General features: G+C 72.7%; 60 protein-coding genes and 1 tRNA gene (2 of these 61 cut by a window edge). 45 read left to right on the forward strand and 16 right to left on the reverse strand.

From position 1 onward, the window contains the following. Together AC4H2S_RS04200 and AC4H2S_RS04205 are read left to right on the forward strand one after the other, a co-directional pair. On the forward strand, nt 1-199 hold the final stretch of the coding sequence (locus AC4H2S_RS04200; protein ID WP_491495698.1) for a hypothetical protein. 818 nt of this gene lie to the left of the window's left edge; 199 of the gene's 1,017 nt are visible here — the last part of the coding sequence; the start codon falls outside the window, past its left edge; it ends in the stop codon at nt 197-199. Beyond that, complete coding sequence (locus AC4H2S_RS04205) at nt 196-2,355, forward strand: hypothetical protein (protein ID WP_491495699.1); 2,160 nt, start codon at nt 196-198, stop codon at nt 2,353-2,355. Before AC4H2S_RS04200 ends, AC4H2S_RS04205 begins: the two co-directional genes overlap by 4 nt. Nucleotides 2,356-2,589: 234 nt before the next feature. Here AC4H2S_RS04205 and AC4H2S_RS04210 read toward each other — a convergent pair. Continuing rightward, nucleotides 2,590-2,679: transfer RNA gene (locus AC4H2S_RS04210), tRNA-Ser, on the reverse strand. Between the two features lie 147 nt (nt 2,680-2,826). On the opposite strand from AC4H2S_RS04210, the gene AC4H2S_RS04215 reads away from it, so the two are divergent. The 3 genes from AC4H2S_RS04215 to AC4H2S_RS04225 all read left to right on the forward strand — a co-directional run bounded on the left by AC4H2S_RS04215 (nt 2,827) and on the right by AC4H2S_RS04225 (nt 7,733). Continuing rightward, complete coding sequence (locus AC4H2S_RS04215) at nt 2,827-4,761, forward strand: lysophospholipid acyltransferase (RefSeq protein ID WP_491495700.1); 1,935 nt, start codon at nt 2,827-2,829, stop codon at nt 4,759-4,761. Beyond that, nucleotides 4,758-6,191, forward strand: coding sequence for an HAD-IB family hydrolase (locus AC4H2S_RS04220; RefSeq protein ID WP_491495701.1), 1,434 nt, complete (start codon nt 4,758-4,760; stop codon nt 6,189-6,191). The genes AC4H2S_RS04215 and AC4H2S_RS04220 overlap by 4 nt, the downstream gene beginning before the upstream one ends. 126 nt (nt 6,192-6,317) lie before the next feature. Continuing rightward, the gene (locus tag AC4H2S_RS04225) at nt 6,318-7,733 is read left to right on the forward strand and encodes a wax ester/triacylglycerol synthase domain-containing protein (protein WP_491495702.1); all 1,416 of its coding nucleotides are present in this window, start codon (nt 6,318-6,320) and stop codon (nt 7,731-7,733) included. On the opposite strand, the gene AC4H2S_RS04230 is transcribed toward AC4H2S_RS04225, so the two are convergent. From AC4H2S_RS04230 to AC4H2S_RS04240, 3 genes are read right to left on the reverse strand one after another with little or no spacing between them, the layout of a single operon-like run. Beyond that, on the reverse strand, nt 7,712-8,179 hold the full coding sequence (locus tag AC4H2S_RS04230) for a GNAT family N-acetyltransferase (RefSeq protein ID WP_491495703.1): 468 nt from the start codon (nt 8,177-8,179) through the stop codon (nt 7,712-7,714). The genes AC4H2S_RS04225 and AC4H2S_RS04230 overlap by 22 nt on opposite strands. Nucleotides 8,180-8,227: 48 nt before the next feature. Further along, nucleotides 8,228-8,680 carry a nucleoside deaminase gene (locus AC4H2S_RS04235; protein WP_491495849.1) on the reverse strand — a complete coding sequence of 151 codons (453 nt, stop codon included), beginning with the start codon at nt 8,678-8,680 and terminating at the stop codon, nt 8,228-8,230. Between the two features lie 38 nt (nt 8,681-8,718). Further along, nucleotides 8,719-9,201 (reverse strand): tRNA adenosine deaminase-associated protein, encoded by a 483-nt coding sequence (locus tag AC4H2S_RS04240; protein ID WP_491495704.1) that lies wholly within the window; start codon nt 9,199-9,201, stop codon nt 8,719-8,721. Between the two features lie 109 nt (nt 9,202-9,310). Here AC4H2S_RS04240 and upp point away from each other — a divergent pair, with 109 nt between their 5' ends. The 3 genes from upp (at nt 9,311) to pntB (ending at nt 13,289) form a co-directional block, all read left to right on the forward strand. Then, nucleotides 9,311-9,952, forward strand: a complete 642-nt coding sequence (upp, locus tag AC4H2S_RS04245; RefSeq protein WP_491495705.1) for a uracil phosphoribosyltransferase — start codon at nt 9,311-9,313, stop codon at nt 9,950-9,952. A 345-nt stretch (nt 9,953-10,297) separates the two neighbouring features. Beyond that, nucleotides 10,298-11,836: a Re/Si-specific NAD(P)(+) transhydrogenase subunit alpha gene (locus AC4H2S_RS04250; protein WP_491495706.1), complete on the forward strand. Its 1,539-nt coding sequence runs from the start codon at nt 10,298-10,300 to the stop codon at nt 11,834-11,836. Nucleotides 11,837-11,843: 7 nt separating this feature from the next. Beyond that, nucleotides 11,844-13,289, forward strand: coding sequence for a Re/Si-specific NAD(P)(+) transhydrogenase subunit beta (gene pntB, locus AC4H2S_RS04255; protein ID WP_491495707.1), 1,446 nt, complete (start codon nt 11,844-11,846; stop codon nt 13,287-13,289). A gap of 142 nt (nt 13,290-13,431) precedes the next feature. On the opposite strand, the gene AC4H2S_RS04260 is transcribed toward pntB, so the two are convergent. From AC4H2S_RS04260 to AC4H2S_RS04270, 3 genes are all read right to left on the reverse strand, one after another. After that, on the reverse strand, nt 13,432-14,115 hold the full coding sequence (locus tag AC4H2S_RS04260; protein WP_491495850.1) for a VIT1/CCC1 transporter family protein: 684 nt from the start codon (nt 14,113-14,115) through the stop codon (nt 13,432-13,434). 116 nt (nt 14,116-14,231) lie between these two features. Continuing rightward, nucleotides 14,232-14,789 (reverse strand): RNA 2',3'-cyclic phosphodiesterase, encoded by a 558-nt coding sequence (thpR, locus tag AC4H2S_RS04265; RefSeq protein WP_491495708.1) that lies wholly within the window; start codon nt 14,787-14,789, stop codon nt 14,232-14,234. Further along, nucleotides 14,789-15,934, reverse strand: a complete 1,146-nt coding sequence (locus tag AC4H2S_RS04270) for an acyl-CoA dehydrogenase family protein (protein WP_491495709.1) — start codon at nt 15,932-15,934, stop codon at nt 14,789-14,791. The genes thpR and AC4H2S_RS04270 overlap by 1 nt, the downstream gene beginning before the upstream one ends. Nucleotides 15,935-16,033: 99 nt before the next feature. Between AC4H2S_RS04270 and AC4H2S_RS04275 the strand changes: the two genes are divergently transcribed. Further along, nucleotides 16,034-17,818, forward strand: a complete 1,785-nt coding sequence (locus AC4H2S_RS04275; RefSeq protein ID WP_491495710.1) for a sensor histidine kinase — start codon at nt 16,034-16,036, stop codon at nt 17,816-17,818. Between the two features lie 117 nt (nt 17,819-17,935). Then, the gene (locus AC4H2S_RS04280) at nt 17,936-19,738 is read left to right on the forward strand and encodes a sensor histidine kinase (RefSeq protein WP_491495711.1); all 1,803 of its coding nucleotides are present in this window, start codon (nt 17,936-17,938) and stop codon (nt 19,736-19,738) included. Between the two features lie 6 nt (nt 19,739-19,744). Here AC4H2S_RS04280 and AC4H2S_RS04285 read toward each other — a convergent pair whose 3' ends face one another. Further along, complete coding sequence (locus AC4H2S_RS04285) at nt 19,745-20,422, reverse strand: NAD-dependent deacylase (RefSeq protein ID WP_491495712.1); 678 nt, start codon at nt 20,420-20,422, stop codon at nt 19,745-19,747. Nucleotides 20,423-20,504: 82 nt separating this feature from the next. Here AC4H2S_RS04285 and AC4H2S_RS04290 point away from each other — a divergent pair, with 82 nt between their 5' ends. Genes AC4H2S_RS04290 through AC4H2S_RS04300 form a run of 3 tightly spaced genes read left to right on the forward strand, consistent with a single transcriptional unit; the run spans nt 20,505 to nt 23,529 of the window. Beyond that, the gene (locus tag AC4H2S_RS04290) at nt 20,505-21,308 is read left to right on the forward strand and encodes an N-formylglutamate amidohydrolase (RefSeq protein ID WP_491495713.1); all 804 of its coding nucleotides are present in this window, start codon (nt 20,505-20,507) and stop codon (nt 21,306-21,308) included. Continuing rightward, nucleotides 21,305-22,492: a peptidase MATCAP family protein gene (locus AC4H2S_RS04295; RefSeq protein WP_491495714.1), complete on the forward strand. Its 1,188-nt coding sequence runs from the start codon at nt 21,305-21,307 to the stop codon at nt 22,490-22,492. Before AC4H2S_RS04290 ends, AC4H2S_RS04295 begins: the two co-directional genes overlap by 4 nt. Next, a complete protein-coding gene (locus AC4H2S_RS04300; protein WP_491495715.1) occupies nt 22,489-23,529 on the forward strand; it encodes a glutathione synthetase in 1,041 nt (346 codons plus the stop codon). Before AC4H2S_RS04295 ends, AC4H2S_RS04300 begins: the two co-directional genes overlap by 4 nt. 225 nt (nt 23,530-23,754) lie before the next feature. Here AC4H2S_RS04300 and AC4H2S_RS04305 read toward each other — a convergent pair whose 3' ends face one another. Then, nucleotides 23,755-24,096, reverse strand: a complete 342-nt coding sequence (locus AC4H2S_RS04305; RefSeq protein WP_491495716.1) for a hypothetical protein — start codon at nt 24,094-24,096, stop codon at nt 23,755-23,757. Nucleotides 24,097-24,450: 354 nt separating this feature from the next. Here AC4H2S_RS04305 and AC4H2S_RS04310 point away from each other — a divergent pair, with 354 nt between their 5' ends. Next, complete coding sequence (locus AC4H2S_RS04310; protein ID WP_491495851.1) at nt 24,451-24,630, forward strand: helix-turn-helix domain-containing protein; 180 nt, start codon at nt 24,451-24,453, stop codon at nt 24,628-24,630. An 863-nt stretch (nt 24,631-25,493) separates the two neighbouring features. Then, nucleotides 25,494-26,666 carry a Fic family protein gene (locus tag AC4H2S_RS04315; RefSeq protein WP_491495717.1) on the forward strand — a complete coding sequence of 391 codons (1,173 nt, stop codon included), beginning with the start codon at nt 25,494-25,496 and terminating at the stop codon, nt 26,664-26,666. A gap of 138 nt (nt 26,667-26,804) precedes the next feature. On the opposite strand, the gene AC4H2S_RS04320 is transcribed toward AC4H2S_RS04315, so the two are convergent. Continuing rightward, nucleotides 26,805-27,038: a DUF3024 domain-containing protein gene (locus AC4H2S_RS04320; protein ID WP_491495718.1), complete on the reverse strand. Its 234-nt coding sequence runs from the start codon at nt 27,036-27,038 to the stop codon at nt 26,805-26,807. Between the two features lie 109 nt (nt 27,039-27,147). Next, entirely contained in the window at nt 27,148-28,092 is a 945-nt protein-coding gene (locus AC4H2S_RS04325) for a 1,4-dihydroxy-2-naphthoyl-CoA synthase (RefSeq protein WP_491495719.1), read from the reverse strand. 128 nt (nt 28,093-28,220) lie between these two features. Here AC4H2S_RS04325 and AC4H2S_RS04330 point away from each other — a divergent pair, with 128 nt between their 5' ends. Both AC4H2S_RS04330 and AC4H2S_RS04335 read left to right on the forward strand, forming a co-directional pair. Next, a complete protein-coding gene (locus AC4H2S_RS04330; protein ID WP_491495720.1) occupies nt 28,221-28,661 on the forward strand; it encodes a nitroreductase family deazaflavin-dependent oxidoreductase in 441 nt (146 codons plus the stop codon). A 97-nt stretch (nt 28,662-28,758) separates the two neighbouring features. After that, nucleotides 28,759-29,421, forward strand: coding sequence for a response regulator (locus AC4H2S_RS04335; protein WP_491495721.1), 663 nt, complete (start codon nt 28,759-28,761; stop codon nt 29,419-29,421). Between the two features lie 27 nt (nt 29,422-29,448). Here the strand turns inward: AC4H2S_RS04335 and csrA are convergent, their stop codons facing one another. The 5 genes from csrA to flgN are packed head-to-tail and all read right to left on the reverse strand — an operon-like array spanning nt 29,449 to nt 32,960. Then, a complete protein-coding gene (gene csrA, locus AC4H2S_RS04340; RefSeq protein ID WP_186339838.1) occupies nt 29,449-29,691 on the reverse strand; it encodes a carbon storage regulator CsrA in 243 nt (80 codons plus the stop codon). Between the two features lie 33 nt (nt 29,692-29,724). Next, nucleotides 29,725-30,150, reverse strand: a complete 426-nt coding sequence (gene fliW / locus AC4H2S_RS04345; RefSeq protein WP_491495722.1) for a flagellar assembly protein FliW — start codon at nt 30,148-30,150, stop codon at nt 29,725-29,727. After that, complete coding sequence (gene flgL / locus AC4H2S_RS04350; RefSeq protein ID WP_491495723.1) at nt 30,147-31,049, reverse strand: flagellar hook-associated protein FlgL; 903 nt, start codon at nt 31,047-31,049, stop codon at nt 30,147-30,149. The genes fliW and flgL overlap by 4 nt, the downstream gene beginning before the upstream one ends. Before the next feature lie 2 nt (nt 31,050-31,051). Then, nucleotides 31,052-32,452, reverse strand: coding sequence for a flagellar hook-associated protein FlgK (gene flgK / locus AC4H2S_RS04355; RefSeq protein WP_491495724.1), 1,401 nt, complete (start codon nt 32,450-32,452; stop codon nt 31,052-31,054). A gap of 1 nt (nt 32,453) precedes the next feature. Further along, nucleotides 32,454-32,960 carry a flagellar export chaperone FlgN gene (gene flgN / locus AC4H2S_RS04360; RefSeq protein ID WP_491495725.1) on the reverse strand — a complete coding sequence of 169 codons (507 nt, stop codon included), beginning with the start codon at nt 32,958-32,960 and terminating at the stop codon, nt 32,454-32,456. A 321-nt stretch (nt 32,961-33,281) separates the two neighbouring features. On the opposite strand from flgN, the gene AC4H2S_RS04365 reads away from it, so the two are divergent. From AC4H2S_RS04365 to AC4H2S_RS04500, 28 genes are all read left to right on the forward strand, one after another. Continuing rightward, the gene (locus tag AC4H2S_RS04365) at nt 33,282-34,079 is read left to right on the forward strand and encodes a sigma-70 family RNA polymerase sigma factor (protein ID WP_491495726.1); all 798 of its coding nucleotides are present in this window, start codon (nt 33,282-33,284) and stop codon (nt 34,077-34,079) included. 124 nt (nt 34,080-34,203) lie between these two features. After that, nucleotides 34,204-35,004 carry a flagellin N-terminal helical domain-containing protein gene (locus tag AC4H2S_RS04370; protein ID WP_491495727.1) on the forward strand — a complete coding sequence of 267 codons (801 nt, stop codon included), beginning with the start codon at nt 34,204-34,206 and terminating at the stop codon, nt 35,002-35,004. A gap of 107 nt (nt 35,005-35,111) precedes the next feature. Next, nucleotides 35,112-36,437, forward strand: coding sequence for a flagellar filament capping protein FliD (fliD, locus tag AC4H2S_RS04375; RefSeq protein ID WP_491495728.1), 1,326 nt, complete (start codon nt 35,112-35,114; stop codon nt 36,435-36,437). 11 nt (nt 36,438-36,448) lie between these two features. Then, nucleotides 36,449-36,829, forward strand: a complete 381-nt coding sequence (fliS, locus tag AC4H2S_RS04380) for a flagellar export chaperone FliS (RefSeq protein ID WP_491495729.1) — start codon at nt 36,449-36,451, stop codon at nt 36,827-36,829. Further along, the gene (locus tag AC4H2S_RS04385) at nt 36,826-37,173 is read left to right on the forward strand and encodes a hypothetical protein (protein ID WP_491495730.1); all 348 of its coding nucleotides are present in this window, start codon (nt 36,826-36,828) and stop codon (nt 37,171-37,173) included. The genes fliS and AC4H2S_RS04385 overlap by 4 nt, the downstream gene beginning before the upstream one ends. Before the next feature lie 198 nt (nt 37,174-37,371). Then, on the forward strand, nt 37,372-37,731 hold the full coding sequence (gene flgB, locus AC4H2S_RS04390; protein ID WP_491495731.1) for a flagellar basal body rod protein FlgB: 360 nt from the start codon (nt 37,372-37,374) through the stop codon (nt 37,729-37,731). Then, on the forward strand, nt 37,731-38,123 hold the full coding sequence (locus tag AC4H2S_RS04395; protein ID WP_491495732.1) for a flagellar basal body rod protein FlgC: 393 nt from the start codon (nt 37,731-37,733) through the stop codon (nt 38,121-38,123). Before flgB ends, AC4H2S_RS04395 begins: the two co-directional genes overlap by 1 nt. Continuing rightward, the gene (gene fliE, locus AC4H2S_RS04400) at nt 38,123-38,440 is read left to right on the forward strand and encodes a flagellar hook-basal body complex protein FliE (RefSeq protein ID WP_491495733.1); all 318 of its coding nucleotides are present in this window, start codon (nt 38,123-38,125) and stop codon (nt 38,438-38,440) included. The genes AC4H2S_RS04395 and fliE overlap by 1 nt, the downstream gene beginning before the upstream one ends. Beyond that, nucleotides 38,440-40,026, forward strand: coding sequence for a flagellar basal-body MS-ring/collar protein FliF (fliF, locus tag AC4H2S_RS04405; RefSeq protein WP_491495734.1), 1,587 nt, complete (start codon nt 38,440-38,442; stop codon nt 40,024-40,026). The genes fliE and fliF overlap by 1 nt, the downstream gene beginning before the upstream one ends. Continuing rightward, entirely contained in the window at nt 40,026-41,036 is a 1,011-nt protein-coding gene (gene fliG / locus AC4H2S_RS04410; protein ID WP_491495735.1) for a flagellar motor switch protein FliG, read from the forward strand. The genes fliF and fliG overlap by 1 nt, the downstream gene beginning before the upstream one ends. Next, complete coding sequence (locus tag AC4H2S_RS04415) at nt 41,020-41,628, forward strand: FliH/SctL family protein (protein WP_491495736.1); 609 nt, start codon at nt 41,020-41,022, stop codon at nt 41,626-41,628. Before fliG ends, AC4H2S_RS04415 begins: the two co-directional genes overlap by 17 nt. Beyond that, nucleotides 41,625-42,926 carry a FliI/YscN family ATPase gene (locus tag AC4H2S_RS04420; protein ID WP_491495737.1) on the forward strand — a complete coding sequence of 434 codons (1,302 nt, stop codon included), beginning with the start codon at nt 41,625-41,627 and terminating at the stop codon, nt 42,924-42,926. Before AC4H2S_RS04415 ends, AC4H2S_RS04420 begins: the two co-directional genes overlap by 4 nt. Continuing rightward, the gene (locus AC4H2S_RS04425; protein ID WP_491495738.1) at nt 42,926-43,426 is read left to right on the forward strand and encodes a flagellar FliJ family protein; all 501 of its coding nucleotides are present in this window, start codon (nt 42,926-42,928) and stop codon (nt 43,424-43,426) included. Before AC4H2S_RS04420 ends, AC4H2S_RS04425 begins: the two co-directional genes overlap by 1 nt. Then, entirely contained in the window at nt 43,423-44,412 is a 990-nt protein-coding gene (locus AC4H2S_RS04430) for a transglycosylase SLT domain-containing protein (protein ID WP_491495739.1), read from the forward strand. Before AC4H2S_RS04425 ends, AC4H2S_RS04430 begins: the two co-directional genes overlap by 4 nt. Continuing rightward, the gene (locus AC4H2S_RS04435; RefSeq protein ID WP_491495740.1) at nt 44,409-45,629 is read left to right on the forward strand and encodes a flagellar hook-length control protein FliK; all 1,221 of its coding nucleotides are present in this window, start codon (nt 44,409-44,411) and stop codon (nt 45,627-45,629) included. Before AC4H2S_RS04430 ends, AC4H2S_RS04435 begins: the two co-directional genes overlap by 4 nt. Before the next feature lie 9 nt (nt 45,630-45,638). Further along, entirely contained in the window at nt 45,639-46,118 is a 480-nt protein-coding gene (locus AC4H2S_RS04440) for a flagellar hook assembly protein FlgD (protein ID WP_491495741.1), read from the forward strand. 24 nt (nt 46,119-46,142) lie between these two features. After that, nucleotides 46,143-46,982, forward strand: a complete 840-nt coding sequence (locus AC4H2S_RS04445) for a flagellar hook protein FlgE (protein ID WP_491495742.1) — start codon at nt 46,143-46,145, stop codon at nt 46,980-46,982. Between the two features lie 235 nt (nt 46,983-47,217). After that, entirely contained in the window at nt 47,218-47,487 is a 270-nt protein-coding gene (locus AC4H2S_RS04450; protein ID WP_491495743.1) for a flagellar FlbD family protein, read from the forward strand. Then, entirely contained in the window at nt 47,487-48,260 is a 774-nt protein-coding gene (locus AC4H2S_RS04455; RefSeq protein WP_491495744.1) for a motility protein A, read from the forward strand. Before AC4H2S_RS04450 ends, AC4H2S_RS04455 begins: the two co-directional genes overlap by 1 nt. A gap of 18 nt (nt 48,261-48,278) precedes the next feature. After that, nucleotides 48,279-49,187, forward strand: coding sequence for an OmpA/MotB family protein (locus AC4H2S_RS04460; protein WP_491495745.1), 909 nt, complete (start codon nt 48,279-48,281; stop codon nt 49,185-49,187). Beyond that, nucleotides 49,184-49,618 (forward strand): flagellar basal body-associated FliL family protein, encoded by a 435-nt coding sequence (locus AC4H2S_RS04465; protein ID WP_491495746.1) that lies wholly within the window; start codon nt 49,184-49,186, stop codon nt 49,616-49,618. The genes AC4H2S_RS04460 and AC4H2S_RS04465 overlap by 4 nt, the downstream gene beginning before the upstream one ends. 37 nt (nt 49,619-49,655) lie before the next feature. After that, nucleotides 49,656-50,621, forward strand: coding sequence for a flagellar motor switch protein FliM (locus AC4H2S_RS04470; RefSeq protein ID WP_491495747.1), 966 nt, complete (start codon nt 49,656-49,658; stop codon nt 50,619-50,621). Continuing rightward, a complete protein-coding gene (gene fliN / locus AC4H2S_RS04475) occupies nt 50,618-51,373 on the forward strand; it encodes a flagellar motor switch protein FliN (RefSeq protein ID WP_491495748.1) in 756 nt (251 codons plus the stop codon). Before AC4H2S_RS04470 ends, fliN begins: the two co-directional genes overlap by 4 nt. A gap of 1 nt (nt 51,374) precedes the next feature. Beyond that, entirely contained in the window at nt 51,375-51,839 is a 465-nt protein-coding gene (locus tag AC4H2S_RS04480) for a flagellar biosynthetic protein FliO (protein ID WP_491495749.1), read from the forward strand. Beyond that, the gene (gene fliP / locus AC4H2S_RS04485; protein ID WP_491495750.1) at nt 51,836-52,744 is read left to right on the forward strand and encodes a flagellar type III secretion system pore protein FliP; all 909 of its coding nucleotides are present in this window, start codon (nt 51,836-51,838) and stop codon (nt 52,742-52,744) included. The genes AC4H2S_RS04480 and fliP overlap by 4 nt, the downstream gene beginning before the upstream one ends. A gap of 6 nt (nt 52,745-52,750) precedes the next feature. Next, a complete protein-coding gene (gene fliQ / locus AC4H2S_RS04490) occupies nt 52,751-53,020 on the forward strand; it encodes a flagellar biosynthesis protein FliQ (RefSeq protein ID WP_491495751.1) in 270 nt (89 codons plus the stop codon). Nucleotides 53,021-53,023: 3 nt separating this feature from the next. After that, nucleotides 53,024-53,788, forward strand: a complete 765-nt coding sequence (locus AC4H2S_RS04495) for a flagellar biosynthetic protein FliR (protein WP_491495752.1) — start codon at nt 53,024-53,026, stop codon at nt 53,786-53,788. Nucleotides 53,789-53,791: 3 nt separating this feature from the next. Then, a protein-coding gene (locus AC4H2S_RS04500; RefSeq protein ID WP_491495753.1) for an EscU/YscU/HrcU family type III secretion system export apparatus switch protein crosses the window boundary here: on the forward strand, nt 53,792-54,910 show its 5' portion. 81 nt of this gene lie beyond the right edge of the window; only the first 1,119 of its 1,200 coding nucleotides appear in the window; the start codon lies at nt 53,792-53,794; its stop codon lies off the right edge, out of view.

A 54,910-nucleotide genomic window follows, 5' to 3' on the forward strand; every position in this document is an offset into this window, starting at 1 on the left:
CAAGGAGTTGATGGAGGCATCGGACATGAAGGAGGCGAACCACCTTCACAACCTCCTGCAGATGCTCCCGCCGACCGAGCCGGAGCGCACCGCACGGCTGCTGCGCGCCAGTCCCTACCGGCCGCCCATGACCATCGCCATCCCCGAGACCGACATGTCGTTGACGGTGTCCTTCGGTGACGAGGAGGACCTGGCGTGAGCGAGAAGTCACCGGGCCACCGGCCTAAGCGTCAGAGCACCACGTCCATCAACAACAGGGAGGCCACCAAGCGGGCCAGCAGCCAGACCGGCGTCCAGAGCAGCGTCAGCACACCCGGCGACGCTCAAGCAGAGGCGACTGTCCCGGCGGGCAAGCCGCGTGGCATCAAGAGCAGCGACTCGACCATCACCGGTCGTGGTCTGCGGCAGAAGTTCGAGACCGGCACGGTCACAGACCTCCTCCAGCGCAGGGAGAAGACGCTCGCCATCCCGATGAACGGGCCGGGCGTAGTCGGCGACGACACCGTGCACGGCATCTTCGACCACCACGACACCAAGTTCGCCGACAAGACCGTGGACAGCGTCTTCGACGCCATCAACAAGGCCGACGTGCTCGACCACATCGAAGCGCGCATCGCTCGACGCAAGAAGAAGTCGGGACGCCCCTCCGCGATCGGCTATCGGGCGCTGCTCGTCGCCATCATGCTGACCGCGATGGATGGCAAGGGGTGCCTGTCCTCCGAGATCGCCCGCACCCTCTACTTCCGCCTCCACCCGACCTCGATGCGACTGCTCGACGTCAAGGCACTCCCCGTCGCGACTAGCGCCGACGAGGCCCGGCGCCAGTTGTGGCGCATCGAGCGAAACGTCCGCTCCGCGCTGCGCCGGTTCCTCATCACCCTCGACCCCCCTATCCACCCCACCGGCAAGGAGATCCCCTGGGTGACGCTGCGCGACAACGACCGCCCGCTCACAGCAGAGGAGATCCTGGACAACCACGACGCCCTCACGCTGGTCTGCAACCGCATCCTGCGCATCCCCTACACGCTCCTGCCCGCGAAGGTCCGCACCAAGTACCGCGGCTCGGCCTGCATCGACGCCACCCCGCTGCGCCTCCACACCAAGGGTCGCGGCGTCGACAACACCCTCGCCTCCACCGACCCCAACGCAGGGTTCTACGTCCGTACCGGCGACCACGCCGACCATGGCAACGGAGTCCGCAAGGCGTTCTACGGCTACGACATCAACCTCATGGTCGCCGCCTGCGACTACCTCGGCGACAACCAGTACCTGCCCGCCCTGCCCCTCGCCATGCACCTCGCACCCGGCGTCGACGCCGCCGGAGCAGCCCGCCGCGTCATGACCGACCTTGCCGCCCACGTCCACCCGCCCAACTACCTCGCAGGGGACGGCCTCTACGCCAACGCCACAGCCGAGACGTTCCACCTCCCCGCACGAGGGCTGGGCTGGAAACTGGTCCTGCCCATCCTTGACGACCACATCGGCGTACAGGGCAGCGCTGACGGCCTCGTCCTCGTCGAGGGCGAGTGGTACTGCCCCAGCATCCCCGCGATCCTGGTGGATGCCACGAAGGACTTCCGAGCCGGAACCATCACCCGCAAGGAGTACCTGCAGCGCATCGCCTCTCGCGAGTCCTACCGTGCCCGCAACAAGGGCATCAACGACTCCGGAACCCAGCGGTGGGGCTGCCCAGCCTCCGGGTCCCACCCGGCCGTCATCTGCGCGCTCAAGCCTCGCTCGGAGGAGAAGAAGATGATCGGTGGACCCGTACTTGGGGTCCGACTCAAGGACCGCATCACCCCGAACCGCGACACGCAGACCAACGGCGTCTGGCCCAAGCCCTGTCGACAGGAGTCCGTCACCATCGACCTGCGCCCCACCAAGCCGTCCGACGCCGACGACGTGCCGCACAAGAAGCAGTCGGGTGCTGACAAGCGCGCCAAGAAGAAGCCGTCGTCCGGCGTCGACCTGGCCAAGTACCTCCAAGACCTCCCCTTCGGCACCGACCAGCACACCGACATCTACAACGCTCTGCGCCAGTCCCAAGAAGGTCTGCACGGCTTCGCCAAGGACGAGGGCAAGGAAGCCCTCGGCTCCTCCGGCAAGCGCCGCACTCGCGGCTACGCAGCCCAGTCCCTGTTCGCTGCCGTCCTCCTCGCAGCCGCAGGCATCCGCAAGGTCCGCGCCTTCCTCAGCCGTGCTGTCGAGGACGCCAACGGCGACCTCTACGTCACCCGATACAAGCGCAAGGACGACCACGCACCCACCCATCTGCCACCCGGCACGAAGGGAACTCGCGGTGACCCCGCCTACGACGAGAACGTCGAGACCGCCCTCGACGAAGGAGCCGCCTGACCAGCAGAGGTCACCACACCAGCACCCCAGCCCCCTGAATCGGCCTACCCCGATTCAGGGGGCTTCGGCGTTTCCGGACCCCGATGACGTCGGCGAGCCCTTCGACCAGTCGCGAAGGGCCGGAACAGATCGCCCCGAGACGCCAAAACACCCCCTCGTGACCCGGGTTCGGGCCCCGAGGGGGTGCTTCTCAGACTTTCGTCTGTTTGGCTGCGGTTTTGATTCCGTAGCCCGTGGCGGTGACGGAGGGATTTGAACCCTCGGTGGACTTGCGCCCACAAACGCTTTCGAGGCGTTCTCCTTAGGCCGCTCGGACACGTCACCGCGCCGAACGTTACCGGAGAGGTCGTGCCAGTCGAAAACCGCGGGTGGTCCATCAACTGCGCCGATGGCGTGGCCAGGGAGCGCGTACGACGGTAACTTCGGCCCACGCCTGTGCCCGCGCCGCGGCGCGTGCGGGAAGGAGGGGCTGTGACTGCCGTCCGACGTGCCCGAGACCTCGCACGAGCCGCGCTGCCGAGGAGTGTGGGGGACCGGCTGCCGGCCGCTCCGCCGCCGGAGGTGACCGAGCTGCTGCACGACAAGCGGTTCCAGCGCGCCGTCGCCGCGCAGGCCGACGAGCAGGGCCGGCCCGAGGAGGAGGTCTGGCAGGAGGTCACGGGCTACCTCCACGAGATGTGCGCCGCCCACGACGACCGGGCGTCGCAGGGCTGGGCGCGGATGGGCGAGTGGTTCCTGCGCGCCTACGACGTCCTCGTCGACGAGGACCAGGTGCAGCAGCTGCGCAAGGTCGACCGGACGCACAGCCTGGCGCTCGCCTTCAGCCACCGCTCCTACCTCGACGGCATGGTCATCCCCAACGTGCTGCGGGCGCGGCGGTTCTCCCCGACCTACACGTTCGGCGGCGCCAACCTCAACCTGCCGGTCATCGGCTCCGTCGCCAGCCGCACCGGCCTCATCTTCATCCGCCGCGCGACCCAGGAGATCCCGGTCTACCGCCTCGCGCTGCGCTCCTACATCCGCCGGCTGGTGACCAACAAGCGCAACCTGGCCTGGTCGATCGAGGGCGGCCGGACGCGCACGGGCAAGCTGCGCCCGCCGGTGCACGGGATCCTGAAGTACCTCACCGACACCGTGCAGGGCCAGGACGAGCACGACGACGCCCCGGACGTGCAGGTCGTGCCGGTCTCCGTCGTCTACGACCAGCTCCACGAGGTTTCGCTGATGACCGAGGAGGCGCGTGGCGCCAGCAAGACGCCGGAGGACTGGCGCTGGCTGGTGCGCTTCGCCCGCCTCCAGCGCAAGCGGCTCGGCCGTGCCTACCTCACCGTCGGCGAGCCCTTCTCGCTCGGCGAGCGGATGGCCGAGCTGGCCGCCGAGGGAGTCACCGGCCACCAGGCCGTCGAGCGGGTCGCGCTGGACATCTCCCACCGCCTCAACCGCGCCACCCCGGTCACCACCACCGCGATCGTCTCCCTCGCGCTCCTCGGCGCCGACCGCGCGCTGACGGTGGACGAGGTGCTCGACACCGTCGAGCCGCTCGCCGCCTACATCGAGGCGCGCCGCTGGCCGGTCGCCGGCGCGGCCGACCTCCGCGACCGCGCGACCATCCGGCGCGCCCTCGCCGAGCTGACCCGCAGCGGCGTGCTGACGGCGTACGACCAGGGCACCGAGCCGGTGTGGAAGATCGGCGACGACCAGCACCTCGTGGCCGCGTTCTACCGCAACACCGTGATCCACGTCCTCGTCGAGCGCGCGATCGGCGAGCTGTCCCTCCTCACCGTCAGCGAGCTCGAGCCCGGCGCGGAGCTGCCGCCGGGAGGGGAGCTCGAGGTGGGCTGGGAGGAGGCGAAGCGGATGCGCGACCTGCTCAAGTTCGAGTTCTTCTTCCCCTCGCGGGGCCGGTTCGAGGAGGAGCTGCGCACCGAGCTGCGGCTGCTGGCCGGCGAGCCCGTCACCGAGATGACGCCGGCGCGGGCGCGCGAGCTGCTCGTGCGCGCCCGGCCCCACCTCGCCCACCTCGTGCTGCGCCCCTTCCTCGACGCCTACCTGGTCGTCGCCGACCGGCTCGCCGACCACGGCGACGGCCCGGTCGACGAGGACGAGCTGCTCGCCGACTCGCTCGCGGTGGGCCGCCAGTGGGCGCTGCAGCGCCGGGTCGCGAGCCAGGAGTCGATCTCGCTCGAGCTCTTCCGCTCCGCGCTGGCGCTCGCCCGCCACAAGGGCCTGCTCGAGGAGGGCGAGGGGGTCGGGTCGGCGCGCGAGGCGTTCGCCGCCGAGCTGCGCGACTCGGTGCGACGGGTCACCATCGTCGGGGAGATGGCCGGCGACACGGTCACGGTCGGGCACCCCGGCCCGGCGCCCGACCCGCAGCCGGCGGCCGAGCCCCGGGAGGAGCGCGTGTGAGCGGGTTGTCGACCGCGGCGCAGGAAGCGATCGAGGCCATCGAGACCGGGCCGCAGGGCCCGTCGGTGGGCGCCTTCTTCGACCTCGACGGCACCCTCGTCGCCGGCTACACCGCTGCCACCTTCTACGGCGACCGGCTCCGCGGCCGCGACGTGTCGCCCGCTGAGTTCCTGCGCACCGTCGTCACGGCCGTCGACGGCGAGCTCGGCGGCGACCCGACCCGCATCGCGCACGTCGCGTTCTCCGCGATGCGAGGCGAGTCCGAGGAGGCCTTCGCCGACCTCGGGGAGCGGCTCTTCCGCGCCAAGATCGCCGGCACCATCCGCCGCGAGTCGCGCGCGCTCGTGGCGGCGCACCAGCGCGCCGGCCACACCGTCGCCGTCGCGTCCGCGGCCACGACCTACCAGGTCGCTCCCGTCGCCCGCGACCTCGGCGTCGAGCACCTCGTCTGCACCCGCCTCGTCGTGGAGGACGGCCAGTTCACCGGCGCCACCGACGGACCCATGCTGTGGGGCCGCCACAAGGCGAGCGGGGTGCGCGCGTTCGCCCGCGAGCACGCGCTCGACCTCGCCGAGTCCTACGCCTACGGCAACGGCTACGAGGACGTCGCGTTCCTCTCCTCGGTGGGTCGCCCCACCGCCCTCAACCCGCACCGCGACCTCCGTGCCGCCGCCGCCCGCCTCGGGTGGCCGGTGCTCGACCTGTCCGACCCGGTGGGCGGCTCGCTCCGCGCGGCCGGGCGCACGGCGCTCGCGCTTGCCGGCATGAACGCCGGGGTCGGCCTGGGACTGGCGTACGGCGTGGCGCGCGGCGACCTGCGTGAGGGTCGCAACACCGCGATCCGGCTCGCCACCCAGCTGCCGATGGCGCTGGCGGGCGTCGGCATGGACGTGCTCCACCGGGAGCGGCTGTGGACCCACCGCCCGGCCATCTTCGTCGCCAACCACCAGAGCGCCCTCGACATCCCGGTCCTGGGCCGGCTGCTGGAGCGCGACTTCACGATCGTCGCCAAGAAGGAGGCGCGCTGGGACCCCCGCGCCGTCGTCGGCTCGGTGGTCGTCGACCCGGCCTGGATCGACCGCTCCGACTCCGCGTCGGCGCGCGCGACGCTCGACGGCGTGGTCGAGCGGATCCGCTCGGGCACCTCGCTGATGATCTTCCCGGAAGGGACGCGGTCGGCGACGCCGGTGCTGGGCCCCTTCCGCAAGGGCGCGTTCCACCTCGCCGCCCAGGCGGGCGTGCCGGTGGTGCCGATCGTGCTCCGCAACACCGGGGAGCTGATGCGGCGCGGGTCGCTGGTGCTCAACCCGGGGGTCGTCGACGTGTGCGTGCTGGAGCCCGAGACCGACTGGAGCGTGGACGACATGAGCGAGCGGATCGCGTCGCTGCACACGAGGTTCGAGGAGACCCTCGCCCGGTGGCCGGCATGAGCACCCCACGACCTTCTTCTCCTCCGCTGCGCTCCCCCGAACAACGCCGCGGGGACCCCGCATGAGCACCCCACGGCCTTCTTCTCCTCCGCTGCGCTCCCCCGAACAACGCCGCGGGGACCCCGCATGAGCACCGCCGCCGACGTCGAGCGCTGGGTCGCGGCCGCGTCGATCGCCACGGGCGGCGAGCTGACGCCGAAGCAGACCCTGCTGTGGCGCGCCGAGCGGCACCCTGTGCAGTCGTCGACGACGACCGTCGTGATCGACCTCGACCGCGCGCCCGACTGGCAGCGCTTCGTCGCCGCCACCGAGTGGGGCACCGAGCTGGTGCGACGACTGCGCCAGCGCGTCGTCGAGCCGGCCGTGCCGACCGCCTCCCCGGTGTGGGCCGACGACCCGACCTTCGACCTCGGCTACCACCTGCGCCGCGAGCGGGTCGCGAGCCGCGAGGAGATGCTCGGCGAGGCCGCGCAGATCGCGCTGCGCCCCTTCGACCGGTCGCGACCCCTGTGGGAGGGCGTCCTCTTCGACGGCATGCCGAGCGGGGCGGCGTACGTCCTCAAGATCCACCACGCGCTCGCCGACCCGCTCGGGACCGTGCAGCTGCTCTCGATGCTCCAGTCCGACCGCCGCGCGCACACCCCGCGCAAGCCGCACGGCGAGGAGCAGGCGGCACCGGCGGGTGCCGACCCGGTCGACCTGGCCGTCACCGGCCTGCGCGACGAGGTCGCGGCGCTTCCCCACCTCGCCCTCGCGGCGGCCCGCCGCACCGCACTGGCGGCGGTGCGACCACAGGCGACCGTCGCCTCGACCCTGCGCTACGGCGCCTCGGTGCGCCGGCTGCTCACCCAGGCCGCTCCGCCCTCGCCGGAGCTCTCGCCGCGCACCGGGCGGCGCTGGAGGTTCCTCACCTTCCAGGCCCCGCTGGAGCCGCTGCGCTCCGTGGCCCGGCTCGGCGGGGGGACGCTCGACGACGCCGCCGTGGCGCTGGTCCTCGGCGGGCTGCGGCGCTACCACGCCCGTCGCGGCAGCACGGTCGCCGAGATCCCGGTGGGCGTCCGCGTCTCGCTGGCGCGCGCCAACGACCTCGGCAACCGCTTCGCCACCGCGTCGGTCACCGGTCCGCTCGCCGTCGAGGACCCGGTCGACCGGGTCGCAGCGGTGCGCGGGGAGGTGCTGTCGCTGCACACCGAGCGGGCCCTCGAGGTGCTCGACGCCGCCGCGCCGCTGGTCAACCGGATGCCGGCCGTCGTGGGGGCGTCCGCGCTGCGTGCCGCCGCGGTCCCCGACGCGTTCGTCCTCTCGCTGCCCGGGCCGCCGCGCCGGCGCTTCATGGCCGGGGCCGAGGTGCAGGGGATGTACGTCCTGGGGCCGCTGCCCGGCGCGGCGCTGACGGTGTGCCTGGTGACCTGCGCCGACACGGCGTGCATCGGCGTCAACGTCGACGCGAGCGCGGTGGCCGACCTCGCTGCCCTGGAGGAGTGCCTGGCCGAGGGCGTCGAGGAGATGGTCTCGGCTGGTCAGCCGGTCGGGCCGATGTAGCAGAGCATGCGCTGGTCGGCGCCCTCCTCGACGTTGACGAACCCGTGCCGCTCGTAGAAGCGGCGGGTGTCGACGTCGACCTCGTCCACGTTGATGTGCATCTCCGGTGAGCCCAGCTCGCGGCACAGGTCGCGGGCCAGCTGGAGGATCCGGGTGCCGATGCCGCCCGAGCGGAGCGCGGGCACGACGTAGAGCTCCTCGAGCTGCGCGACCGGGCCGTCGAACCAGATCGCCGGGCGCAGCGTGACCAGGGCGAACCCCGTCGCGAGGTCGGAGGTGTCCTCGGCGAGCACGGCGAGCACGCCGTCGAGGTCCAGCAGGCGGGCGAAGCGACGGGTGAGCACGTCGGCGGCGTCGGTCTCGGTGTCGAACTCGGTGTTGAAGTCCCACAGCAGGCGGCCGAGCACCTCGGCATCCTCGACGGTTGCGCGGCGCACGACACTCATGCCGGGAGCGTACGTCGCCGGGCCGGCGGCGAGCGGGGTCCGGCCGGGTCAGCCGGCGGGCGGGGCGACCGTGCGGTGGCGGGCGAAGAAGTCGTCGAGCAGGGCGATCGACTCCGCCGCCAGCACCCCCGCGACGACCTCGGGACGGTGGTTGAGGCGGCGGTCGCGCACCACGTCCCACAGCGAGCCCACGGCGCCCAGCTTGTCGTCGTAGGCGCCGAAGACGAGGCGGTCGACGCGGGCGAGCACCACCGCTCCGGCGCACATCGTGCAGGGCTCGAGCGTGACGACCAGCGTGCACCCCGTCAGCCGCCACTCGCCCCGGGCGGCCGCCGCGGCGCGCAGGGCCACCACCTCGGCGTGACCGGTGGGGTCGCCCTCCGCCTCGCGGGTGTTGTGGCCGGTGGCGATGACGGCCCCGGACTCGTCGAGGACCACCGCGCCCACCGGCACGTCGTCGGCGGACAGGGCGGCCTGCGCCTCGGCGAGGGCCAGGCGCATGGCGTCGTCCCAGGTGCCGACCCGGGTGGGGCGCAGCGTCATGCGGAGGTGAGGCCCACGGCGTCGTCGAAGAGCTCGCCGAAGCCGAGTCGGCGGGCGATGTCGGAGAGCATCTCGTCGGGGTAGAGCTCCACGTCGTCGAGGAGCGCGCCGAGGTCGATGGCGTGCAGGCCGAGGTCGCCGAGCAGGTCGAGGTCGCCGGCCGGCACCTCGATGTCGTCGTCCGCGGGCGGGGGCAGGCCGAGGTAGTCGATCGCCGACTGGGCGAGCTCCCACTCGTCGGCGGCGGTCACGTCGGAGAGCAGCACGCGCGTGCGCGCGCCGTCGACGCGCACCAGCACGAAGAAGTCCTCGTCGACCGCCACCATCCCGACGGCGCCCTCGTCGCCGGAGACCTGACGCAGCGCGTGACCGAGGGAGTCGATGGTGTCGAACGCGGGCGCGGCGATCTCCTGCACCTGCCACGCGCCGTCCTCGCGGAACGCGACGAGCGCGAAGTCGACCTCGCCGGGCTCGGACATCCCCACACCTCCTGACCAGTGTCGCCCTCAAATGTCGCAGAAAGCACGGGGGCCGCCAACCCTCGCCGGCGTCTCGGTCGCCGGGCTCGTGCCCCACTAGGGTGACCCCATGCGCCTGCACGTGGTGAACCACCCCCTCGTCTCCCACAAGCTGACCGTCCTCCGCGACGAGCGGACCGACTCCCCGACGTTCCGTCGGCTGACCGACGAGCTGGTGACGCTGCTGGCCTACGAGGCGACGCGGGAGGTGCGCGTCGACCCGCGACCGATCACCACGCCGGTCGGCCCCACGACGGGGGTCTACCTCGCGCAGCCCAAGCCGATGGTCGTGCCGATCCTGCGGGCGGGGCTGGGCATGCTCGACGGCATGATGCGGCTGCTGCCGACGGCGGAGGTGGGCTTCCTCGGCATGGTGCGCAACGAGGAGACCCTCGAGGCCTCGACCTACGCCGAGCGGCTGCCCGAGGACCTGTCCGGGCGCCAGTGCTACGTGCTCGACCCGATGCTCGCCACCGGCGGCACGCTCGCGGCGGCGGTCCGGTTCCTCACCGACCGCGGGGCCGACGACATCACCGCGATCTGCCTGCTCGCCGCTCCGGAGGGCGTCGAGAAGCTCGAGAAGGGCCTCGCCGGCCTCGATGTCCCGGTCACCATCGTGACCGCGGCGCTCGACGAGATGCTCAACGACAAGGGCTACATCGTCCCGGGCCTCGGCGACGCCGGCGACCGGCTCTACGGCGTTGCCCACTGACCCTCCCCGCGTGAGTCGGGCGCCTGACCCGTCGTAGGGCGGGTCGGGCCCGCCGCCACGCGCGTACGCCCTCACGGGATCGTGGAAGATCTGCGTCACCTGGTGGCTCGGATCCTCCACGATCCGGTCGGAGTCCCCGCTCAGGCGGGGACTCCGACACGACGCGAGCCCCGACGCCCACGCGCGTACGCCCCACGGAGCCCGACCCACCGCCCCGCACGTCGTGGCGGAGGAAGCGGCAGCCGGCGACGCGAGTGTGGTCCACGCCACAGCGCACGGAGGTGACCCACCCCACAGGTTCGGTACCTTGTGCCCGGTTCGACCGTCCCGCCACAGGAGGCAGTAGTGCGCATCGGCATCCCACGTGAGTCCCGACCGGGGGAGACCCTGGTCGCTGCGACCGCGAAGACGGCGTCGCAGCTCGCGGCGCTCGGCTACGACGTGGTGGTCGAGGCGGGCGCCGGCGCGGCGGCCGACCAGCCCGACAGCGCGTTCGCCGATGCCGGCATCGCGGTCGGGACCGGCGAGGACGTGTGGTCGAGCGACGTGGTGGTGAAGGTCGACGCGCCCACCGCCGACGAGGTCGCCCGGCTGCGTGCGGGGTCGACGATCGTCAGCCTGATGGCGCCCGCGCGGAGCCCCGAGCTGGTCGAGCGCCTGGCCGCCCAGGGCGTGACCGCGCTCGCGATGGACGCCGTGCCGCGCATCTCCCGCGCGCAGTCGATGGACGTGCTGTCCTCGATGGCCAACGTCGCGGGCTACCGCGCGGTGATCGAGGCGGCCCACGAGTTCGGCCGGCTCTTCACCGGCCAGGTCACCGCCGCCGGCAAGGTGCCGCCCGCGCGGGTGTTCGTCGTCGGCGCCGGGGTGGCCGGCCTGGCCGCGATCGGCGCGGCGGGCTCGCTGGGCGCGGTCGTGCGCGCGTTCGACGTGCGCCCCGAGGTCGCCGAGCAGGTCGAGTCGATGGGTGCGCAGTTCGTCACGGTCGACATGGAGCAGGAGGTCTCCTCCGACGGCTACGCCAAGGAGATGACCGCCGAGCAGGAGGCCGCGACCGCAGCGATGTACGACGAGGAGGCGCGCGCCGCCGACATCGTCATCACCACCGCGCTGATCCCCGGCCGGCCGGCGCCGCAGCTGATCACCGCCGAGACGGTCGCCGCGATGCGGCCCGGGTCGGTCGTCGTCGACATGGCCGCGGCCAACGGCGGCAACGTCGCCGCCACGGTCAAGGACGAGCGGGTGGTGACCGCCAACGGCGTCACCGTCCTGGGCTACACCGACCTCGCCGGCCGGCTGGCCGCGCAGACCAGCCAGCTCTACGGCACCAACGTGGTCAACCTGCTGAAGCTCCTCACACCCGGCAAGGATGGCGTGCTCACCCTCGACATGGACGACGTCGTCCAGCGCGGCATCACGGTGACGCGCTCCACCGGCGACGGCGCAGAGGTGATGTGGCCGCCGCCGCCCGTGCAGGTCTCGGCGGCCCCCGCGCCAGCCGCCCCCGCGGCCGTCGAGAAGGAGCCGCCCCCGCCGCCCGACCCGCGCCGCAGGCTGTACGCCGCCGGGCTGGCCGCCGTGGTGTTCCTCGCGCTCGCGACCGCCGCGCCGGCGAGCTTCCTGCCGAGCCTGACGGTCTTCGTGCTCGCCGTCGTGATCGGCTTCTACGTCATCGGCAACGTGCACCACGCGCTCCACACCCCGCTGATGAGCGTCACCAACGCCATCAGCGGGATCATCGTCGTCGGCGCGATCCTGCAGGCCCCGATCGACAACCTCGCGGTCCAGCTCATCGCCGGGGTGGCCATCCTGCTCGCCAGCATCAACGTCTTCGGTGGCTTCCTGGTCACCCGGCGGATGCTCAACATGTTCCAGAAGGGCTGAGACCGGCATGGACTCGCACCTGGTCTCCTTCGTCACGGGCGCCTACATCGTGGCGGCCCTGCTGTTCATCCTCGCCCTCGCCGGGCTGAGCAAGCACGAGACGGCGCGGCGCGGCAACGCGTTCGGCATGGCCGGGATGGCCCTCGCGCTGGTCGCGAGCCTCCTGCTCGTGCTCGACCGACTCGGCGCCGACTACGTCGACCAGGGCCCGGTCGTGGTCGGGCTGGTCATCATCCTCGTCGCCGGCACGGTGGGCGCGCTCATCGGGATCCGGCTCGCGCGGCGGGTCGAGATGACCGGCATGCCCGAGCTGATCGCGATGATGCACAGCTTCGTCGGCCTCGCCGCGGTGCTGGTCGGCTACAACACCTTCATCGAGGTCGCGTCCCTGCACGGCGAGCTGGGGCTGGAGTCCGACGCGGTGCACAACGCCGAGGTCTTCCTGGGCGTGTTCATCGGCGCGGTGACCTTCACCGGCTCCATCGTGGCCAACCTCAAGCTCGGCGCCCGGATGAAGTCGTCGCCGCTGGTGCTGCCCGCGCGCCACCTTCTCAACCTCGCCGTCCTGCTGGTGTCCGCCGCGCTGATGGTGTGGTTCATGCTCGCCGACGGCTGGGTCGGGATGGTGCCGCTCACGCTCATGACCGTCCTCGCGCTGGCGCTGGGCTTCCACCTCGTCGCCGCCATCGGCGGCGGCGACATGCCGGTCGTGGTGTCGATGCTCAACAGCTACTCGGGCTGGGCCGCGGCCGCGGCGGGCTTCATGCTCGGCAACGACCTGCTGATCATCACCGGAGCGCTCGTCGGCTCGTCCGGCGCGATCCTCAGCTACATCATGTGCAAGGCGATGAACCGCTCCTTCGTCAGCGTCATCGCCGGCGGGTTCGGGTCCGACGGGGCCACCGTCGCCGGCGACCGCGACTACGGCGAGCACCGCGAGATCCAGGCCGGCGAGGTCGCCGACCTGCTCGCCGGGGCCTCGTCGGTGGTCATCACCCCCGGCTACGGCATGGCCGTCGCCCAGGCGCAGTACCCCGTGGCCGAGCTGACGCGGAAGCTGCGGGACAAGGGCGTCGACGTCCGCTTCGGCATCCACCCCGTCGCAGGCCGCCTGCCCGGGCACATGAACGTCCTGCTCGCCGAGGCGAAGGTGCCCTACGACATCGTGCTCGAGATGGACGAGATCAACGACGACTTCGCCGACACCGACGTCGTGCTGGTCATCGGCGCCAACGACACCGTCAACCCCGCCGCGCTCGAGGAGCCCGGCTCGCCGATCGCGGGCATGCCCGTGCTCGAGGTGTGGAACGCCCGCGACGTGATCGTGTTCAAGCGCTCGATGGCCACCGGCTACGCCGGCGTACAGAACCCGCTCTTCTTCAAGGACAACACCCAGATGCTCTTCGGCGACGCCAAGGACAAGGTCAACGAGATCGTCGCCGCCCTCGGCTGAGGCGGCGCCCGTGTCGGTTCATCAAGGTATGCAGATCAACCCGCACTTCCCTGCGTCAATTCACCGTGGGAAGTGCCGGTTCGCCTACATACCTTGATGAACCAGCGGCGGGCGCTCGACCGGGGGACTGACCTCGCCCCGGCTACCCGACCTGCACGCCGGCGAGCGTGCCGATCAGGTAGGTCACGCCCATCGCGAGCAGTCCACCGCCCACGTTGCGCACCACGGCGGGGCCGCGCGGGCTGTAGCCGAGCCGCGCGCTGACGAAGCCGGTGAGCGCGAGCGCCGCGGCCACGCTGAGCACCGTGACCAGGATCCGCTGCCCCGCGGGGACGAGCGCCACGATCAGCAGCGGCAGCAGCGCGCCCACGGTGAAGGAGAGCATCGAGGCCCAGGCGGCGTGCCAGGGATTGGTCAGGTTGTCCGGGTCGATGCCGAACTCGATCTCGGCGTGCGCGCGCAGGGCGTCGTGCTCGGTGAGCTCGCGGGCGACCTGCTCCGCGGTCTCGGCCGACAGGCCCTTCTCGACGTACATCTGGGCGAGCTCGCGCTCCTCGGTCTGCGGCATCTGCTGCAGCTCGCGCGCCTCCAGGTGGAGCAGGGCCCGCTCGGAGTCGCGCTGCGTGCTGACCGAGACGTACTCCCCGGCGCCCATGCTCAGCGCGCCTGCGGTCAGGGCGGCGATGCCCGCGATCACGATGGCCCCGTTGTCGTCGGTCGCGCCGGCCACACCCATCACCACACCCGCGGTGGACACGATGCCGTCGTTGGCGCCGAGCACCGCGGCCCGCAGCCAGTTGAGGCGCTCGCCGACGTCCCCGCCCATCTCGGCGTGGAAGTGCTTCGGGTCGTCGTCGGTACCGATCTGCGGGCTCACCCTTCGATCGTCGCCCCGCCTGCGGCCGGACGCAACGAAGGTGAGCCTTGGCTGCGCGCCCCCCGTCAGCCGAGGGGGAACGTCGCGACCACCTCGTGGCGCGGACGGCGACGCGGGCCCTCGCCGAGGTGCGAGGCCACCAGGGCGACCTCGGTGACCTGCCAGCGCGGGCCCTCGTAGGTGTCGAGGAGCCGGACCCACGAGGTGACGTTGGCCGGCCTGCCGAGCCGGGCGAGCGTGAGGTGCGGACGGAACCGCTGGCCGTCGACGCGGGCTCCCGCCCGCGACGTCGCGGCCCGGCAGGCCGCGGCGAGCCGGTCGAGCCCGGCGTCGTCGTCGACCTCGAGGCCGGCGTGCAGCACCCGGGCGGAGTCGGGGTGCGGGAAGGCGCCGCCGCCGGCGACGCGCATCCCGAAGGACGCCCGGCGCCCGGCGGCCGCGGCCAGCAGCTCCTCGAGCTGGTCGAGCGAGCGCTCGGGCACCGACTCCGCGAACGCCAGGGTCACGTGCCACTGCTCCGGCGCGGACCAGCGGAAGTCCGCCGCCTCCCGGCGCACGGCCAGGAACTCGTCGAGGTGCTCGACGACCCCGGCTGGGGGCAGGAGGGCGACGAAGGCCCGCATCACAGGCCCAGGTCGCGCCCGATCAGCATCTTCATGATCTCGTTGGACCCGGCCCAGATCTTCGTCACGCGCGCGTCGCGCCAGGCGCGGGCGACGCGGTACTCGTTCATGTAGCCGTAGCCGCCGTGCACCTGCACGCAGTGGTCGAGCACGTCGTTCTGCACCTGCGAGGTCCACCACTTCGCCTTGGCGGCGTCGACGGGGGTGAGCTCCTTCTTGGTGTGCGCGAGCACGCACTGGTCGACGAACGCCTGCGAGACGTCGACGCGGGTGACCAGGTCGGCCAGCAGGAACTGGGTGTTCTGGAAGGCGCCGATCGGCTGGCCGAACGCCTGGCGGTCCTTGGCGTACTGGATCGTCTCCTCGAGGATCTGCCGGGCGTGGGCCAGGTTGGTGATGGCCGAGCCGAGGCGCTCCTGCGGCAGGAACTGCATCATCGAGATGAAGCCGGTGTCGAGCGGGCCGACGAGGTCGTCGTTGCTGACCCGCACGTCCTCGAACGACAGCTCGGCCGTGTCGGACTCGTCCTGGCCGACCTTGTCGAGCACCCGGCCGACGCTGAAGCCGTCGAGCGTGGTGTCGACGGCGAAGAGCGAGATGCCCTTGGCCTTCTTCTCCGGGCTGGTGCGTGCGGCGACCAGGACGAGGTCGGCGGAGCCGCCGTTGGTGATGAAGGTCTTGGACCCGTTGATGATCCAGTCGTCGCCGTCGCGCACGGCCGTGGTCTTGAGGTTGGCCAGGTCGGAGCCGCCGCCGGGCTCGGTCATCCCGATGGCCGTGACCAGCTCGCCGGTCGCGCAGCGCGGCAGCCAGCGGGCCTTCTGCTCGTCGTTCGTCAGGTGCACCAGGTAGGGCACGGTGATGTCGGCGTGGATGCCGAGGCAGCTCGGAAGGGTCATGTTGACCTTGGCGAGCTCCTCGGTGAGGACCGCGTTGAAGCGGTAGTCGCCGGCCTCGGCGCCGCCGAAGGCCTCCGGGATCTCGAGGCCGAGGAAGCCCTGCTTGCCGGCCGCGAGCCAGAAGTCGCGGTCCAGGCCGTGGTTGCCGGCGTAGCTCTCGAGGTGCGGGACGACCTCTCGGTCCAGGAACTGCTTGACCGAGGCGCGGAAGGCCTCGTGGTCCTCGTCGTAGATCTCACGCTTCATGCCGCTATGTTACCCGCGGGTCACCACGCGGCGCGATCATGGTCAAGAGCCGTCGCCAGCCGCCGATCGAGGGTAACGTCGCGCCATCGGCTCGTCTCGGTGGCAGGAGCAGCGGTGGGCGACGACGCGGGGTGGGTTCGCCCACGGGGGAAGGCGTGGGGCAACGAGGCCCAGCGCGCGGTCCTGCACGCCGTCGCGGAGGACATGGCACGCCGCACGCAGCACAAGGTGGTGGCCATCGAGGCGCTGCGCTCGGACGGCTTCTTGGAGTTCGTGGCCATCGCGGGCGACGACGCGGCTCGCGACAAGATGATCGGCCAGGCGTCCCCGCTCGCGCTCGACCACATCCACGCGCTCGGCGAGGACCTCGCGGGCTGGCGCCACATCCCGGGCGAGCGGCTCGACGACGACACCCGCGCGTGGCTCGACGAGTACGGCCACAAGCCCGCGACCGTCGCGTCCGGCCTGCCCGACGGCTGGGACCCCGACGACCAGATGCTCCGCCTGCTGGAGAACGAGGACGGCGACCTGCGCGCGATCGTCTACCTCGACGAGCCGCACTCGGGGCTGCGGCCGACGGCGAAGACCGCGGAGGCGATCAACGCCGAGGTCGGCGCGATGTTCGAGGCGGTGATCAGCATCGTGGAGCGCGAGCTCTACGGCGAGCAGCTCCGCATGGTCACCCAGGCACGCCGGGCGATCGGGAGCGTACGCCCCGGCCTGGGCGTGCAGGAGCTCGTCGGCGAGCTGTCGCGGGCGATGACCGAGGCGATGGACGTGGCCTCGGTCGACGTGGTCTCGACGGTCACGGTGGTCGAGGGGCTCGAGGCCGCACGCGCCGAGGTGGCCGAGCTGATGCGCCACCAGTGGCGCCGCCGCGGGCACGTCGTCGTCGAGCCGCAGCGCACCTGGAGCATGCAGGAGGAGTCGATCGAGACGCCGCACGCGCTGATGCTCCTGCTCGACAGCCGCGGCTTCGGGTCCGGACTGCTCGTGCCGATCGGGGCGGGGGAGGAGTACCTCGGCACCCTGGCGATGGGCCGCGCCCCCGACGCGCCGCGCTGGAACGCCTCCGAGATCAATGCCGCGACCACCGTGGCCGGCGACGTGGCCAGGCTCCTGCTCGAGGCGCGGCTGATGGAGCGCGAGCGGGCGCTCAACGCCCAGCTGCGCGAGGTCAACGACTACCGGCGCGACATGGTGCTGACCCTCGCCCACGAGCTCCGCAACCCGGTCAGCGTGCTCTACACCCACCTCGAGCTGCTCGACCAGGACCCCGCGCCCGGAGACGTGCGCGACTCCCTCGGCGCGCTCGGCCGCTCGGCGCGGCGCATCGAGGACATGGTCGCCGACCTGATGACCCTGGCCTCGGTGAGCGACCCCGACAACGGGCCGGCGGCCGGGGAGGTCGACCTGTCGGCGCTGGTCCGCGAGACCTGCGACGACCTGGCGTCGACCGCCGCCGCGGCCGGCGTGGAGATGGAGGCCTCGGTGGCCGACGGCCTGAGCCTGACCGGCGAGGCCGCTGGCCTGCAGCGGCTGGTCGCCAACCTGGTGGGCAACGCGGTCAAGTACACGCCGGCCGGCGGGCGGGTCCGCCTGGTGGCCTCGGCGCAGGCGGTCGACGGAGTGGCCGGGGTGCGGGTGACCTGCACCGACACCGGCATCGGCATCGCCGCCGACGAGCTCGACAAGGTGTTCCAGCCGTTCTTCCGCTCCGGCAGCGCCGAGGCGCGGCGGCGTCCGGGCACCGGGCTGGGTCTGGCCATCATCGAGCGCGTGGTGACCGCCCACAAGGGCACACTGGAGGTCACCTCGACGCTGGGGGAGGGCACCACGTTCGCCGCGTGGATCCCGGCCGGACGGCGGCGCACGCCCGCCTGACGGCGACGCCGACGGTCGAGGTCATGCGCCGGCAGGCGCCCGAGGGGTGATAACCGGCCGGGGCGCTGGGCCGGCCCCCTACCATCCTTGGTGCGGGTGGGGAGGGGCGACGACGCCATGGAGCAGGCACGGACCGAGGAGCGCAGGACGCGCGACCTCAGCTGGGGCGACGCGCGCGCCCGTGCGCTCATGCGCGAGCTGGCCCGCGACGCGGCCAAGCGCGCCGGCTTCCGCGTCTGTGCCATCGAGGTCGTGCGGCCCAAGGGCCTGCTCGAGTTCGTCGCGATCTTCGGCGACGAGCGCAACGAGGAGGAGCGGCTCGGCACCGCGTCCCGCCTCGCCGACATGCAGCTCGTCTTCGCGGAGGGCCGGCGCCTGGGTCACTTCGTGTGGATCCCGGGCGACGAGCTCTCCGAGGAGGTCCGCGAGAGCCTCGACGGCGTCGTCGTCGTGCCCGACATCCCGGTGACCGACTGCCCCGAGGCGTGGCACCCCCTCGACATGCTCGTCGCGGAGATCACCGACGAGCGTGGCGACCTGCGCGCGCTGCTCTACCTCGACGTCCCGACCGACCTCCGCCGACCCGGCGAGGAGCGCGTCCTCGAGCTGAGCGACGACCTCGACGTGGTGCTGCGCTCGATCCTCGCGGCCGTGGAGCGCGAGGAGTACGCCGACCACATGAGGGTCATCCGCGCCACCCGGCGCCTGGCCCGGTCCAACACGGCGCGCCACGACGTCAACCACCTCCTGCGCGAGGCCCGCTCGACGCTGCTCGGCGCGCTGTCGGTCGACGAGCTCGAGATCCGCGTCCTCTTCCACGACGACAGCGACGGCCCGGACAGCCTGGGCCTGGGCATGGCCCCCGAGGTGCGGAGCGCCCTCGACGCCGCCGCCGCCCGCGCGTGGGCCGCCCAGCGGGTGATCATCATCGAGCCCGGCCAGGTCTGGGGCGACGTCGGGCTCGCGTCCTACGCCGACCGGTTCACCGAGGCCCTGCGCCGGGCCGGGTTCGAGGCGGTGGTCGTGGCGCCCGTGGGCGTCGACGACGAGCTGCTCGGCATGCTCATGTGCGCGCGGCGCACCGGCTCGCGACGCTGGACCGACAGCGAGGGCCTCGCGGCGCTGGAGCTCGGCCACGACCTGGGCCGCGCCATCGCCAACGCCCGCGCGACCCAGCGGGAGCGCCGCTTGCTCGAGGAGCTGCGCGGGGCCGAGGAGGCCCGGCACCGGTTCCTGCGCGAGCTGACCCACGAGATCAACAACCCGATGACCGTCATCGCCGCCAACGCCGAGTTCCTGCTCGAGAGCGAGACCGTCGAGGAGCAGGACCGCAAGCGCGCGCAGGCCATCCTGCGGGGCAGCGAGCGGCTCAGCCACCTGCTCGACGGGCTGGCGACGCTGACGCGGGTCAGCGACCCGCAGCACCGGCCGCAGATGCAGCACGTCGACCTCGTCGCCGTGGTCGAGGAGACGGTCGCGGCGATGACCGCCGTGGCCGAGCGGTCGGGCGTCACCCTCCACCTCGTCGGCGACCTCAGCGAGGCCGTCGTGCTGGGCGACCCGCTCGAGATCGCCGGCGCGGTGTCCAACCTGGTCGACAACGCGGTGAAGTACTCCGACGCCGGCGACGAGGTGTGGCTGGGCATCGAGCGCCGCGCCGACGGCGGGCTGTCGTTCTCCTGCAAGGACGAGGGCATCGGGATCTCCGAGGCCGATCAGGCCAACCTGTTCGCGCCGCTGTTCCGCTCGACCAACGAGGACGCGCTGATGCGCCCGGGCACCGGCCTCGGGCTCGGCATCGTGCGGGAGATCATGCAACGCCACGGCGGGCGCATCGAGATCGAGTCGGTGCTCGGTCGTGGCACCCGCGTCCGTCTGCACTTCCGGCCCCTGGTGCACGACCGGGCCCGGCGCTCCTGAGCCGGCTCAGCCCAGCAGCTCGTCGACCCACGCGGGCACCAGCACGGTGGCCGGGCCCTGCCGGGACTCGTCGAAGTCGGAGGCGCCGGCGCTCGGCTCGAGGTTGAGCTCGAGGGTCCGGCCGCGGGCCCAGTGGACGAACGCCGCGGCCGGGTAGACGACGCCGGACGTGCCGATCGAGACGAAGAGGTCGCAGCCCTCGAGGGCCTCCTCGACCAGGTCCATGCCGTAGGGCACCTCGCCGAACCACACGATGTCGGGACGCAGGTCGCGAGCGCCGCAGCCCGGGCACGGCGGGCCGTCGGCCAGTGTGCCGTGCCACTCGTACCGCTCGTCGCAGGCGGTGCACCACGCGGCCTGCAGCCGGCCGTGGATGTGGTGCACCCGTCGTGAGCCGGCTCGCTCGTGGAGGTCGTCGACGTTCTGGGTGACGAGGAGCAGGTCGTCGCCGAGCGCGTCCTCGAGGCGGGCCAGCGCGTGGTGCGCGGCGTTGGGCTCGACGCCGGCCAGGGCCGCCCGCCGCGCGTCGTAGAAGCGTTGCACGAGGCCCGGGTCGTCGGCGTAGGCCTCCGGTGTGGCCACCTGCATCGGGTCGTGGCCCTCCCACAGCCCGCCCGTGTCACGGAACGTGGTCAGGCCGCTCTCGGCCGAGATGCCCGCCCCGGTCAGCACGACGATCCTCATGGCCCCAGTCCTACCAGCCGGTCACCCGTAGGGGTGCGGCCCGGGTGGAGGTGAGGTGCCTACTCCGGTAGAACACTCCGGCATGGCTGACCTGGGAGGGACCTCGGACGCCGTCGCGTTCGTCGGCGAGTGGGACGGCCCGGTCGTGGCGACCGCCGTGCACGCGGGGCACGACCTGCGCCCCGAGATCGCCGAGGCGATGGTGCTCGACGAGGCGGAGCGCTTCCGCGAGGAGGACCCGTTCACCGACCGGCTGGCCGCGGTGGTGCCCGATCGGGTCGTGACCCGGCGTTCGCGCTTCGAGGCCGACCTCAACCGGCCGCGCCGCGAGGCGATCTACCGCAAGCCCGACGACTGCTGGGGGCTCGAGGTGTGGCGCGACGGCGTGTTGTCCGACGAGCTCTACGAGGGCAGCCTGGCGACCTACGACGCCTTCTACGACGCCCTCGCGCCACGGCTCGACGCGCTCGCCGAGCACGGTCCGTTCGTGCTGCTCGACGTGCACTCCTACAACCACCGCCGCGACGGCGCCGACCGGCCGCCGGCCCCCGCCGAGGACAACCCGGAGGTCAACGTCGGCACCGGCAGCCTCGACCACGAGCTGTTCGGGCCGCTGGTCGAGCGATTCACCGCAGACCTCCGCGACGCGTCCGTGGGCTGCGGGCCGCTCGACGCCCGCGAGAACGTCGTCTTCGAGGGCCGCGGCCTCGCGTGGTGGGTGCACGACCGCTACCCGCGGGTGGGCTGCGTGCTGGCCATCGAGTTCAAGAAGACCTTCATGGACGAGTGGAGCGGTGAGCTGGACGCCGAGCGGTTCCGTCGCGCCCAGGAGGGCCTCGCCGCAGCCGTGCCGGGCCTCCACGACGAGCTCGAGCGCCTGCGGTGAGCGACGGTGAGCCAGCCCGGCCGGGTGCTGGGCTGAGCGCCGCCGACCTCGCCGTCGACCACCGTCTCTCGCTGCTGGCCCAGAGCTTCCGCTTCCTGCTCGACATCACGCCCGTCGACGCCGACGACCTGCGCGACGACTTCCTCGAGGGCCGGGTGCTCGACCCGCCGTTCACCTACCGCGAGCTCGAGACCGACCCGGCGGTCGTGCGCGCCGAGCTCGACGACATCGATCCCGGTGCGGTCGACGACCCGGTGCTCGGCCAGCTGCTGCGCGCCAAGCACCGCGAGATGGAGCTCCAGGTCGACATGCTCCAGGCGCGCGGCACCGACGACTTCCTCTCGCTGAGCGTGGAGCTCTACGGCGGGGTGTCGCCGTCGCTGCGCGCCCAGGCCGAGGCGCTGCTGGCGGGCATCACGCGCACCGAGCCCAGCGGCGCGGCCCTGCACGCCGAGGAGTTCCTCGAGCTCGCGGAGGCCGAGATCGCCCGCTACCGCGACGAGGACCCCGACCTGGGCATGCACGCCGAGATCCGCTCGGACGTCAACGGCGTGATGGTCTCGGGCGACGTGCTCCTCATCGGCCCGGAGACGCGGGTGCAGCGCGCCCGCGCCCAGGCGCTGCTGCACCACGAGGTGGGGACCCACCTGGTGACCCAGGCCAACGGGAGCCACCAGCCGATCAAGGTGCTCGGCGTCGGGCTCGCCGGCTACGACGAGACGCAGGAGGGGCTCGCGGTCCTGGCCGAGATCGCCTGCGGCGGGCTGACGGCGTTCCGGCTGCGCCAGCTGGCCAGCCGCGTCGTGACGGTGCACCGGATGATCGCCGGCGCGACGTTCGCCGAGGCCCACGAGGCGCTCGTCGCCGACGACTTCCCGAGCGGCAGCGCGTGGACCACGGTCATGCGCGTCTACCGCTCGGGCGGGATGACCAAGGACGCGATCTACCTGCGGGGGCTCGTCGAGCTGCTCGACCACCTCGGCTCCGGCGGCTCGCTCGACCAGCTCTGGCTCGGGAAGTTCTCGCTGCGCGACCTGCCCCTGATCGGGGACCTCGAGTCCCGCGGGCTGCTGCGCCCGCCCCGGGTGCTGCCGCGCTACCTGCACGACCCGGCCGCGCACGACAACCTGGCCCGCGCCGCCGGCACCGACGACCTCAGCACACTCCTGGAGGGACCCGCATGAAGATCGGATTCGTCGTCAACGACATCGAGACGGAGAAGGCGGAGTACACCACCAACCGACTCGCCATGGCCGCGAACGAGATGGGGCACGAGGCCTGGTACATGGGCATCGGCGACTTCGCCTACGAGCCCGACGGGTCGCTGAGCACCAAGGCCCGCGCCGGTCAGGCCAAGACCTACCGATCCCTCGAGCGGCACCTCGCCGACGTGAAGAAGCCCGACGTCGAGCAGCTCATCGGCCTCGACGAGTTCGACGTGGTGATGCTGCGCAACGACCCGGCCGACGACGCCGAGACCGACCCCTGGCGCAACAACGCGGGCGTCGCCTTCGGCCAGCTCATCGCCTCCAGCGGGGTGCTCGTCGTCAACGACCCCACCAGCCTGGCCAACGCGCTGTCCAAGGCCTACTTCCAGCACTTCCCCGAGATCGTGCGCCCACGCACGCTCATCTCGCGCGACGAGGACATGATCGAGGAGTTCATCACCGACCTCGGCGGCAAGGCGGTGCTCAAGCCGCTGCAGGGCTCGGGCGGCGCGGGGGTGTTCCTCGTCGACCGCAAGGAGGCGCCCAACCTCACGCAGATCATCGAGGCCATCTCCCGCGACGGCTACGTCGTGGCCCAGGAGTACCTCCCCGAGGCGGCCAAGGGCGATGTGCGGATGTTCGTGATGAACGGCAGCCCGCTGGTCGTCGACGGCGAGTACGCCGCGTTCCGGCGCACGCCCTCCACCAAGGACATCCGCTCCAACATGTCCGCCGGTGGCAAGGCCGAGAAGGTCAAGGTCACCGACGACATGCTCGCGATGGTCGAGGTGGTGCGGCCCAAGCTCGTCGCCGACGGGATGTTCCTCGTCGGCCTCGACATCGTGGGCGACAAGCTGATGGAGATCAACGTCTTCAGCCCCGGCGGCCTCGGCAGCGCGCACGCGCTCTACGAGGTCAACTTCGCCCCCGCGATCATCGGCGAGCTCGAGCGCAAGGTGAACATCCGCCGGCACTACCCGGAGATCGACAACCACACCCTCGCGACCAGCTGAGCCGAGCTGCGGGCGGGTGGGACGCCTCAGTAGTACCAGGGGAAGCATCTGGCCCCCCGTCGGCCGTCGTCGGCGAGTGTTGGCCGTGGACGAAAAGTGGGGCCGACCTGCACAAACTCAGAGCCAAACGTCGACGGCACCGTTGGCAATGCGCGAGCGTTACCGACGCTCTTGCGGACAGTTTGCGGACCCCCCGCGCTCGGTCCGTACCACCGACCGCGGCGCTCAGGCTTCAGCGACAACTGACTCGATCAGAGCGCGCGACCTTGCCCGAAGAACGTCCATCGGCGGCCCGTCGAGGTCCGCGACCGGGAGCTGCCAACGGCGTACGTCCGGGAGCATGTCGAGCTCGCCCTTGCCACCACCATCCACGGCGCACAGGGCGAGACGGTCGACCACGCCCACGTCGCGATCGGCGAGACCACCGGAGCCGCGGCTGCGTACGTCGCGATGACCCGCGGCAGGCAGGCCAACGTCGCGCACCTCGTCGCCGAGTCGGCGGAGGACGCTCGAAAGCAGTGGATCGACGTGTTCGACCGTGACCGCGCAGGCCTCGGACCTGCCCACGCCCGCGTTCAGGCGATCGACGCCATCGACCGGTACGGGACGGCCGCCAGACGCCCTCCGGCGCCAATGTTCCCCGCCCCGGAACACGGGCCGCCCATGTCGCAGTCGCCTGGAATCGGTCTCTGACAAGCCCATGCGGCCGTCGACTTAGGGATACCTGTTGACCTGCGGAAACGCGGGCCGCGGTCAGGTATCCCCCTCGAGGTATCCCGTAATCGTGGATACCTGACCGCCCACGCGGGCCGACACGGACCGACCGTCCGCGACCACAACCGGCGAGGAGCAACGCCATGACCACATCATCGATCGAATCCGACGAGAACCGCCGCCCGATCGAGAACCCCCGGCGACGAGATCCTCACCCTCCAGGAAGCGTGCCGCTTCCTCCGCGTCGCTGAGGGTACGCTGCGCTACTGGCGCCACCTCGGCTGCGGGCCGCGCAGCTTCACGATCGGCCGCCACGTCCGCTACTGGCGTACCGATCTCGTCCGCTGGCTCTCGGAACAGACCCGCCGTCCACAGGATCCGGACTGATCCGGACGACGACGGCGCCGAAGTGGGCACCCACGACGATCAAGACCCGGTTCGTGATCGTGAGGTCGGTCATCCGTGCCGCCGTCGCGGACCGCGTGATCGCCGCAGACCCGACGGCGGGCGTCGCCCTGCCGAGGCGACGCAAGGTCGAGGCTACGATGCGGATCCCGACGGTCGAGCAGGTCGGCCGGCTGCTGGCCACGCTGACAGCAACCGGGTCTCGACTCGTCACGGCTTCCGTGCCTATGTCGCGCTCTGCGCCTTCGCCGGGCTGCGGAAGGGTGAAGCCGCTGGCGTCCAGATCGGGGACATCGATTTCGCGCTGCGTCGGCTCACGGTGTCGCGGCAACTGCAGCGGGATGGCTCGACCCTCGTTGCTCGGCTGCCGAGGTACGGTTCGGAGCGGGTTGCACCTGCCCGACGACCTCGTGGAGATGCTTCGATCTCACATCGAGAAGTACCTGCCCGAGGATCCAGCGTCGGACGCGTGGCTGTCTACCGTCGGCGACGGACCCATGTACGACAACGACATTGACTGGCGCTGGCGTGCAACGCGGACGTCGGCCGGTCTGCGCACGTGCGGCTGCACGACCTTCGGCACTTCTACGCCTCCGGCCGATCGCCGCGGGCTGCGACGTCGTCACCGTCCAGCGAGCACTCGGGCACTCGTCTGCGACCACGACGCTGAATACCTACAGCCACCTGTGGCCGACGGCGGAGGATCGGACGCGGGCTGCCGCCTCTGATCTGATGGCGCAGGCACGGGGCTTGACGCCGCCTGCTGATGCTGCCGTAGAGCATGTCGCAATACCCGAATCATCTGTGCACTTGCAAAGATGATCTTTGCATTGAATCATGGGGTCATGATCTACGCAGTCCCGACGCTCGACGATCGTGATCGCGAGGTCATCGAAGGAATCGAGCAGTACAGAAGCCAGCTCCGACACTTCATCGGCCGACCTCGCCGCTGGCAAGGTCTCATGCGCCGCAACCTCCGCGCGCGCGCAATGCGCGGCTCGAACAGCATCGAGGGTTATGACGTCTCCCTCGATGATGCCCTCGCCATCCTTGAGGACGACGAGGAGGCGCTGACCGCCGACCAGCGCACGGTCCTCGAGGTAACGGGCTATCGCAACGCCATGACGTACGTGCAGCAGCTCGCTGATGATCCTGACTTCAGCCTGGACCAATCGCTCCTTCGGGGGCTCCACTTCATGATGCTCGGCCACGACCTGGACAAGAGCCCGGGGTCCTATCGGCGGGGTGCCATCTACGTGCGCGATGACGAGACCGAGGAAATCGTCTACGAGGGGCCAGACGCTGACCTCGTGCCGAGCCTGATGCGCGAGCTCGTGGAGCAACTGGAAGCCCTGCTCAGCGATCCAGGCTGCCCCATCTTCGTCGCCGCAGCGATGGCGCATCTGAACCTCGTCATGATCCATCCGTTCCGCGACGGAAACGGGCGGATGGCCAGATGCCTTCAGACCCTGATGCTGTCGCGCAATCAAGTCCTCGGACAGGAGTTCTCCAGCATCGAGGAGTGGCTGGGTCGCAACACGTTGGACTACTACGAGGTGTTGGCGAAGACCGGACAGGGCAAGTGGAATCCGGGTAACGATGCGACAGCGTGGGTGCGCTTCAACCTGATGGCGCACCATATGCAGGCTCAAACCGTCTGGCATCGCGTGCAGGAGGCCGATGAGTTGTGGATGAAGCTGGAGGCACTCGCGACCGACCGCGGATTCCCGGACCGATCCGTCCAAGCTCTGTATACGGGCGCGCTGGGTCTACGGGTTCGCCGAATCGCGTACGAAGAAGCGACCGGCCTCGAGTACGCGACGGCCGGACGGGACCTCCGCAACCTGGCGTCTGCCGGCCTGTTGCTGGCAAAGGGCGAGACCCGCGGGCGCTACTACATGGGCAGCGCCGAGCTTCGGGAAATCTACGGCGAAGTGCGTGCCGCGCATCGAGGACAGATCGTGGATCCCTACAAGACCCCACCCTTGGATGACCAGGCCGACGACCCGCTTTTCTAGGTCGGCACAAGTAAGCGGTCGGCCGGCGGCCGGACGATTCTGCCTTAGCCCCAGAAATCGGGTCGCCTGAGCTCTCGATGTGGTCGAGGAGCGCCTCGACGTCCTTCGTCGGTCGCTTGCGCTTGTACTCGTGGAACTTCAGGTTCCGGTCGCGCCAGTAGATCGCCAGAGCCCGGTCGTCTTCATGTAGCGAAGTCGGGCGATGGGGAAGCGTGTGTGCGCGCCCACGCCGTCCCACGGTGGTCGCACCTCGACGATGTCGACGTAACGGTCCGCAACGTCGGCCTCGACCTTGAGCTGGTCCCACAAGTGCTCGGGGACACGCTCGCGCGCCCACAGGCGGATCCTGTGAAGGTCGGTCTCAGGAAGCACGGTCACCCCTGATCGTCGATGGCTCGCGTCGACTTCTTGCGGACCTTCTGCGCACCAGACGCGGACTTTTCAGCCCTGCACCCCACATGACCTGCGCAAACGCGCCGGATCAGTAGTACCAGGGGTAGGGCGACCAGTCGGGCTCGCGCTTCTCCAGGAACTGGTCGCGTCCCTCCTGCGCCTCGTCGGTCATGTAGGCCAAGCGGGTCGTCTCGCCGGCGAAGAGCTGCTGGCCGACGAGGCCGTCGTCGAGGAGGTTGAAGGAGTACTTCAGCATCCGCTGCGCGGTGGGGGACTTGCCGTTGATCTTTCGTCCCCAGTCGAGCGCAACCCGCTCGAGCTCGGCATGCGCGACGACGCGGTTGACCGCGCCCATGCGGTGCATCTCCTCGGCGTCGTACTCGTCGCCGAGGAAGAAGATCTCGCGGGCGAGCTTCTGCCCCACCTGGCGCGCGAGGTAGGCCGAGCCGTAGCCGCCGTCGAAGGAGCCCACGTCGGCGTCGGTCTGCTTGAAGCGGGCGTGCTCGCGGCTGGCGAGGGTGAGGTCGGCGACGACGTGCAGGCTGTGCCCGCCGCCGGCCGCCCAGCCGGGGACCACGCAGATGACGACCTTCGGCATGAAGCGGATCAGCCGCTGGCACTCGAGGATGTGCAGGCGCGCGAGCCGTGCCTTGTCGATGGGGCTGGGCTCCTCGGCCCCGGTGTCGCCGGCGCCGGCGGAGGTGTCCTCGTACTGGTAGCCGGCGCGTCCGCGGATGCGCTGGTCGCCGCCGGTGCAGAAGGCCCACTTGCCGTTCTTGGCGCTCGGGCCGTTGCCGGTCAGGATCACGCAGCCGACGTCGGCCGACGTGCGCGCGTGCTCGAGGGTGCGCAGCAGCTCGTCGACGGTGTGCGGGCGGAACGCGTTGAGCACGTCGGGGCGGTCGAACGCGATGCGCACGGTGCCGTGCTCGCGGGCGCGGTGGTAGGTCAGGTCGGTGAGGTCGTCGAAGCCGGGCACCGCGTCCCAGGCCTCGGGGTCGAAGATCTCGCTGACGCCCTCGATCGCACTCATGGCTCCGGAGGCTATCCCCCGGTGGCCGGGTGGTCCGCGGCTGCCCCGAGGCCCGGCGGCGCCCGTTGTTCGGCGCACCACCCCGGCGGGGCTGGAAGATCCCCACCTGCCGTGGTGTTGTGGAGCACATGGCACTGACAGGTTCGTACGTCCCCAGCAAGGCCGAGTGGGTCCGCAACCAGGTCGCGGAGTTCGAGGCGAGCAACGGCGAGAAGGCCAACACCCTGGGCGACACCGACTACCCGATCGTGGTCGTGACCTCGGTTGGCGCGAAGTCGGGCAACCTGCGCAAGAACCCCGTGATGCGGGTCGAGCGCGACGGCGCCTACCTCGCGGTGGCGTCCAAGGGTGGCGCCCCGGACAACCCCGAGTGGTACTACAACTTCGTCGCCCACCCCGAGGTCGAGCTGCAGGACGGCGCCGAGAAGCACGTCTACACCGCCCGCATCCTCCACGGCGAGGAGCGCGCCGACTGGTGGGAGCACGCGGTCGCCACGTGGCCGACGTACGCGTCCTACCAGGAGAAGACCGACCGGGAGATCCCGCTCTTCCTGCTCGAGCGCGCCTGACGCCCGCCCGCGCCGACCTGCCCGCGCGAGAGCCCTCCTCCGTGCCGACTACCTCCGCCCACCTAGGGTGGAGCCCTCGGGACTATGGGGGTAGTGGATGACCGAAACGGACGGACCGACCGCGCTGCGGGTCTACCTGCTCGACGACCACGTGGTCGTGCGGCGGGGGCTCCGGGCGGTGCTCGCACCGGAGGACGACATCGAGATCGTCGGCGAGTCCGGCACGGTGGCGGAGGCGGTGCCGCAGATACGCGAGCTGGTGCCCGACGTCGCCGTCCTCGACGGCCGGCTGCCCGACGGCAGCGGCATCGACGTGTGCCGCGAGGTCAGGTCGGCCGTGCCGAGCGTGCAGGCCCTGATCCTCGCGAGCGACGACGACGAGGACGCGATGGTCGACGCGGTCCTGGCCGGCGCGTCCGGCTACGTCCTCAAGACCGCCGACGAGCGTGCACTGGTCGACGCCGTGCGGGCGGTGGGGCGCGGCCAGTCGCTCATCGACGCCAGCGTCGCCCTGCGCGTCGTCGAGCGGATGGGGGCCCGGGACCAGGCTCCGGGCCTGTCCCGGCTCACGGACGGCGAGTGGCGGGTCCTCGACCTCATCGCCGAGGGGATGACCAACCGGCAGATCGGCGAACGCCTGCACCTCGCGGAGAAGACGGTCAAGAACCAGGTCACCGGCCTGCTCGCCAAGCTGGGCGTGCAGCGTCGTACGCAGGCGGCGGTGCTGGCCTCCGCGCTCGGGCGTCGACGATCCCGCTGACCCCGGTGGGGGCGCCGGTCGACCCGGTCAGTCGCCCTGCGGGCGGTCGCGGATCGCGCTGAGCAGCGAGTCGACGGCGTCCTCGGTCGGGGACGCGGCCTCCTGGTTGGAGCGGGCCAGCTGGGCGAGGAGCTCGGCGCGGTGGACGGCGACCGACCGCGGCGCGTCGATGCCGATGCGGACGACGTCGCCCCGCACCTCGAGGACCGACACGGTGACGTCGTCGCCGATGACGACGCTCTCTCCGGCACGGCGGCTCACGACCAGCATGCCGTCACGCTACCGGAGGCGTCGCGGGACGCCTCACGCGATCAGGGGCGTGGCGACCGACAGGCCCGGGTCGTCGAGCACCACCTGCACCGCGCGGTGGGTGGCCACGTCGAGCACGACGGGCGCGGCCAGGTTGGCAGTGGTGCTGGCGAGGGACGCTCCGGCGGTGAGCACGCAGAGCACGACGAGGTCGTCGACCGAGGCCGAGCCCAGCTCGGTCAGGACCGCCTCGTCGACCTCGGGCGCGTAGTCGGGGAAGAACGGGGCCGGCGGCACGACGAGGAAGCGCAGGCCCGGCTCGTCGAGCGAGGTGAGGCTGCACAGCACGCCGTCGTCGTCGACCTGCACCAGCGCGAAGCGCTCGTGCCCGGGGAAGCCGGGCAGGGGCTGGGCGAGCTCGATCACCGGGATCTCGGGGGCACTGCTGGGCGGCATCACGGTCTCCATCGTGGCGATCATCGCAGAAAGTCGATCAGGCTCGGCTGGAGGACGCGGGCGGTCGCCGCGAGCGCGGCCTGGTAGGCGACCTCCTGCATCTTGAGGTCGACCATGGTGCGGGGCAGGTCGGCGTTCTCGATCTCGGCGAGGGAGCTCGTCAGGGACAGCTCCGCGTCGGCCGCGGCCGTGGTGGCCCGCTCGACCCGAGCCGCCCGGGCCCCCACGTCGGCGCGCGCCACGACGAGCCGGTGACCGTCGTCCTCGAGCGCGGCGACACCGGCGCGGATGCCGGTCTCGTCGCCCGAGCGCAGCGCCGCGGCGAGGGCGGTGAGGTGGTCGAAGACGTTGTCGCCGTCGGCGCCGAACGCGGTGGGCCCGGGCAGCGACACGTCGACGACGACACCCTCGGCGACCGTGCGGTGGACCGGGTGGGCGTCGCCGGTGAAGGCGACGGCACCGCCCGCCTCGGTGGTGAAGGCCACGGAGCCGGCCGTGGTGCCGCCCAGCACCGGCCGGTCGACGTAGGTGGTGTTGGCGATGCCGAGGAGCGCGGAGCGGAGCTGGTCGATCTCGAGCGCCAGCGCCTCACGCGACTGCGGGCCGGCGGCGCCGCTGACGGCCTGGATGCCGAGCTCGCGGGCGCGGCGCACCAGGTCGTTGGATGCCCCCAGGGTGCTGTCGAGGGTGTCGAGCCAACCGGTGCCGTCCGCGGCGTTGCGGGCGTACTGCTGCTGTGCGCCGATGGCCGCGCGCAGCCGCATCGCGGTGGCGGCGTCGCCGGGGTTGTCCGAGGCGCGGTTGAGCACGCGGCCGGTGGACAGGTGCTCCTGGATCTCGGCGAGGCGCGACAGGCTGCCCTGGAGCCGGTCGAGCGACCGGTCGGTGAGCATCGACTGGGTGACGCGGTTGATGGTCGTCATCGTCAGCGCACCAGCCCGGTCCGGTTGATGAGCGTGTCGAGCACCGAGTCCAGCGTCGTCATCACCCGGGCCGCGGCCTCGTAGGCGCGCTGGGCCTGCATCATCGTCACCATCTCCTCGTCGAGGTTGACCCCGGACAGCTGCTCACGCGCGCCGTCGACCTGGCCCGTCAGACCGGCCTGCGCGGTGGCGAGGCGCCGGACCGCGGCGACCTCCGTGCCCAGGACGCTCACGAACCGCTGGTAGCCCTGTTCGGGCCCGCCGAGGGCCGCGGCCACGGCCGTCGCATTGCTCCCGTCGCGGTTGGCACCGCCGGCGATCCCCGACGCTGCGAGCGCGGCCGGGTCGGTGAGGAGCAGCACCAGGGGACCGCCGGGGGCGTCGGGGTCCACCGCGAAGACGGGTTGCCCTGGCGCACCGGTCGCGTCGTGCCCCGCGCCGTGCGCGGCGTTGACGGCGTCGGCGAGGTGCTGCGCGACGGCCTGCAGGTCCGCGCGGAGTCCGGGGAGGGTGGTGGTCAGCAGCTCGGAGGTGCCGCCGATCTCGCCGCGCAGGCCGGACACGGGGGTGGCGGTGCCGTCCGGCCCGGTCACCGTGAGAACGAGCGCCGCGCCGTCGGCCGTCCCGTCGGGCGCGACCCCGCTGGTCACCGCGAGGCTGCCGGCCAGGCCGCCCGTCACGAGGGCGACGCCGCCGACGGTGACGTCGAGGCCGCCCTGTCCGTTCTCGACGGCCGTGCCGCCCGTGAGCTCGGCCAGCCGCAGCGCCATCTGGTCACGCGCGTCGAGCAGGCCCGACGGGTCGTCGTTGGAGAGGCGGGCGGCGGTGATCGCCTGGTTGGCCGCCGCGAGGTCCCGCGCCAGGGTGTTGGTCTCGCCGACGTCGGCGAGCAGCGACATCCGCTGGTCGCCCTCCTCGGCGGCGACGTTGCGGTGCTGGGCGGCGACCGCCTCGACGAGGGACTGCGAGGTGGCGAGCACCTGGGTGCGCACGGCGGCGGAGTCGGGGTGGTTGGCCAGGTCGTGCCAGGCCTTGCGCACCTCGCCCAGGGGGCCGGAGATCCCGTTGCCGGCCGGCTCGCCGAGAGCGGCCTCCACCCTCGCGAGGGCGGCGGCGCGGGTGTCGAGGTAGGCCGAGCTGCCGTGCTCGCGGCGGGACCGGGCGTCGAGGAGCGGGTCGACGAGCCGGTCGACCGAGCCGACGCGGACGCCCTCGCCGTGACCTTCGTAGCGACTCCACATGGCCGGCTGCGCGGGCGCGCCGACGGAGAGGCCGACGACCCGGCGGCGGGCGTAGCCGTCGGTGCCGACGTTGGCGATGTTGCCGCTCGCCACCTCCATGACCGCCTGGTGGTAGCGCAGCGCGCTGGCGGAGGTGCTGATGGAGCCGAAGGTGCCGGCCATGTCACAGGCTCCGGTCGACGAGACGGTTGCGGGCGGGTTCGGCGGTCGCGCTGCCGTCGGCGGAGTAGCCGTCGACGGAGTCGCCCAGGGACAGCAGCGTCTCGCGCGCGGAGCGGTAGCCCGCGGAGATCAGGTGCTTGTTGGAGTCGGCGAGACGGGTGATCTCGTGCGTGAGCTGGACGAACGCCTCACGGTGCTCGGTGAGGATCGTGCGCCACGGGTCGTCGGCCGCCTCCGCGAGGGAGGCCAGGCTCAGGTTGGCTTCCATCCCGTACGCGGCAGCGGCGGCGTCGGCCGCGACCGCGCGCAGCACCTCGGTCTCGCGGATCGTCGACAGCAGGCCGTCGATGTCGCGCGTCGCGTGCGCCAGCCACCTGCTGCGGCCGCTGGCCAGCACCAGCTGCTCGACCTCGAGCCGGTAGTGGAGCTCCTCGAGCAGCTCGCGCTCGCGCCAGAGCACGAGGGACAGCCGCTCCACGGCTGCCGGCGGGGTGTCAGTGATGTTCACGACTCGTCCATCGGCCGTGGCGGCCGTCACCTGAGGAGTTCGGGGCGGACGCAGGGACGGGCGCACGACGGGTCGGGCCATGCCCGTCCTGCGGGACTGACCACCCGCCCATGGCCCGTTCGGGTCATCGCTGCGGGACAACGGTCCTCGATCCGGTCCCGAAGGTCCTACGTTCTGCGGATTCGACAGCAGGACTGCCGCAGGGCGCCAACGATCTATCCCGTGCTCGCCAGTCCTCCGCTCCCTTCCCCCCAGACCGCTCCGGCCGTCCACGGTTCGTCCACAGGATCGTCCGCCGACGCGGCGACGACCGACGACCTGGTGACCTCCCACATCCCGCTCGTGGGCCACCTCGTGCGCGAGGTCCTGGCCCGCGTCCCCGGCCACGTCGACCGCGACGACCTGACCTCGGCCGGCCTGACCGCCCTGGTGCAGGCGGCCCAGGGCTTCGACGCCGCCCGCGGGGTGCCGTTCGCGCGGTACGCCTCGACGCGCGTGCGCGGTGCGCTGCTCGACGAGCTGCGCGGGGTCGACTGGGCGACGCGCTCGGTACGGCGTACCGCCCGCGACCTCGAGGAGACGCGGGCCCGCCTGACCCAGAGCCTGGGCCGGGTGCCGACCGACGCCGAGGTCGCCTCGGCGCAGGGCATCGGCGTCGACGACGTGCTGGCCAACCGCGAGGACCTCGCCCGGGCCCAGGTCCGCTCGCTCGAGGCCGACGACGCCCACGGGTCGTACGGCGGCGCCCTGCTGTCCACCACCCCCACCCCCGAGCAGGCCCTGGAGCACGCCGAGCTGCTCGACTACCTCGCCGACGCGGTCGCCGCGCTGCCCGAGCGGTTGCGCCGGGTCGTGGAGGGCTTCTTCCTCGCCGAGCAGCCGATGGCCGAGCTGGCCGCGGAGCTCGGTGTCACCGAGTCGCGCATCTCCCAGCTCCGCGCCGAGGCGATGGTGCTGCTGCGCGACGGCATCAACTCCCAGCTCGACCCGCTCCTGGTGTCCGCCCACGAGCGGCCCGGCGGCGTCGCGGCCCGGCGGCGCGAGGCCTACTTCGCCGCGGTGGCCGAGCGGCACGCCGCGGCGAGCGCCCCCACCCCGCGGGTGGCGACGAGCGCCTGAGCCGGCGTCAGGGCAGAAAGCTCCCCCGAAAACCTCAGGTGCCCGCCCGGGCGACCGAACAGGACCTCGACGGAGTCCACGGACGGACTCCAGCTAGTGATCCACACCACGGAAGGAATCCATCATGGGTCTTCGCATCAACCAGAACATCGACGCCACCAACTCGTACCGCAACCTGTCGGTCACGCAGGGCCAGATGTCGAAGTCGCTCGAGAAGCTGTCCTCCGGCTTCCGCATCAACCGCGCCGCCGACGACGCGTCCGGCCTGGCCATCTCCGAGGGCCTGCGCTCGCAGGTGGGTGGCCTCAAGGTGGGCGCCCGCAACGCCCAGGACGGGGTCAGCCTCGTCCAGACCGCCGAAGGCGCGCTGACCGAGGTCCACTCCATGCTCCAGCGCATGAACGACCTCGCGGTGCAGCACAAGTCGGGCACCCAGAACGCCGACTCGCAGGCCGCCCTCGAGGCGGAGTTCGACCAGCTCACCACCGAGATCACCCGCATCCAGACGAACGCGAAGTTCAACGGCGATGCGCTCTTCGGTGGCACCGACGCCAAGACCTTCCAGGTCGGCCACGACAGCGGCGACATCATCGAGGTCTCCGCCACCGCCCTGGCGGGCTTCGCCACCGGCACGGCCATGGCGGCCATCGACATCGCGGACAGCAACACGGTCCAGGCCGCCATCAAGGAGGTCTCGACCCAGCGCGCCGAGCTGGGTGCCATCCAGAACCGCTTCGAGCACACCATCAACAACGTGAACGTCGCGATCGAGAACCTGTCGGCGTCGGAGTCGCGCATCCGCGACACCGACATGGCGCAGGAGATGATGAGCTTCACCCGCTCGCAGATCCTGTCCCAGGCCGGCACGGCGATGCTGGCGCAGGCCAACCAGGCCTCGCAGGGCGTGCTGTCCCTCCTCCGCTGATCGGCTGAGGGAGCTCTCACCCACCCGATGCCGGGCGGGTCGCGGCCGTCGCGACCCGTCCGGCACCACCGGCCCTGATCGGGGTCGACCGACGAGAGGGGACGGCGATGGGATCGGCCAGCATCAGCGGGCTCGGCAGCGGCCTCGACACGGCGTCGATCGTCGACCAGTTCATGCAGCTCGAGGCGGTGCCGCAGGCGCGGCTCAAGTCCCGGGCAGCCTCGGAGAAGTCGGTCGTCTCGGTCCTCCAGGCGCTGAACACCAAGATCGCGGCCCTGGCGACGAGGGCCGCCGACCTCGTCAAACCGGGAGGCCTCGCCCCCCTCACCGCCACCAGCTCGGACCCGAAGGTCGCCGTCAGCGCAGCGGCCGGGGCCAGCCCCGCCGGCTTCTCGGTGCGGGTCGACCAGACCGCCGCCAGCCACCGGCTCGAGCTCGCGACAGCGGTCGGGCTGGACGCGGCCGGCACCGTCCCCACGGCCCTGCGGCTGGACCGGCTCGACGGCTCCGCCCCGCTCGACATCGGCACCGACGGCACGCTCGCCGGCCTCGCCGCCGCGATCAACGACCCGGCCAACGCCACCGGCCTGCGCGCCACCACCGTCAAGGTCGGCACCGACCAGTACCGGCTCGTGGTGGAGGCGGCCGAGACGGGCGCCGCCGGCGACTTCACGCTCACCGCCGCCGACGGGTCCGACCTGCTCGGCGGGTCCACCGTCCGCGCCGGACGGGACGCGCAGGTGACCATCGGCGACTCGATCGTGGCCACGTCGGCCACCAACACGTTCGCCGACCTCGTTCCCGGCGTCACGCTCACCCTGGCCGCCGACGCCGCCTCCGGCACCACCTCGCAGGTGGCGCTCGCCCGCGACCCGGCCGCCGCTTCGACGGCGCTCAAGGGGCTCGTCGACGCGGTCAACTCCACGCTCTCCGACATCGACGCCCAGACCCGGACCGGCACGGGCACCAGGGGACCCCTTGCGGGCGACAGCACCCTGCTCTCGCTGCGGGACCGGCTCCTGTCGTCGGTGTTCTCCGGCGACGGCAGCGTGGCCGACCTCGGCGTCCAGACCGACCGCTACGGCAAGCTGGTCCTCGACCAGGCGGCGTTCACCAAGGCGTACGCCGCCGACCCCGCCGGCGTCCAGGCCCGGCTGACGGCGCCCGCCACGGGCTTCGTCGCCCGCATCGGTGACGTCGCCAAGGTCGCCAGCGACCGCGTCGACGGCACCCTGACCGCCGCGATCACCGGTCGCAACGAGTCCATCGGCCGTCTCGACGACGGGGTCCAGGCGTGGGACCTGCGGCTCGAGCTGCGCCGGGCCGTGCTCGTGAGGCAGTTCACCGCCCTGGAGACGGCGCTCAACCAGATGAACAGCCAGTCCTCCTGGCTGTCCGGCCAGATCTCCGCACTCACGCCCCCGGGAAGCTAAGGACAGCACCCATGGCCTACTCCAGCCCCACCGCCTACCTGCAGGCGTCCGTCGAGACCGCCAGCCCCGCCCGACTGCTGGTGATGCTCTACGACCGGCTCGCCCTCGACTGCCGCCGGGCCGTCGCCGCCCAGGAGGCCGGCGACCACGACGCCGCACGCCCCCAGCTGCTGCACGCCCAGGACATCGTCTCCGAGCTGCACTCCTCGCTCCGGGTGGACGCATGGGACGGCGCCCCGGGCCTCGCCGCGCTCTACTCCCACCTCCTCGTGCAGCTCGTGCGCGCCAACGTCGACCGCGACGTCGCCGTCACGCGGCACTGCCTCGAGCTGGTCGACGGCCTCGCCGAGGCCTGGCGCCAGGCCGCCCTCCAGACGGCCGTGACGCCGTGATCGGGCGCGTCCCCGAGGACGGCGAGGAGCTGTTCCACGCCTGGGAGCGGGCGATCGACGCCCTCGAGCGCGACGTGCTGCTGGCCGAGGGCCTCGCCGCCGACCCGGCCGGCGTGCTCGCCCGGGGCGCCGAGCTGCCCAGCGGATGGGTGCCCGCCGAGCTGGAGGGCACCATCCCGGCCGGCCTCGTCGCCCGGGCCGCAGGGCTGCTGCACCGCCAGGCCGCCGTCCGCGAGCAGCTGGTGGACGCGCTCGGCCGCGCCCAGGACGACCTGGCCCGGGTGCGGCGCACCGCGCCGGCCGGACGGGCCGCGGGCCCGGCGTACGTCGACCTCTCCGCCTGAGCCTTCCGGCCGGGTGGGCGCGGCATGGCCCGCCCGGGTGGTGCCCGCCGGGACCAAGGTCCCGACCTCGCGCCCACGGCGAAGAAGTCGCCCTGATTCCCTCAGTGGGGTGGGCGCGCGGCCGATGCGGAGGGTGAGCACGGAACGCTCACCCCCCGCCGACGGACCGGCACCCGATTTCCTCCTGCAGGAGCTCCCGTGTCCCTCGGCATGCCCGACGCCGTCTCGTCCGTCCTCGTCTCGGCCCTCGACGGCCTGGCGCTGCGCCAGAGCGTCATCGCCGACAACATCGCCAACGTCGACACCCCCGGCTTCCGCGCCACCAGCGTCGACTTCGAGTCCTCGCTCGCAGCCGCCCTGCAGCACGGTGAGATGCCCGCCTCCGGCGTGGCCCCCGTCGCCCGGGCGACCAACGCGCCGGTCGGCCAGGACGGCAACAACGTCGACCTGCGCAAGGAGTCGCTGGCCGCGGTGCAGTCGCAGTTCCAGTACCAGGTGATGACCCGCGCGGTCTCGGACCGCGCCTCGCTGCTCTCCGTCGCGGCGGGGGCCATGTGATGGGCGCCTTCGACATGCTGCGCATCGCCAACAGCAGCCTGGGCATGCACCAGACGTGGCTCGACGCGCTCGCGCACAACATCGCCAACGCGTCCACCGTCCGCGCCACGAGCGAGGACGCCTTCCAGGAGCAGCTCGTGGTCGCCACGGCCCGCCCCGACGGCGGCGTCGAGGTGAGCGGCATCGAGCTCGGCGACGCCGAGGGCATCCTGCAGCACGCCCCCGACCACCCCCTCGCCGACGTCGACGGCATGGTGCGCGTGCCCGGCATGGACATGACGGTGCAGATGACCAGCCTCGTGCAGGCCCAGCGGGGCTTCCAGGCCTCGGTGCAGGTCACCCGCACCGCCCAGGACACCTACACCGCCGCCCTCCAGATCGGACAGCGCTGATGAGCATCGGTGGCATCGAGGCGATCAGCGGCTTCATGCCGCTCGCCGCGCCCGTCGTCTCCGCCCCGTCGACGGCCTCCGCGCCGGCCTCCGGCGCCGACTTCGGCAGCATGGTGCTCGACGGGATCGAGCGCCTCGAGGGGATCCAGGACTCCGCCGACACCCTCGCGGTGCAGGCCGCGTCGGGCACCCTCCCCAACATCCATGACTACACGCTGGCGGCGACCGAGGCCGAGGTCGCGACCAAGCTGACCGTCGCCGTGCGCAACAAGGCGATCGAGGCGTTCACCGAGATCATGCGGATGCAGGTCGGCTGATGAGGACCGGCGTCACCCGCGTGCTGGACCGCCTCCGCCGCTCCTTCGCGCTCTTCAGTCCCGGCCAGAAGGTCGTCGCCGTGGTCGGCACCGGCGCGCTGCTGCTGGCCGCCGTCATGGTGTTCCGCTGGGCGTCCGCGCCGTCGTACGCCCCACTGTTCTCCAACCTGTCCGCCGAGGACGCCTCGGCCGTGGTCGAGCAGCTCGAGGCGGACGGCGTCGACTACGAGATCGGCGGGGGCGGCGGCACCATCTCCGTGCCCCGCGACCGGGTCTACGCCACGCGCATCGCGCTGTCCGGCGAGGGCATCCCCTCCGGCAGCAGCGACGGTGGCTACGCGCTCCTCGACGGCCAGGACATCTCGACCTCGCAGTTCAAGGAGCAGACCGACTTCAAGCGGGCGATGGAGGGCGAGCTCGCCGCCACGATCGAGTCCATCGACGGCGTCGACGCCGCCGACGTCCTCCTCGCCCTGCCGCCCAAGCAGGTCTTCGCCGACGAGCAGGACCCGGCGACCGCGTCGGTGCTCATCGACTCCGGCGGCCGCACGCTCACGCCCGACCAGGTGCAGGCCGTGGTGCACCTCGTCGCCTCCAGCGTCGACGGGCTCGACCCGGCGAAGGTGACCGTCGCCGACGCCACCGGCCGGGTGCTGTCCGACAGCGGCGACGGGGCCGGCGGGCTCAGCAGCGGCCGCAACCGGCAGGTGCAGGACTACCAGGACCAGCTGGCCGCCAAGGCGCAGTCCATGCTCGACCGGGTCTTCGGCCCGGGCAACTCGTCCGTCCAGGTCACCGCCGTGCTCGACTTCGACAAGGTGGTCAGGGAGACCACCACCTACGGGCGGAAGAACGCCCCGACCCTGTCCGAGTCGGTGCAATCGGAGACCTACTCCGGCTCCGCCGCGCCCGGCACGGCCGGTGGCGTCGTGGGTCCCGACGCCCAGCTCGAGACCGGTGGCGCCGGCGGCGACGGCAGCTACAACAACTCCGCCACCGTCCGTGAGAACGGCGTCGACAAGGTCGTCGAGCAGTCGGAGACCTCACCCGGGTCCGTCGAGTCGCTGCACGCTGCCGTCGTGATCGACACCAACTCCGCGGTCGCGGTGGACGCCAGCGAGATCGACGCGCTCGTGTCGTCGGCCATCGGCATCGTGCCCGAGCGCGGCGACACCATCGAGACCTCCAGCGTCCCCTTCGACACCTCGATCAAGGAGGCCAACGCCGCCGCGCTCGAGCGGGCCGCCGCCGAGGAGGCGGCCGCCAAGCGCAACGCCTGGCTGCGCAACGGTGCGCTCGGCGGCGGTGTCCTGCTGCTGGTGTGCCTGGCGTGGCTGCGCGCGCGCCGCAGCGCCCAGGCCCGCGAGCACGCGACCACCTACGTCGTCGAGCAGCTGCGGCAGGAGCAGGCGGCGCGTGCCGCGCTGCAGGCGTCGCAGGTCGTGGACGACGCGCCGACCGCGCTCGCGATGGCGCCCGTCGTGGAGCCCGTGGACGGGATGCGGGACGAGCTGGTCGCGCTCGTCGAGCGCCAGCCCGACGAGGTCGCCTCGCTGCTGCGCGGCTGGCTCGTGGAGCGTCCCTGATGAGCGTCGCGACCGGGCCCGGGGCCCGCAAGGCCGCCATCGTGCTGGTGCGCCTGGGCAAGGACCGGGCCGCGGAGGTCCTCTCCCACATGAGCGAGGAGGAGGTCGAGGCGGTCTCCGCCGAGATCGCCCAGCTCGCCGCCGTCGAGCCGGCCGAGGCGCAGACGGTGATGGGGGAGTTCTCCGACCTGCTCTCCGCCCGCCGCCGCCAGCTCCAGGGCGGCATGGACCTCGCGCGCGACCTGCTGCAGCGCTCCCTGGGCGACGAGCGCGCCGAGGAGGCCGTGCAGCGGCTGCACGCACGTGCGGTGCAGCTTCCCTTCCAGCTCCTCAGCCGGGCCGACCCCGCCCAGCTGCGCTCGTTCATCCGCGACGAGCACCCGCAGGTCATCGCGATCGTGCTGGCCCACATGAGCGCCGAGAAGGCGTCGCTGGTGCTCTCCGGCCTGTCGTCGGAGCTCCAGGCCGAGGTGGCGCACCGCATCGCGACGATGGACCGCGCCAACCCGGCGGCGGTGCGGGTCGTGGAGTCCGTGCTCGAGCGACGGCTCTCCTCGGTGCTGGCCCCCAGCAACGCCTCGCGCGTCGGCGGGCTGGGCCCGCTCGTCGACATCATCAACCGCGCCGACCGCTCCACCGAGCGCCAGATCGTGGCGGGGCTGGAGTCCCTCGACGCCTCGCTGGCCGAGGAGGTGCGCAGCCGGATGTTCGTGTTCGACGACGTCGTCGGGCTCTCGGACCGCGACGTGCAGCAGGTGCTGCGCCAGGTGGACACCGCCCAGCTCGCGCTGGCGCTCAAGGGCGTCTCGACGCCGGTGCGCGACAAGATCACCCACAACCTGTCCGAGCGCGCGGCGGAGAACGTCCTCGAGGAGGTCGAGATCCTCGGCCCGGTGCGGCTCACGCAGGTCGAGGAGGCCCAGCAGGCCATCATCGCCACCATCCGCTCGATGGAGGAGCGCGGCGAGGTCGTGGTGCGAAGGGCAGGCGACGATGAGTTCGTCGACTGAGGCCCGCGCAGGCGCGGGCACCGCGGCACTGCCGGTCCTGTCGACGCTGCGGATGCCCGAGCTGCAGACGGTGGAGACCAGCCGTGCGGCGGCGCAGGCACAGGGCTACGCCGTCGGCTGGGCGCAGGGACGACGCGAGGCCGCGGCTGCCGTGGCGGCCCAGGCCGACGAGCTCGCTGCCCGCTCAGCGGCCGACGAGGCTCGTCGCGAGGCCGAGCACGCCGCCGCCGTGGCGGCCCTCCGGGAGGCGGCGCGGGCCGCGCACGAGCTGCTCGCCGACGCCTGCCGGCGCGTCGACGACCAGGCCGGCGCCCTCTCCCTCGAGCTCACCCGCGCCCTGGTGGGGGCGGCCCAGCCCGACCCCGCGCACGTCCTCGGACGAGTCCTGGGACTGCTCCCCGAGCACGCGATCGTCTCGGTGCGGCTGCACCCCGACGTCGCCGCGCTTGCCGACGACCTGCGCGAGCTGTCCGTCGCCGTCGTGGCCGACCCGACGCTCGGGCGCGCCGACGCGGTCGCCCACGCCGACGACCACGTCGTCGACCTCCGCGTCGACGAGGCGCTCGCCCGGCTGGCCGAGGTGCTGCGATGAGCGTGCTGACGCCCGACCTGCGAGCCCGCGCCCACGACGCCATGGCGCCCCTCCGGCTCGGCCGTGTCGCCGAGCTCCTCGGCCTCCGGCTCCGGATCACCGGGCTGCCCGCGGCCGTCGGCGACCTGGTCTCGGTCGAGGGCGAGACCACCGTCCTGGCCGAGGTGGCCGCCAGCGGTCCCGGCGGCCTGACCTGCCTGCCGCTGGGCAGCACCACCGGCCTGCGGGTCGGCGACGTCGTACGCCACACGGGCGGACCGCTGCTCGTGCGGGTGGGCGACGAGCTGCGCGGGCGGGTGCTCGACGGACTGGGACGTCCCCTCGACGGCGGACCGTCGCTCGACCACCTGCCGCAGGTCGGCGTGTCCCAGGCCGCCCCCGCCGCCCTCAGCCGCCCGCGCATCGACCACCAGGTCGGCCTCGGCGTCCGCGCCCTCGACGCCCTCACGCCCTGCGGCCGTGGCCAGCGCATCGGCATCATGGCCGGCTCCGGGGTCGGCAAGTCGAGCCTGCTCTCGATGGTCGCGCGCGGCACCGACGCCGAGGTCTCGGTCATCGCCCTGATCGGCGAGCGCGGCCGCGAGGTCCGCGAGTTCATCGACAACGACCTCGGCCCCGAGGGCCTGGCGCGCTCGGTCGTCGTCGTCGCCACCTCCGACGCACCCCCGGTCGAGCGCCTGCGCGCGGCCGCCGTCGCCACCCGCGTCGCCGAGCACTTCCGCGACAGCGGCAAGCACGTGGTGCTGATGATGGACAGCCTCACCCGCGTCGCCATGGCCCAGCGCGAGATCGGCCTCTCGGCGGGCGAGCCGCCGGCCACCCGCGGCTACCCGCCCAGCGTCTTCACGCTGCTCCCGCAGCTGCTCGAGCGGGCCGGCACGTCGCCGACCGGCAGCATCACCGGGCTCTACACCGTGCTGGTCGAGGGCGACGACATGCAGGACCCGATCGGCGACACCGCCCGATCGATCCTCGACGGCCACGTCGTGCTGTCGCGCCGCCTGGCGACCGCCGGCCACTTCCCCAGCATCGACGTGCTCGAGTCGATCTCGCGGGTCACCGGTGCCGTCACCGACGCCGACCAGCGCGCCGACGCCACCCGGCTGCGGCGCCTGCTGGCCGCGCACCGCTCGGTCCGCGAGCTCGTCGAGATCGGCGCCTACGTCGCGGGCGCGGACCCCGACGCCGACGTCGCGCTCGCCCGGATGCCCGCGATCGACGCGTTCCTCCGCCAGGGCATGGACGAGCCGAGCGACCTGGCGGCCACCTGGCAGCGCCTGCGGGAGCTGGTGGCCTGATGGCCCGCGACACCGACCCGGACGCCGGGATGCGCGCCGTCGCCCGCGTGCGCGGCGTGCGCGAGCAGGACAGCCGCCTCGGCGTGGCCCGCGCCGCCGCCGACGAGCGCGAGTCCGCACGCCGCCTCGACGCGGTCGTCGCGCGGCTCGCCTCCGCCTCCGCGCCGCCGGTCGCCGACCCGGGGGCGTACGCCGCCGCCAGGCGCGCCGCCGCCGCGCTCGCCGCGGACGTCACGGCGTCCCGTGCCGCCCTCGCGTCGGCCGCGACGCTCACCACCCTCGCGCGCGAGCACTGGCAGCGCGACCGCACCCGCCTCTCGGCCGTGGAGCTGCTGCTCGAGCGGCGCGCCGAGCACCGCCGCGCCGACCGGCTGCGACGCGAGCGCGTCGAGGTCGACGACCTCGTCGCCGCCCGCTGGATGCGCGCCCGGCCCACAGACCCCCTGACCGACCCCCTGACCGACCCCCTGACCGACCCCAGCGCCGGAGGCGCCGCATGAGCATCACCGACGTCACCGCCCGCATCTCCCAGATCCAGGCCCAGCTCGCCCTGCTGCCGCGCGCCGGCGGCGTGAACGGCGCCGGCGCCTTCACCGACGTGCTCTCCCGCACGACGGCGGCATCCGCGGCCGGCGCCCCGGCTGGGGCACCCGGACCGGCCGGGTCGGTGACGGGCGACCAGGTCGTCAGCCGCGCCCTCGAGCTCGTCGGGCTGCCCTACGTGTGGGGCGGGACCGACCCCGAGCGTGGCGTGGACTGCTCCGGGCTCGTGAAGTCCGTCTACTCCACCTTCGGCATCGACCTGCCTCGGCTCTCCGCCGACCAGGCCCGCGCCGGCACGCCGGTCGCGAGCCTCGACCAGGCGCTGCCGGGCGACCTCATCGCCTGGGACAACTCCAGCCGCAACGTCGGCGCCGACCACATCGCCATCTACATCGGCAACGGGATGATGATCGAGGCGCCCCGCCCCGGCGGCGAGGTGCAGGTCGTCCCCGTGACGACGCCGCCCGACTACATCCGGCGCGTGCTCGCCGACCCCGCGCCGTTCGCCTCCACCCCGGCCACCGCGCCGACGGCGGCCACGGCGCCGGGCGCCGCCCCCACCGGCACGCCCTACGCCGACCTCTTCCACCGCGCGGGCACCTCCCGCGGCGTCGACCCCGCGCTCCTCGCCGCCGTGGCGCGCCAGGAGTCGGGCTTCGACCCGAGCGCGGTGAGCGCCGCCGGTGCGCAGGGACTGATGCAGCTGATGCCGGCCACGGCCCGCGGCCTCGGAGTCGCCGACCCGTTCGACCCGGCCCAGGCGGTCGACGGGGCGGCGCGGCTGATCGGCGACCTGCTCACCCGCTTCGGCTCCGTCGAGCTGGCGCTGGCCGCCTACAACGCCGGTCCCGGGGCGGTGATGCGCTACGACGGGGTGCCGCCCTACCCGGAGACGCGCGCCTACGTGCAGTCCGTGATGACCAGCTGGCAGGGGGCCGCATGAGCACCGTCTCGACCGCGCCCGGACCCGCCGCCACACCGGCCGGCCGGATGCCCGGGGTCACTCCCACGTCCCCTCCCACTCCGACCCGGAGGCCCGGCCCGAACGGCGACCAGCCCGGTCCCGCCGGGTTCGCGGCACTGGTCGCGCAGCTGCTCGCGGGCCGGACCGGCGACCTCGTGGCCGGCGCCGCCGCCGGCGCGACGACGCCACCGGCCGCCGACGCCACCACCGCGGAGGCGGAGGACGGCGAGGAGACCGCGCCCACCGACGCGTCCGCCGCCGTACCCGGCCTGGCGCCCCTCGGCGTCCCGACCGCACCGGTCGCCCTCGTGGCGCCCCACCTCGCCCCGGCGCTCGCCGAGGCGGCGCGCGCCGCGGGCGTCCCCACGTCCGTGGCGGAGACGTCCGTCGTGGTCGACCCGTCCGCACCGGGCCATCCCGGTGGCCCCGACGCCGTTCCTGCCCCCGGCGGTGCGACCACCGGTCCGGCCGGCACCGGCGCGGGCGCCGGTCCCGCTGCCGGCGCGCCCGCCGCCGACCTCCCGGACGCGGCTCAGGGGACCGCCGTCGCGCCCGCCGAGGGCGCCGGTCAGGCACCGGCGCCCGGTGCGTCGTCCAGCCCGGCGACCACCGCGGCGACCGGGCTGTCCGCCGCGGCGCCGACCACGGTGTCGACGACGCCGGGCGCCGCCGCGGCGACGCCCGCGCCGGCCCCGTCCGCCGTCTCCCAGGTCGTGCCGGAGATGACCCGCCTGGTCTCGCAGGGCAACGGCGTGCACCGGCTGACCATGCGCCTGCAGCCTGAGGCGCTCGGCGAGGTGCGGGTGACCCTCACCGTCCGCGACGGCGCCGTCCAGGTGCGGTTCAGCGGCGGCGACGAGGCCGTCCGCGCCCTCACCGACGGGGCACCCGAGCTGCGCCGCGTGCTCGAGCTCGCCGGCGCGAGCGAGGCGCGCGTCGTCGTGCGCGACCTCGCCGGTCAGGCCGCGACCCCGGCGCCGGCGGGCTCGGGCAGCGGCAGCCACGACCCGTCGTACGACTCGCGCAGCGGCGCGGGCGAGGACACCCCGTCCCCGGGAGGGGACACCGGACAGCACGACCGCCGCGCACGGACGCACGGCGGAGCAGGAGCCACGGACGGCCTCACCGACGGAGCGACCGCGCTCCGTCCAGACCCGGTCGGCGGTGCCCGACAGGGCATCGACCTGACCATGTGAGGAGGAGTCGTGTCGATCTCCGCCACCGAGGCGTCGACCACCACGGCCAACGCATTCCCCACGGGGACGTCGGCCTCGTCGGCGTCCGCCGAGGACAAGCAGATGTTCCTGGAGCTCATGGTCGCGCAGCTGCGCTACCAGGACCCGCTCAACCCGACCGACTCCGGCGCGTTCCTCGCCCAGTCGGCGCAGTTCACCGCGCTGGAGAAGATGCAGGACGTCTCCGACCGCGTCGGTGCGCTGCTGGGCTCTCAGATGGCCTTCGGCGCCGGCGCGATGGTCGGCCAGCAGGTCTCGTGGATCGACGCCGACGGCGTGACCACCCACTCCGGTGCCATCGCCGGGGTCACCTTCGGCGCGCAGGGCCCCGTCTTCGAGATCGACGGCGCCCAGGTGCCGCTCGCCCAGCTCCTCTCCGTCGGCACGACCACCTCGTCCGGCACCACTCCCGGCACCACTCCCGAGTCCACCGACCCCACCACGGCCTGAGGCCGTCACCGAAAGGACCGCACCATGCTCCGCTCGCTCTTCTCCGGCATCAGTGGCCTGCGCGCCAACCAGACGATGCTCGACGTCACCGGCAACAACATCGCCAACGCCAACACCGTCGGCTTCAAGGCCTCCACCACCGTCTTCCAGGACACGCTCAGCCAGGTCATGCGGGGCGCCGCCGCGGCCGGCAACGGCAACGGCGGCACCAACCCGATCCAGGTCGGCCTGGGCGTGCAGGTCGCCGCGACCCGCGGCAACTTCACCCAGGGCTCGGCGCAGGCGACCGGCTCGGCCACCGACCTGATGATCCAGGGCGACGGGATGTTCGTGCTCGGCTCGGGCGACGAGCGGGTCTACACCCGCTCGGGCGCCTTCACCTGGGACGAGGCCGGCAACCTGGTCTCCGCCAGCGGCAAGAAGGTGCAGGGCTACGCCCCCGGTGCCACCGGTGGTGCCCTGATGGACGTCAACCTCGACGCCCTCGCCGCCAGCCTCCCGGCCGGCGTGGAGATGACCTCCTACTCGATCGGCAGCGACGGCGTGGTCCGGGGCACGTTCTCCGACGACGTGCAGCGCGACATCGCCGTCGTCGCGGTCGCCGACTTCACCAACCCCGCCGGGCTCGAGCGGGTGGGCGAGACGGCGTTCCGGGCCAGCGCCAACTCCGGCGCCCCCGAGCTCGGCGTCGCCGGGCAGGGCAGTCGCGGCGACCTCGTGGGCGGCGCCCTCGAGATGTCCAACGTCGACCTGTCGGCCGAGTTCACCAACCTGATCCTCGCCCAGCGCGGCTTCCAGGCCAGCTCACGCGTGATCACCACCTCCGACCAGGTGCTCGAGGAGCTCGTCAACATCAAGCGCTGAGCGCACGGAACCTCCGGCCGTCTCCTCCGCTGTCGACGGGATCGTGGAAGATCCGAGTCACCAGGTGGCTCGGATCTTCCACGATGTCGGAGTCCACGCGGCTGGAGCGACCACGTCCGCGCAGCACGCGGATCCGGTCGCCGGTTCCCCTCAGGTCGGGGGACCGGCGACCGAATGCATACGACGAGGCCCACGGACGGGCCTCGTGTTTCTCGCACAGGGATGGTGCACCGACATGATTGTGTTGACCCGGCTCTCCGGCTCGGCGTTCGTGCTGAACGCCGACCTGATCGAGCGACTCGACAGCACGCCGGACACGGTGGTGACGCTCGTCGACGGCAAGAAGTACGTCGTCGCCGAAGGCCTCGCCCAGGTCGTCGACCTGGTGCGCGCCTGGCGCGGCGGCATCATCGCCGCGAGCACCGGCCCCGAGGCTCACGCCTGGGCGCAGCGCGGCCACCTCGCCGCCGTGCCCAGCGGCTCCGCGACGGGGGTGGAGGACTGATGGATCCGGCAACCCTGATCGGGGTCCTGGCGGGTCTCGTCATCATCGTCGTCGCCAACATCATGGAGGGCGGCGACCCCACGAGCCTGCTGCTCGCCCCGCCGATGCTGCTCGTCCTCGGCACCACGCTGATGGTGACGATGGCCGGCGGCACGATCGCCGACGCCAAGAACGCGGTGCTCTCGCTCAAGACCGCCTTCACCGCCAAGGTGCGCCCGGCCGGCGAGGTCGTCCCGATGGTCGTCGCGCTCGCCGAGAAGGCGCGCCGCGAGGGCCTGCTCGCACTGGAGGAGGACCTGAAGTCGGTCGACGACCCGTTCCTCGTCAAGGGGGTCACGCTGGCCATCGACGGCACCGACCCCGAGGAGGTGCGCGACATCCTCGAGGCCGAGGTGCGCGCCGGCAAGGCGAAGGGCAGGCAGTCCGCGAAGTTCTTCGCCGACGCGGGCGCCTACGCCCCGACGATCGGCATCGTCGGCACGGTGATGGGCCTGGTCCACGTGCTGGAGAACCTCGCGCAGCCCGAGGAGCTCGGCCACCTCATCGCGGCCGCCTTCATCGCGACCCTGTGGGGCGTCATGTCGGCCAACGTCATCTGGCTGCCCATCGGCAACCGCCTCAAGCGGCTCACCGAGCTCGAGGCGGCCCGCATGGAGCTCGTCATCGAGGGGGTCGCGGCCATCCAGGCCGGTGCCAACCCGCGGATCATCGCCCAGAAGCTGTCCTCCCTCCTGCCGGCCGGCGAGCAGCCCGCCGACGCGAAGGCGGCCTGACGTGCGCGGGGCAGCGTCGTGAGCACCGGGTCGCGCCGGCGTCGGGTCGAGGAGCCCGAGGAGCACGAGAACCACGAGCGGTGGCTGGTCACCTACGCCGACATGGTCACGCTGCTGATGGTGCTGTTCATCGTGATGTTCTCGATGAGCGTCGTCGACGAGCGCAAGTTCAACGCCCTCAAGGCCGGCCTCGCCGCCGGCTTCGGGGAGTCCACGTCGGTGATGACGGGCTCGGAGTCGATGCTCGAGCAGCCCGGCACCGCCTCGATCGCACCGGTGCGTGCCGAGAACTTCCCCGGGTCCTCGCCGAGCGCCCAGCGCGCCCAGCAGGCGCTGGCCGCCCAGGAGCAGCAGTACGCCGACGCGCGTGCCGAGCTCGCCCGGCTCGACGAGCTCGGCGACGCGCTCGCCCGGGCGCTGCGCCGCGCGGGGCTGGCCAACGACGTCACCCGCAGCGTCGACGACCGCGGCCTGGTGCTGAGCCTCACCTCGCGCCACGTCGTGTTCGAGCCCGACCGCGCCGAGCTCAGCCGCCGCGGCCGGCGGGTGCTCGAGGCCGTCGCACCGGTCCTCCGCGCGAGCACCGAGGACCTGCGCATCGACGGCCACACCAACCAGGTGCCGGTGAAGCCGCGCTACTTCGCCACCGACTGGGACCTGTCCTCGGCGCGCGCGGTGACCGTGCTGCGCTACCTGCAGGAGGTCGGCGGCCTGCCCGGCGAACGCCTCAGCGCGGCGGCCTTCGGCCACGAGGACCCGCTCGTGGACCCGACCCGGGCCGGGTCGCAGCGGGTCAACAAGCGGGTGGACATCGTCGTCCTCTCCGCGCTGCCCGCCTCGTCGCGCGAGCTGCTCGACGACGTCGCGGCCACCGGCACCACCCCCGACTCGACCACGCCCGACTCGACCACTGGAGGATCGTCATGAGCACCACGCTCGACCGGCCCACCGCGACCGCGGCCGAGGTCGCCGCACCCAGGAGCGGCACGAAGAAGCTCGTCCTCGTCGGCCTGGCGCTGGTGCTGGCCGCCGCCGGCTGGTGGTTCCTGCTGAAGCCCAGCCCGCCCACGGAGCCCGCGCCGGGCGAGGTGATGACGATGGAGCCGATCCAGGTCAACCTCGCCGACGGCCACTACCTCCGCATCGGCATCGCGCTCCAGCTCTCCGCCGACGCCCACGGGGCCGAGGGGAGCAAGGCGCTCGACGCGACGATCGACCTCTTCAGCGGCCTCGACCAGGCGCAGCTGGCCAAGGCAGGGGAGCGCCAGGAGCTCAAGGACAGGCTCGAGGAGCGGCTGCACGAGGACTACCACGGCGACGTGCTGGAGGTGTACTTCACAGAGTTCGTCACCCAGTAGTCCTCAAGTCGGTCCGGACCGGGCCGATGGGTGGTGCGTGACCTCCCAGCCGCCCCGCGACGACCTGCGCACACCCGTGCACCCCGGTGCCCGGGCGCGCCGGCGCGCCCGCGGCGGCGTGACGCCGACGGCGTACGACTTCCGCCGTCCCGTGCAGCTCTCCCGCGAGCACACCCGCCTCCTGCAGGTGTGCCTCGACGGGTTCGCGCGCCAGATGGCGACGGTCGTCACGTCCGCGCTCCGCACGGTCTGCACCGCGCAGCTGCTCGACGTGTCCCAGCGGACCTACGCCGAGCACGTCGACTCGCTGGACGAGCTGACGTACGCGGTGACGCTGAGCGCCGAGCCGCTGCCCGGGCACGCGCTGCTCGAGCTGCCGCTGCCGGCCGTGATGAGCGCGATCGACCACATGCTCGGCGGCGCCGGCGCCGGCGTGCAGCCGCGACGCCCGCTCACCGAGCTCGAGTCGGCCGTCGTGCACGACCTCGTCGTGCGGCTGCTCGACGAGCTCTCCCACAGCCTCGCCGGCATCGTCGCCACCACCCCGGCCGTCGTCGGCGTGGAGTACGACCCCCGGCTGGCGCAGGCGGCCACCCCCGGCGAGGCGGTCGTCGTCGCCGCGCTCGACCTCGTCGTCGAGGAGCGCCGGCACCGCGTGACGCTGTGCCTGCCGCTCGCGGGACTGCACCCCCACCTGGTGCGCGCCGCGGCCCCTGCACCGGTCACCGACAAGGAGCGCCAGCAGCGCTCCCGGTCCGCCGAGCTCGTCGACCGGCGCCTCCGGGACGTCCCGGTCGACGCCGTCGTCCGGTTCCGCCCGTCCCACCTCGCGTCCGCCACCCTCGCCGCCCTCGCCGTCGGTGACGTGGTGCGCCTGGGCCACAACGCCACCGCCCCGCTCGACGTCGTCGTCGGCGAGACCACCTTCGCCCAGGCCACGGCCGGCACCCACGGTGCCCGGCTCGCGGCGCTGGTCGTCGGCACGACCAAGGAGAACGCATGAGCACCCTGACCGACACCACCGCCGAGCAGGTCGCCGGACCCGTCTCGGCGGCCGCCGCGGCGGCCGCCGGCGTGCTGCCGGCGCCGACCGCCCTCACTGCCGGCACGCCGGTGCCCGGCGGTCCGGACGCCGTGGACGGCTTCGCCGGGGCGGTCGTCGCCGACCTCCACCTCCCGGGCGCGCCGCGCCTGGCCGTCCTCGTGGGTGCCGACCTCGTCGAGGCCCTCGCCGGCAGCCCGCTCGGCGGCCTCGACCTCGCGGCGGCCACGCAGCCGGCCCTCGACGCCGCCGCCGTCGCGCTCGGCACCCGGTGCGGAGCCGCCCGCGAGGTCGCGGTGGAGCTCGTCGGGTCCGACATCGCGGGCCCCTCCACGGCGGTCCCGCTCCTGGGCGACGGCGTGCCGTGCGGCGCGCTGCTCGTGTCCGACGTGGCGATCGCAGCGGCCGTCGCGCTCGCCGGGGACGCCCCTGCGGCCCGCGAGGAGAGCGTCGTGCCGGCGGTGTCCCGCGGCATCGAGATGCTGCACGGGGTCGACCTCGAGGTCGCGGTCGAGCTCGGCCGCACCCGGATGACCGTGCGCGAGCTGCTCGCCCTCTCGCCCGGCGACGTCCTCGAGCTCGACCGCGCCGCCGGCAGCCCCGCCGACCTGCTGGTCAACGGCCGCCTCATCGCGCGCGGCGAGGTCGTCGTCGTCGACGAGGACTTCGGACTGCGGATCACCGAGATCGTCGACGACAGCGCGGCGGGCTGACGTGCTCGAGCTGACCGTACGACTGATCGCCTCGCTGGCGGTCGTCGTGGGACTCCTGCTGCTGCTCGCCCGGCTGGTCGGCAAGCGCTACGGCGCCCGTGCCGGCGCCCCGGTGCAGGTCGTGCACCGGCAGCCGCTCTCGCGCAGCGCCTCCGTCTCGGTGATCACCGTCGGCGGCCGGGTGCTGGTGCTCGGCAGCACCGACCACCAGGTCAGCCTGCTCGCCGAGCTCGACCCCGCCGACCTCGACGAGGCGCTGCTCGGCGACGAGCTGCCTGCCGTCGACGTCGCCGAGTCACCCGCGCCGGGTCCGGTCGCCGTCGCCGACGCCCGGCGCGGGGCCCACCGCGCCGCCACCCCCGCCGTACGACGTACGTCGTCGGAGGACGGCACGTTGTCCGGGTCGGTCCTGTCCGTGCAGACGTGGCGCCAGGCCGTCGCCGCCGCCACGGGCAAGGCGTCGTGAGCGCGCGCAGGCGGGTCGCCCGGCTCCTCACCCGGCTCCTGGTCGCCACCGTGGCCTCGGCCCTGGGGGCCGTCGCCGTGCTGCTCGGCCTCGGCGCCCCCGCCGCCGCGGCGGCCCCGTCCGCCGGCACCGTGTCGAGCGAGGCGAGCGCGGCGACCGTCGTGGTCGCGGCGCCGATGACGCCCACGGCGCCCGACGGCCCCCGCGGCCCGCGGGGCCCCAACGGCCCGGGCGGCGGGAACAGCTCGGTGACGATCGATCTCGACGGCCTCACCGACAAGCCCAGCACGCCGGTCACCGTCATCCTGGCGCTGTCGCTGCTCTCGCTGCTGCCGGCGATCCTGCTGACCTGCACGAGCTTCACCAAGGTCCTGGTCGTGCTCGGGCTGACCCGCAACGCCCTCGGCCTGCAGGGCATCCCGCCCAACCAGGTGCTGGCCGGGCTCGCCCTCTTCCTGTCGCTGTTCATCATGGCGCCGGTCCTGGGCCAGATGAACGACACCGGCGTCCAGCCCTACCTCGACGGCGACAAGACCGCCACCGCGGCCTACGAGGACGGCGTCGAGCCGCTGCGCGACTTCATGCTCGACCAGACCGGGGACGACGAGCTGCGGCTGCTGACCAACGTGGCCGGGCGCGACCTTCCCGCCGACCGCGACGACGTGTCGATGGCGACCCTCGTGCCGGCCTTCGTGCTCAGCGAGCTCAAGCAGGCCTTCATCATCGGCTTCATCGTCTTCATCCCGTTCCTCGTCATCGACATCGTGGTGAGCGGGGCACTGATGGCGCTGGGCATGATGATGATGCCGCCGGTGATGGTGTCGCTGCCCTTCAAGCTGCTGCTCTTCGTCCTCGTCGACGGGTGGGGCCTGGTCATCACCTCCGTCGTGTCGAGCTATCGGTAGGCCGCCATGACCGACACCACCGTCATCAGCATCGCCCTCCAGACCATGGTGGTCGCGCTGAAGCTCAGCGCGCCGATCCTGGTGACCGCGCTGGTCATCGGGTTCACCATCTCGCTGTTCCAGTCGATGACCCAGATCCAGGAGTTCACCCTCGCCTTCGTGCCCAAGCTGGTCGGCGTCGGCATCGCGCTGCTGATCTCGGGCGGCTGGATGCTGCAGACGCTGGTCGACTTCACCGAGGACCTCTTCGACCTCGTCCCCACGCTGCTGGGCTGAGCCGTGACCCTGACCGTGGCGGGCGAGCCGCTGCTGGCCTACCTGCTGGCGTCCGTGCGGATCATCGCCTGGCTCGCCCTCGTGCCGCCCTTCGCCGGCCGCGCCGTCCCGCTCATGGCCAAGGTGGTGCTCTCGCTCGGCCTCGCCTTCGCCGTCGTGCCCTCCGTCGAGGGCGGCAGCATCCCGACCGCGACGGGCGGCCTGCTCCTGACCACCCTCACCCAGGTGGTCGTCGGCTCGGCGCTCGGCCTGGTGACGTACGTCCTGCTGGCCGCAGTCGCGACGGCGGGCTCGCTGATCGACACGTTCGGCGGCTTCCAGCTCGCCCAGGGCTTCGACCCGCTGTCGATGAACATGAACACCGTCTTCGGCAAGCTCCACCAGATGCTCGCGGTGATGATCCTGTTCGCCACGGGCGGCCACCTGCTGGTCCTCGGCGGCCTGCTGCGCACCTTCGACGTGCTGCCGCTCGGTGAGGTGCCGCGCCTCGAGGGCGCCTCGCACGTGCTGCTGACGGCGTTCGGCATGTTCTTCGTGACCGCCGTGCAGATCGCGCTGCCGCTCGTGGCGGTCCTCTTCGTCGCCGACCTCGGGCTCGCGCTGCTCACCAAGGTCGCGCCGCACCTCAACGCCATCAACGTGATGTTCCCGGCCAAGATCGGCCTCACCCTGCTGCTGCTCGGCCTGTCCTTCCCCGTGCTCCCGGAGGCGGTCTCCCGCCTCGTCGACCTCGCCAACGAGTCCCAGTTCACTCTCGTGGGTGGGTGAGCGATGTCGGAGGAGAAGACCGAGAAGCCCACCGCGCGCCGGCGCAAGGAATCGCGCAAGGAGGGCCAGGTCCCGCGCACCCAGGAGCTCGGCGGGTGGCTGACGCTGCTGATCGTCGCGATGGTCCTGCCGCCCCTGCTCGGCCGCGAGCTCACGGCCCTCGCCGAGCTGATGCGCGACTGCTTCAGCCTCGACGGCCGGGTCGAGGTCGCCGACGCCACCACGCTGCTCGGCCGCGGGGCCCAGCACGTGCTGGTGACGCTGGTGGTGCTCGGCTCGGCGGTGATGGTCGTCGGCGTGGCCGCAGCGCTGGCCCAGGGCGGGTTCTTCATGGCGACCAAGTCGGTCAAGCCCTCGCTCAAGAAGCTCGACCCGATCCAGGGCTTCAAGCGGGTCTTCGGCCCGCAGGCGCTGTGGGAGGGCGCCAAGATGCTGCTCAAGAGCGCCGTCGTCGGCTTCGTGGCCTACGGCGCCGTGACGGCCATCATGCCGCTGATCGGCGGCCTCGTGCCGATCAGCGCGGTGCTCGAGGCGGTCCACGACGAGGTGCTCGGCCTGCTGCGCACCGTCGCGGTCGCCGGGCTCGTGATGGCCGTCGCCGACTACGCGGTCGTGCGGCGCCGGATGGGCAAGAAGACCCGGATGTCCAAGCACGAGGTCAAGCAGGAGAGCAAGCAGACCGAGGGCGACCCGATGCTCAAGGGGGCGATCCGCTCGCGCCAGCTGGCCGCCTCGCGCAACCGGATGATGGCCGACGTGCCCACCGCCGACGTGGTGCTCGTCAACCCCACCCACGTCGCCGTCGCCCTGTCGTACGACGCCAGCCGCGGGGCGCCGCGAGTGGTGGCCCGCGGCCAGGGGCTGGTCGCCCAGCGGATCCGCGAGCAGGCCTTCGAGCACGGCGTGCCGCTGGTGCGGGACGTGCCGCTGGCCCGGGCCCTGCACCGCTCCACCACGGTCGGCCAGGAGATCCCCGCGGAGCTCTACGCCGCGGTCGCGCAGGTCCTCGCGTTCGTCATCTCGCGCCGCGTGTCCGGGGTGCGTGGCGGCGAGCACGGCACCCCGCGGACCGACACCGAGCTGCCCGACGCGCCGGTCGCGGGGCGTCGGCGCCGGGCGGTC

The organism is Nocardioides sp. Z13_37 (genome assembly GCF_058355585.1).

Bases quoted from the DNA above. Each gene is read 5' to 3' on its own strand.
- AC4H2S_RS04225 (WP_491495702.1), top strand. From the start codon at position 6,318: ATGAGCACCGCCGCCGACGTCGAGCGCTGGGTCGCGGCCGCGTCGATC.
- AC4H2S_RS04230 (WP_491495703.1), bottom strand. From the start codon at position 8,179: ATGAGTGTCGTGCGCCGCGCAACCGTCGAGGATGCCGAGGTGCTCGGC.
- AC4H2S_RS04235 (WP_491495849.1), bottom strand. From the start codon at position 8,680: ATGCGCCTGGCCCTCGCCGAGGCGCAGGCCGCCCTGTCCGCCGACGAC.
- AC4H2S_RS04240 (WP_491495704.1), bottom strand. From the start codon at position 9,201: ATGTCCGAGCCCGGCGAGGTCGACTTCGCGCTCGTCGCGTTCCGCGAG.
- upp (WP_491495705.1), top strand. From the start codon at position 9,311: ATGCGCCTGCACGTGGTGAACCACCCCCTCGTCTCCCACAAGCTGACC.
- pntB (WP_491495707.1), top strand. From the start codon at position 11,844: ATGGACTCGCACCTGGTCTCCTTCGTCACGGGCGCCTACATCGTGGCG.
- AC4H2S_RS04260 (WP_491495850.1), bottom strand. From the start codon at position 14,115: ATGGGCGGGGACGTCGGCGAGCGCCTCAACTGGCTGCGGGCCGCGGTG.
- thpR (WP_491495708.1), bottom strand. From the start codon at position 14,789: ATGCGGGCCTTCGTCGCCCTCCTGCCCCCAGCCGGGGTCGTCGAGCAC.
- AC4H2S_RS04270 (WP_491495709.1), bottom strand. From the start codon at position 15,934: ATGAAGCGTGAGATCTACGACGAGGACCACGAGGCCTTCCGCGCCTCG.
- AC4H2S_RS04280 (WP_491495711.1), top strand. From the start codon at position 17,936: ATGGAGCAGGCACGGACCGAGGAGCGCAGGACGCGCGACCTCAGCTGG.
- AC4H2S_RS04285 (WP_491495712.1), bottom strand. From the start codon at position 20,422: ATGAGGATCGTCGTGCTGACCGGGGCGGGCATCTCGGCCGAGAGCGGC.
- AC4H2S_RS04290 (WP_491495713.1), top strand. From the start codon at position 20,505: ATGGCTGACCTGGGAGGGACCTCGGACGCCGTCGCGTTCGTCGGCGAG.
- AC4H2S_RS04300 (WP_491495715.1), top strand. From the start codon at position 22,489: ATGAAGATCGGATTCGTCGTCAACGACATCGAGACGGAGAAGGCGGAG.
- AC4H2S_RS04315 (WP_491495717.1), top strand. From the start codon at position 25,494: ATGATCTACGCAGTCCCGACGCTCGACGATCGTGATCGCGAGGTCATC.
- AC4H2S_RS04325 (WP_491495719.1), bottom strand. From the start codon at position 28,092: ATGAGTGCGATCGAGGGCGTCAGCGAGATCTTCGACCCCGAGGCCTGG.
- AC4H2S_RS04330 (WP_491495720.1), top strand. From the start codon at position 28,221: ATGGCACTGACAGGTTCGTACGTCCCCAGCAAGGCCGAGTGGGTCCGC.
- AC4H2S_RS04335 (WP_491495721.1), top strand. From the start codon at position 28,759: ATGACCGAAACGGACGGACCGACCGCGCTGCGGGTCTACCTGCTCGAC.
- csrA (WP_186339838.1), bottom strand. From the start codon at position 29,691: ATGCTGGTCGTGAGCCGCCGTGCCGGAGAGAGCGTCGTCATCGGCGAC.
- fliW (WP_491495722.1), bottom strand. From the start codon at position 30,150: ATGATCGCCACGATGGAGACCGTGATGCCGCCCAGCAGTGCCCCCGAG.
- flgL (WP_491495723.1), bottom strand. From the start codon at position 31,049: ATGACGACCATCAACCGCGTCACCCAGTCGATGCTCACCGACCGGTCG.
- flgK (WP_491495724.1), bottom strand. From the start codon at position 32,452: ATGGCCGGCACCTTCGGCTCCATCAGCACCTCCGCCAGCGCGCTGCGC.
- AC4H2S_RS04370 (WP_491495727.1), top strand. From the start codon at position 34,204: ATGGGTCTTCGCATCAACCAGAACATCGACGCCACCAACTCGTACCGC.
- fliD (WP_491495728.1), top strand. From the start codon at position 35,112: ATGGGATCGGCCAGCATCAGCGGGCTCGGCAGCGGCCTCGACACGGCG.
- fliS (WP_491495729.1), top strand. From the start codon at position 36,449: ATGGCCTACTCCAGCCCCACCGCCTACCTGCAGGCGTCCGTCGAGACC.
- AC4H2S_RS04395 (WP_491495732.1), top strand. From the start codon at position 37,731: ATGGGCGCCTTCGACATGCTGCGCATCGCCAACAGCAGCCTGGGCATG.
- fliE (WP_491495733.1), top strand. From the start codon at position 38,123: ATGAGCATCGGTGGCATCGAGGCGATCAGCGGCTTCATGCCGCTCGCC.
- fliF (WP_491495734.1), top strand. From the start codon at position 38,440: ATGAGGACCGGCGTCACCCGCGTGCTGGACCGCCTCCGCCGCTCCTTC.
- fliG (WP_491495735.1), top strand. From the start codon at position 40,026: ATGAGCGTCGCGACCGGGCCCGGGGCCCGCAAGGCCGCCATCGTGCTG.
- AC4H2S_RS04415 (WP_491495736.1), top strand. From the start codon at position 41,020: ATGAGTTCGTCGACTGAGGCCCGCGCAGGCGCGGGCACCGCGGCACTG.
- AC4H2S_RS04420 (WP_491495737.1), top strand. From the start codon at position 41,625: ATGAGCGTGCTGACGCCCGACCTGCGAGCCCGCGCCCACGACGCCATG.
- AC4H2S_RS04425 (WP_491495738.1), top strand. From the start codon at position 42,926: ATGGCCCGCGACACCGACCCGGACGCCGGGATGCGCGCCGTCGCCCGC.
- AC4H2S_RS04430 (WP_491495739.1), top strand. From the start codon at position 43,423: ATGAGCATCACCGACGTCACCGCCCGCATCTCCCAGATCCAGGCCCAG.
- AC4H2S_RS04435 (WP_491495740.1), top strand. From the start codon at position 44,409: ATGAGCACCGTCTCGACCGCGCCCGGACCCGCCGCCACACCGGCCGGC.
- AC4H2S_RS04445 (WP_491495742.1), top strand. From the start codon at position 46,143: ATGCTCCGCTCGCTCTTCTCCGGCATCAGTGGCCTGCGCGCCAACCAG.
- AC4H2S_RS04450 (WP_491495743.1), top strand. From the start codon at position 47,218: ATGATTGTGTTGACCCGGCTCTCCGGCTCGGCGTTCGTGCTGAACGCC.
- AC4H2S_RS04455 (WP_491495744.1), top strand. From the start codon at position 47,487: ATGGATCCGGCAACCCTGATCGGGGTCCTGGCGGGTCTCGTCATCATC.
- AC4H2S_RS04465 (WP_491495746.1), top strand. From the start codon at position 49,184: ATGAGCACCACGCTCGACCGGCCCACCGCGACCGCGGCCGAGGTCGCC.
- fliN (WP_491495748.1), top strand. From the start codon at position 50,618: ATGAGCACCCTGACCGACACCACCGCCGAGCAGGTCGCCGGACCCGTC.
- fliQ (WP_491495751.1), top strand. From the start codon at position 52,751: ATGACCGACACCACCGTCATCAGCATCGCCCTCCAGACCATGGTGGTC.